Annotated in this window: 49 protein-coding genes and 1 pseudogene (2 of these 50 only partly in view); 32 read left to right on the forward strand and 18 right to left on the reverse strand. The window is 71.9% G+C overall.

Going from position 1 to position 57,539, the window contains the following annotated elements:
- On the reverse strand, positions 1-500 hold the 5' portion of the coding sequence (locus AB0H37_RS31080; protein WP_329085334.1) for an HNH endonuclease family protein. The gene continues 190 nt to the left of window position 1, outside the view; 500 of the gene's 690 nt are visible here — the first part of the coding sequence; its start codon is at positions 498-500; the stop codon falls past the left edge of the window.
- A 136-nt stretch (positions 501-636) separates the two neighbouring features.
- Here AB0H37_RS31080 and AB0H37_RS31085 point away from each other — a divergent pair, with 136 nt between their 5' ends.
- The 5 genes from AB0H37_RS31085 (at position 637) to AB0H37_RS31105 (ending at position 5,247) form a co-directional block, all read left to right on the forward strand.
- Positions 637-1,593, forward strand: coding sequence for a DUF389 domain-containing protein (locus AB0H37_RS31085; protein WP_329085336.1), 957 nt, complete (start codon positions 637-639; stop codon positions 1,591-1,593).
- A gap of 85 nt (positions 1,594-1,678) precedes the next feature.
- Positions 1,679-2,638: an ABC transporter ATP-binding protein gene (locus tag AB0H37_RS31090; RefSeq protein ID WP_360616575.1), complete on the forward strand. Its 960-nt coding sequence runs from the start codon at positions 1,679-1,681 to the stop codon at positions 2,636-2,638.
- The gene (locus tag AB0H37_RS31095) at positions 2,635-3,513 is read left to right on the forward strand and encodes an ABC transporter permease (RefSeq protein WP_329085341.1); all 879 of its coding nucleotides are present in this window, start codon (positions 2,635-2,637) and stop codon (positions 3,511-3,513) included. The genes AB0H37_RS31090 and AB0H37_RS31095 overlap by 4 nt, the downstream gene beginning before the upstream one ends.
- A gap of 109 nt (positions 3,514-3,622) precedes the next feature.
- The gene (locus tag AB0H37_RS31100) at positions 3,623-4,534 is read left to right on the forward strand and encodes an ABC transporter ATP-binding protein (protein ID WP_329085343.1); all 912 of its coding nucleotides are present in this window, start codon (positions 3,623-3,625) and stop codon (positions 4,532-4,534) included.
- Positions 4,531-5,247, forward strand: coding sequence for an ABC transporter permease (locus AB0H37_RS31105; RefSeq protein WP_329085345.1), 717 nt, complete (start codon positions 4,531-4,533; stop codon positions 5,245-5,247). The genes AB0H37_RS31100 and AB0H37_RS31105 overlap by 4 nt, the downstream gene beginning before the upstream one ends.
- Here the strand turns inward: AB0H37_RS31105 and AB0H37_RS31110 are convergent.
- From AB0H37_RS31110 to AB0H37_RS31125, 4 genes are all read right to left on the reverse strand, one after another.
- A complete protein-coding gene (locus AB0H37_RS31110; RefSeq protein WP_360616576.1) occupies positions 5,244-5,870 on the reverse strand; it encodes a response regulator transcription factor in 627 nt (208 codons plus the stop codon). The genes AB0H37_RS31105 and AB0H37_RS31110 overlap by 4 nt on opposite strands.
- A gap of 1 nt (position 5,871) precedes the next feature.
- Positions 5,872-7,041 (reverse strand): sensor histidine kinase, encoded by a 1,170-nt coding sequence (locus tag AB0H37_RS31115; RefSeq protein ID WP_360616577.1) that lies wholly within the window; start codon positions 7,039-7,041, stop codon positions 5,872-5,874.
- A gap of 5 nt (positions 7,042-7,046) precedes the next feature.
- Entirely contained in the window at positions 7,047-9,215 is a 2,169-nt protein-coding gene (locus AB0H37_RS31120) for an MMPL family transporter (protein ID WP_360616578.1), read from the reverse strand.
- 105 nt (positions 9,216-9,320) lie between these two features.
- On the reverse strand, positions 9,321-11,546 hold the full coding sequence (locus tag AB0H37_RS31125; protein ID WP_329085353.1) for a DUF4132 domain-containing protein: 2,226 nt from the start codon (positions 11,544-11,546) through the stop codon (positions 9,321-9,323).
- 159 nt (positions 11,547-11,705) lie between these two features.
- Between AB0H37_RS31125 and AB0H37_RS31130 the strand changes: the two genes are divergently transcribed.
- Entirely contained in the window at positions 11,706-13,079 is a 1,374-nt protein-coding gene (locus AB0H37_RS31130) for an alkaline phosphatase PhoX (protein WP_360616579.1), read from the forward strand.
- A gap of 20 nt (positions 13,080-13,099) precedes the next feature.
- On the opposite strand, the gene coaA is transcribed toward AB0H37_RS31130, so the two are convergent.
- Entirely contained in the window at positions 13,100-14,041 is a 942-nt protein-coding gene (gene coaA, locus AB0H37_RS31135; protein WP_179837652.1) for a type I pantothenate kinase, read from the reverse strand.
- Positions 14,042-14,164: 123 nt separating this feature from the next.
- On the opposite strand from coaA, the gene glmS reads away from it, so the two are divergent.
- From glmS to AB0H37_RS31150, 3 genes are all read left to right on the forward strand, one after another.
- Positions 14,165-16,009: a glutamine--fructose-6-phosphate transaminase (isomerizing) gene (gene glmS / locus AB0H37_RS31140; RefSeq protein WP_329085358.1), complete on the forward strand. Its 1,845-nt coding sequence runs from the start codon at positions 14,165-14,167 to the stop codon at positions 16,007-16,009.
- 98 nt (positions 16,010-16,107) lie between these two features.
- The gene (locus AB0H37_RS31145; protein ID WP_360616580.1) at positions 16,108-17,052 is read left to right on the forward strand and encodes an ABC transporter ATP-binding protein; all 945 of its coding nucleotides are present in this window, start codon (positions 16,108-16,110) and stop codon (positions 17,050-17,052) included.
- Positions 17,053-17,057: 5 nt separating this feature from the next.
- Complete coding sequence (locus AB0H37_RS31150; RefSeq protein ID WP_329085363.1) at positions 17,058-18,032, forward strand: hypothetical protein; 975 nt, start codon at positions 17,058-17,060, stop codon at positions 18,030-18,032.
- Between the two features lie 160 nt (positions 18,033-18,192).
- Here the strand turns inward: AB0H37_RS31150 and AB0H37_RS31155 are convergent, their stop codons facing one another.
- From AB0H37_RS31155 to AB0H37_RS31165, 3 genes are all read right to left on the reverse strand, one after another.
- A complete protein-coding gene (locus AB0H37_RS31155; RefSeq protein WP_329085365.1) occupies positions 18,193-18,405 on the reverse strand; it encodes a DUF397 domain-containing protein in 213 nt (70 codons plus the stop codon).
- A gap of 249 nt (positions 18,406-18,654) precedes the next feature.
- Complete coding sequence (locus tag AB0H37_RS31160) at positions 18,655-18,876, reverse strand: DUF397 domain-containing protein (protein WP_360616581.1); 222 nt, start codon at positions 18,874-18,876, stop codon at positions 18,655-18,657.
- A gap of 39 nt (positions 18,877-18,915) precedes the next feature.
- Positions 18,916-19,776, reverse strand: coding sequence for a helix-turn-helix transcriptional regulator (locus AB0H37_RS31165; protein ID WP_360616582.1), 861 nt, complete (start codon positions 19,774-19,776; stop codon positions 18,916-18,918).
- 225 nt (positions 19,777-20,001) lie between these two features.
- Between AB0H37_RS31165 and AB0H37_RS31170 the strand changes: the two genes are divergently transcribed.
- The 8 genes from AB0H37_RS31170 to tsaD all read left to right on the forward strand — a co-directional run bounded on the left by AB0H37_RS31170 (position 20,002) and on the right by tsaD (position 27,909).
- A complete protein-coding gene (locus AB0H37_RS31170; RefSeq protein ID WP_179837645.1) occupies positions 20,002-21,483 on the forward strand; it encodes an NAD(P)H-hydrate dehydratase in 1,482 nt (493 codons plus the stop codon).
- Between the two features lie 260 nt (positions 21,484-21,743).
- On the forward strand, positions 21,744-22,868 hold the full coding sequence (alr, locus tag AB0H37_RS31175; RefSeq protein WP_360616583.1) for an alanine racemase: 1,125 nt from the start codon (positions 21,744-21,746) through the stop codon (positions 22,866-22,868).
- An 11-nt stretch (positions 22,869-22,879) separates the two neighbouring features.
- The gene (locus tag AB0H37_RS31180) at positions 22,880-23,959 is read left to right on the forward strand and encodes an alpha/beta hydrolase (RefSeq protein ID WP_360616584.1); all 1,080 of its coding nucleotides are present in this window, start codon (positions 22,880-22,882) and stop codon (positions 23,957-23,959) included.
- A 35-nt stretch (positions 23,960-23,994) separates the two neighbouring features.
- Complete coding sequence (tsaE, locus tag AB0H37_RS31185; protein WP_179839088.1) at positions 23,995-24,426, forward strand: tRNA (adenosine(37)-N6)-threonylcarbamoyltransferase complex ATPase subunit type 1 TsaE; 432 nt, start codon at positions 23,995-23,997, stop codon at positions 24,424-24,426.
- A 126-nt stretch (positions 24,427-24,552) separates the two neighbouring features.
- Positions 24,553-25,551, forward strand: a complete 999-nt coding sequence (locus AB0H37_RS31190) for a hypothetical protein (protein ID WP_360616585.1) — start codon at positions 24,553-24,555, stop codon at positions 25,549-25,551.
- An 87-nt stretch (positions 25,552-25,638) separates the two neighbouring features.
- On the forward strand, positions 25,639-26,319 hold the full coding sequence (gene tsaB / locus AB0H37_RS31195) for a tRNA (adenosine(37)-N6)-threonylcarbamoyltransferase complex dimerization subunit type 1 TsaB (RefSeq protein ID WP_329085380.1): 681 nt from the start codon (positions 25,639-25,641) through the stop codon (positions 26,317-26,319).
- Positions 26,316-26,807: a ribosomal protein S18-alanine N-acetyltransferase gene (gene rimI / locus AB0H37_RS31200; protein ID WP_329085382.1), complete on the forward strand. Its 492-nt coding sequence runs from the start codon at positions 26,316-26,318 to the stop codon at positions 26,805-26,807. Before tsaB ends, rimI begins: the two co-directional genes overlap by 4 nt.
- 67 nt (positions 26,808-26,874) lie before the next feature.
- Positions 26,875-27,909: a tRNA (adenosine(37)-N6)-threonylcarbamoyltransferase complex transferase subunit TsaD gene (gene tsaD / locus AB0H37_RS31205; protein WP_329085384.1), complete on the forward strand. Its 1,035-nt coding sequence runs from the start codon at positions 26,875-26,877 to the stop codon at positions 27,907-27,909.
- A gap of 63 nt (positions 27,910-27,972) precedes the next feature.
- Here tsaD and AB0H37_RS31210 read toward each other — a convergent pair whose 3' ends face one another.
- The 3 genes from AB0H37_RS31210 to AB0H37_RS31220 form a co-directional block, all read right to left on the reverse strand.
- Complete coding sequence (locus tag AB0H37_RS31210; protein WP_360616586.1) at positions 27,973-28,911, reverse strand: aminoglycoside phosphotransferase family protein; 939 nt, start codon at positions 28,909-28,911, stop codon at positions 27,973-27,975.
- A gap of 186 nt (positions 28,912-29,097) precedes the next feature.
- Positions 29,098-30,747 carry a hypothetical protein gene (locus AB0H37_RS31215; protein ID WP_229810503.1) on the reverse strand — a complete coding sequence of 550 codons (1,650 nt, stop codon included), beginning with the start codon at positions 30,745-30,747 and terminating at the stop codon, positions 29,098-29,100.
- Positions 30,748-31,409: 662 nt separating this feature from the next.
- Positions 31,410-32,654 carry an SAM-dependent methyltransferase gene (locus AB0H37_RS31220; RefSeq protein ID WP_360616587.1) on the reverse strand — a complete coding sequence of 415 codons (1,245 nt, stop codon included), beginning with the start codon at positions 32,652-32,654 and terminating at the stop codon, positions 31,410-31,412.
- A gap of 263 nt (positions 32,655-32,917) precedes the next feature.
- Here AB0H37_RS31220 and groES point away from each other — a divergent pair, with 263 nt between their 5' ends.
- The 4 genes from groES to AB0H37_RS31240 all read left to right on the forward strand — a co-directional run bounded on the left by groES (position 32,918) and on the right by AB0H37_RS31240 (position 36,762).
- The gene (gene groES / locus AB0H37_RS31225; protein ID WP_205718926.1) at positions 32,918-33,229 is read left to right on the forward strand and encodes a co-chaperone GroES; all 312 of its coding nucleotides are present in this window, start codon (positions 32,918-32,920) and stop codon (positions 33,227-33,229) included.
- Positions 33,230-33,314: 85 nt separating this feature from the next.
- A complete protein-coding gene (gene groL, locus AB0H37_RS31230) occupies positions 33,315-34,943 on the forward strand; it encodes a chaperonin GroEL (protein ID WP_179837638.1) in 1,629 nt (542 codons plus the stop codon).
- A gap of 389 nt (positions 34,944-35,332) precedes the next feature.
- Positions 35,333-35,911 (forward strand): sigma-70 family RNA polymerase sigma factor, encoded by a 579-nt coding sequence (locus tag AB0H37_RS31235; RefSeq protein WP_179839084.1) that lies wholly within the window; start codon positions 35,333-35,335, stop codon positions 35,909-35,911.
- Positions 35,908-36,762, forward strand: coding sequence for a hypothetical protein (locus AB0H37_RS31240; protein ID WP_360616588.1), 855 nt, complete (start codon positions 35,908-35,910; stop codon positions 36,760-36,762). The genes AB0H37_RS31235 and AB0H37_RS31240 overlap by 4 nt, the downstream gene beginning before the upstream one ends.
- Before the next feature lie 60 nt (positions 36,763-36,822).
- On the opposite strand, the gene AB0H37_RS31245 is transcribed toward AB0H37_RS31240, so the two are convergent.
- Entirely contained in the window at positions 36,823-37,212 is a 390-nt protein-coding gene (locus AB0H37_RS31245) for a DUF5319 domain-containing protein (protein ID WP_179837636.1), read from the reverse strand.
- Between the two features lie 243 nt (positions 37,213-37,455).
- Here AB0H37_RS31245 and guaB point away from each other — a divergent pair, with 243 nt between their 5' ends.
- From guaB to AB0H37_RS31260, 3 genes are all read left to right on the forward strand, one after another.
- On the forward strand, positions 37,456-38,952 hold the full coding sequence (gene guaB, locus AB0H37_RS31250) for an IMP dehydrogenase (RefSeq protein WP_329085396.1): 1,497 nt from the start codon (positions 37,456-37,458) through the stop codon (positions 38,950-38,952).
- 84 nt (positions 38,953-39,036) lie between these two features.
- Positions 39,037-40,152 (forward strand): GuaB3 family IMP dehydrogenase-related protein, encoded by a 1,116-nt coding sequence (locus AB0H37_RS31255; RefSeq protein WP_329098533.1) that lies wholly within the window; start codon positions 39,037-39,039, stop codon positions 40,150-40,152.
- Positions 40,153-40,251: 99 nt separating this feature from the next.
- Positions 40,252-41,991 carry a glycerol-3-phosphate dehydrogenase/oxidase gene (locus AB0H37_RS31260; protein WP_179837634.1) on the forward strand — a complete coding sequence of 580 codons (1,740 nt, stop codon included), beginning with the start codon at positions 40,252-40,254 and terminating at the stop codon, positions 41,989-41,991.
- Positions 41,992-42,007: 16 nt separating this feature from the next.
- Here AB0H37_RS31260 and AB0H37_RS31265 read toward each other — a convergent pair whose 3' ends face one another.
- On the reverse strand, positions 42,008-42,640 hold the full coding sequence (locus AB0H37_RS31265) for a TetR/AcrR family transcriptional regulator (protein ID WP_329085400.1): 633 nt from the start codon (positions 42,638-42,640) through the stop codon (positions 42,008-42,010).
- A gap of 411 nt (positions 42,641-43,051) precedes the next feature.
- On the opposite strand from AB0H37_RS31265, the pseudogene AB0H37_RS31270 reads away from it, so the two are divergent.
- Together AB0H37_RS31270 and AB0H37_RS31275 are read left to right on the forward strand one after the other, a co-directional pair.
- Positions 43,052-44,590: pseudogene (locus AB0H37_RS31270) on the forward strand (succinic semialdehyde dehydrogenase); the annotation flags it as partial.
- A gap of 9 nt (positions 44,591-44,599) precedes the next feature.
- Positions 44,600-46,351, forward strand: a complete 1,752-nt coding sequence (locus tag AB0H37_RS31275) for a GMC family oxidoreductase (protein WP_329085402.1) — start codon at positions 44,600-44,602, stop codon at positions 46,349-46,351.
- Positions 46,352-46,406: 55 nt separating this feature from the next.
- On the opposite strand, the gene AB0H37_RS31280 is transcribed toward AB0H37_RS31275, so the two are convergent.
- On the reverse strand, positions 46,407-47,300 hold the full coding sequence (locus AB0H37_RS31280) for a zinc metalloprotease (RefSeq protein ID WP_179837630.1): 894 nt from the start codon (positions 47,298-47,300) through the stop codon (positions 46,407-46,409).
- 170 nt (positions 47,301-47,470) lie between these two features.
- Here AB0H37_RS31280 and AB0H37_RS31285 point away from each other — a divergent pair, with 170 nt between their 5' ends.
- Positions 47,471-48,208 (forward strand): DNA alkylation repair protein, encoded by a 738-nt coding sequence (locus AB0H37_RS31285; RefSeq protein WP_329085405.1) that lies wholly within the window; start codon positions 47,471-47,473, stop codon positions 48,206-48,208.
- Here the strand turns inward: AB0H37_RS31285 and AB0H37_RS31290 are convergent.
- Positions 48,205-49,176: a zinc metalloprotease gene (locus AB0H37_RS31290; protein ID WP_360616589.1), complete on the reverse strand. Its 972-nt coding sequence runs from the start codon at positions 49,174-49,176 to the stop codon at positions 48,205-48,207. The genes AB0H37_RS31285 and AB0H37_RS31290 overlap by 4 nt on opposite strands.
- A gap of 247 nt (positions 49,177-49,423) precedes the next feature.
- Here AB0H37_RS31290 and guaA point away from each other — a divergent pair, with 247 nt between their 5' ends.
- A complete protein-coding gene (guaA, locus tag AB0H37_RS31295; protein WP_179837627.1) occupies positions 49,424-51,010 on the forward strand; it encodes a glutamine-hydrolyzing GMP synthase in 1,587 nt (528 codons plus the stop codon).
- Between the two features lie 106 nt (positions 51,011-51,116).
- Here the strand turns inward: guaA and AB0H37_RS31300 are convergent, their stop codons facing one another.
- Together AB0H37_RS31300 and AB0H37_RS31305 are read right to left on the reverse strand one after the other, a co-directional pair.
- Positions 51,117-51,659, reverse strand: a complete 543-nt coding sequence (locus tag AB0H37_RS31300) for a carboxymuconolactone decarboxylase family protein (protein ID WP_179837626.1) — start codon at positions 51,657-51,659, stop codon at positions 51,117-51,119.
- Between the two features lie 99 nt (positions 51,660-51,758).
- Entirely contained in the window at positions 51,759-52,313 is a 555-nt protein-coding gene (locus AB0H37_RS31305; protein ID WP_329085413.1) for a peroxiredoxin, read from the reverse strand.
- A gap of 493 nt (positions 52,314-52,806) precedes the next feature.
- Here AB0H37_RS31305 and AB0H37_RS31310 point away from each other — a divergent pair, with 493 nt between their 5' ends.
- From AB0H37_RS31310 to AB0H37_RS31325, 4 genes are all read left to right on the forward strand, one after another.
- A complete protein-coding gene (locus AB0H37_RS31310; RefSeq protein ID WP_360616590.1) occupies positions 52,807-53,256 on the forward strand; it encodes a hypothetical protein in 450 nt (149 codons plus the stop codon).
- Between the two features lie 60 nt (positions 53,257-53,316).
- Positions 53,317-54,807, forward strand: coding sequence for a carotenoid oxygenase family protein (locus tag AB0H37_RS31315; RefSeq protein WP_329085417.1), 1,491 nt, complete (start codon positions 53,317-53,319; stop codon positions 54,805-54,807).
- Positions 54,808-54,895: 88 nt separating this feature from the next.
- Positions 54,896-55,828, forward strand: coding sequence for a LysR substrate-binding domain-containing protein (locus AB0H37_RS31320; RefSeq protein WP_360616591.1), 933 nt, complete (start codon positions 54,896-54,898; stop codon positions 55,826-55,828).
- A gap of 151 nt (positions 55,829-55,979) precedes the next feature.
- A protein-coding gene (locus AB0H37_RS31325) for a CDP-glycerol glycerophosphotransferase family protein (protein WP_360616592.1) crosses the window boundary here: on the forward strand, positions 55,980-57,539 show its 5' end (the start). Its footprint extends 1,875 nt past the window's final position; the window shows 1,560 of its 3,435 coding nt (coding positions 1-1,560); it begins with the start codon at positions 55,980-55,982; the stop codon falls past the right edge of the window.

Raw genomic sequence — 57,539 nt, forward strand, 5'->3', positions numbered from 1 at the left:
TGGTCGTTGGCGAACTGCTCGCGCCTGTCCTCGCTCCAGCGGGAGGCGCCCATCCGCCAGGCGAGGGCGAGCGGGTAGACGTGGTCGATCTGCACCTCGGCGGCGTCCTTCTTCTCGAAGGTGATCTGCTTGCCGCTGTAGGGGTCGTCCAGCTTCCCGGCGAGCACGATGCAGCGGCCCTTCTTCTCGACCTTCGCCAGGTCGCGGGCGAGGACGTCGTTGCGCTGGTCGCAGCCGTTGTGGTCGGTGTCCTTCCAGCGCGTGCCGAACTTGTCGCGCCGGTAGCCGCCGTCCGCCGAGGACGAGATCCGCAGCCCGGACAGGTTCTTGCGCGCCTTGGCCTCGTCGCCGGAGGCGGGCTTGGTCGAGCCGGACGAGGGCGATCCCGTCTGCGAGAGGCCCACGTCGCCCTCGCAGCCCGCCGTCGCCAACGGGACGACGAGCGCGAGACCCGCCGCGGCCGTCCGCGCGGCCTTCAACAGCACCGGAGGCTGTGTCATGACTTCACCGTCCTGGGGGGAGTTTCCGGGGGTTTTTGCCCTCTTGAAGGCAAATAATCGATCAATCATTGTGGCCTGGTCTTCCTCGGGGTCCGCCCGCGTGGAATCGCTGCGACGCATACGGCACGATTGGCCCGTGTTGCATCTCAGAGCGATCGTCCCGGCCGAGCGCACGGAAGCGGTCTGCAAGGAGCTGGCGGCCTGCGCGGGCGCCACCAACGTCGTCGTGATCGAGGGCGCCGCCCGTGCCCCGCAGGGCGACCTCGTCACCGCCGACATCGCCCGCGAGTCGGCCAACGAGGTGCTGGACGCGCTGCGCGCCCTCGGCGTCGACCGGGACGGGTCGATCGCCCTCGACAAGGTCGATCTCACGCTCTCCGACCGCGCCGAAGTGGCCAAGGACCTGGCGCCGGGGCATGGCGACGACGCCGTCGTCTGGGAGGAACTGGACCGGCAGGTCAGCGAGGGCACCGCGCTGACCTGGTCGTTCGTGGCGTTCCTCGTGCTGGCCACGCAGCTCGCGGCGATCGCGGCGCTGATCGACTCGCCGGTGCTGGTGGTCGGCGCCATGGTCCTCGGACCGGAGTTCGCGGCCATCGCGGCGATCTGTTACGGGCTCGTCCGGCTCCAGCCCGGACGCATCGTGCACGCGCTGCGGGCGCTGGTCGTCGGGTTCGCCGCGGCGATCGCGGTCACCTACGTGTGCGCGCTGGCCGCCCGGTGGACCGGCGTGATCGAGCTGGACCGCCTGCCGGACGACCGCCCGCTCACCGCGTTCATCTACAGCCCGGACCGCTGGTCGTTCATCGTCGCGCTGCTCGCCGGCGCCGCGGGCGTGCTGTCGCTCACCGCGGGCAAGTCGTCGGCGCTGGTCGGGGTCTTCATCTCGGTCACCACCGTGCCCGCGGCGGGCAACCTCGCGGTCGCGATGGCGCTCAAGCACGGCAGCGAGATCAACGGATCGCTGCTCCAGCTGGGGGTCAACGTCGCCGGAATGATCATCGCGGGGACGCTGACGCTGCTCCTCCAGCGGGCCGTGTGGGCCGTCGTGCTGCGGCAGCGTGGCCGAAGGAGTGCGCTGCGGGGAACTTAGGTCGTTGCGGCATCGGACCAAAGGCTGCCCCTGATCGCCCTTCAGGGTGACGTGCCACGCGGAGCCAGCCGCTAGGTTCGACGGTATGCCCATCATCGCCACCCAGGGCCTGACGATGAGGTTCCCCCGGGTGACCGCCTTGGACGACCTCTCCGTGGCCGTCGAGCCCGGAGTCGTCGGCCTGGTCGGCGCCAACGGCGCCGGAAAGTCGACGCTCATCAAGATCCTCCTCGGGCTGCTGCCACCCACCTCCGGGACCGCGACCGTCCTCGGCCTCGACATCGCGCGCGAGGGTCTGCGGATCCGGGAGAGCGTCGGGTTCATGCCCGAATACGACTGCCTGCCGCCGGACGTGTCCGCGACCGAGTTCGTCGTGCACATGGCCCGGATGTGCGGGCTGCCGCCGACCGCGGCCCGCGAGCGCGCCGCCGACACCCTGCGGCACGTCGGCCTGTACGAGGAGCGCTACCGTCCCATCGGCGGCTACTCGACGGGGATGCGCCAGCGGGTGAAGCTCGCCCAGGCCCTCGTCCACGACCCGAAGCTCGTCTTCCTGGACGAGCCCACCAACGGCCTCGACCCGGCCGGACGCGACGAGATGCTCGAACTGATCCGCCGGATCGGCACCGAGTTCGGGATCAGCGTCCTGGTCACCTCGCACCTGCTGGGCGAGCTGGAGCGGGTCTGCGAGCACGTCGTCATCATCGACGGCGGGAGGCTGCTGCGCTCCCAGGCCGTCGAGGCGTACACGGCCGAGAGCGGCGTCCTCACCGTCGAGGTGGACGAGGGACGCGACGTGCTCGGGCGGCACCTCCACGACCAGGGCGTGACCGTCCATCCGGAGGGCCGGTTCCTCGTCGTGGACATCGCCGGCGAGCAGACCTACGACCTGGTCCGCGACGGCGTCGCCGAGCTCGGGCTCCGGCTGATCCGGATGGAGCAGCGCCGGCACCACATCGAAGAGGTCTTCCAGACGCCGCCCGCGGCGCAGGCCCCGGCCGGAGACGTGCGGCCCGGAGACGTGCAGCAGGGAGCGCCGCGATGAGCACAAGCACCATCCACGACATCGGTTACCGGCACTACGAGGGGCGCCGCAACGGCCGCGCGTACGTGCTGCGTTCCCTGTACGTGCACAACCTGCGCGCCGCCTACGGCCTAGGCCGTCCCGCGCGGGCGAAGGTGATGCCGTTCCTGCTGGCGGCGATCATGCTGCTGCCGGCCGCCGGGTCGGTCGCGGCGTTCGCGTTCACCAAGCAGGAGGACGCGCTGTTCCGCTACGCCTCCTACGCCAACATCATGCAGGTCATCGTGGCGATCTTCCTGGCCACGCAGGCGCCGGTGCTGGCCTCGCGGGAGGTGCGCTTCCACGTCATCCCGCTGTACTTCTCGCGCCCGGTCGGCCATCTCGACTTCGTGCTGGCGAAGGCCGCCGCGATGGCGACCGCGCTGTTCGCGCTGATGGCGGTGCCCGTCACCGTCCTGTACGTCGGCGGCCTGATCTCCAAGATGCCGGACCCGGGCGAGCAGCTGCTGAAGTACCTCGGCGCGCTCGTCGGCTGCGTGCTGTTCGCGCTCGTCCTGGCCGCCATCGGGATGGTGGTCGCGGCGTTCACCCCGCGGCGCGGGTTCGGGGTCGCGGCGGTCATCGCCGTCTACATGATCAGCGCGGCGTTCGTCGGCGCCGTCCAGGGGATCGCCGAGGCGCAGACGAACTTCACGCTCCAGGGCTGGGCGGGGCTGTTCACGCCGTTCAACCTGGTCGACATCGTCCAGGTACGGCTGCTCGGCGCCCAGTCGTCGTCGGCCGGGGTACCGTCCGGCGTCGCCGGAGGCGTGGTCGCGCTCGCGGTGTGCGCCTTGATCGTCGTCGGCTCGGTCGCGGTGCTGTACCGCAGGTTCCGGAAGGCGGGGCTCTCATAATGAGCGAAGCGAACCGGGGGGTGTGGGGGGTCGTCCCCCCACCAATAACACGGATGAGCGAAGCGACCCGGGGGGTGTGGGGGGTCGTCCCCCCACGTGGGAGGACGATATGAGCGAGCTCATCTTGGAGAACGTGTCCCGGTGGTACGGGAACGTCGTCGCCGTCAACGGCGTGACGATGAAGGTCGGGCCGGGCGTCACCGGGCTCCTCGGCCCGAACGGGGCGGGCAAGTCGACGCTCATCCACATGATGGGCGGGTTCCTCGCCCCGTCGTCCGGCTCCGTCACGCTGGACGGGACGCGGATCTGGCGGAACCCGGGCGTCTACCGCAGCCTCGGGCTCGTGCCCGAGAGGGAGTCGGCGTACGACTTCCTCACCGGCCAGCAGTTCATCCTCGCGATGGCCAAGCTGCACAAGCTGCCCGATCCGGGCGCGGCCGCCCGGCGCGCCATCGGCCTGGTGGAGATGGACTACGCGGCCGGGCGCCCCATCGGCAACTACTCCAAGGGCATGAAGCAGCGCATCAAGATGGCGTCGGCGCTGGTGCACGACCCGCCCGTGCTGCTGCTGGACGAGCCGTTCAACGGCATGGACCCGCGGCAGCGGCTCCAGCTCATGGACCTCATCCAGCGGATGGCCGCCGAGGGCCGCACCATCCTGTTCTCCTCGCACATCCTGGAGGAGGTGGAGCGGCTCGCCAGCCACATCGAGGTGATCGTGGCGGGGCGGCACGCCGCGTCCGGCGACTTCCGCAAGATCCGGCGGCTGATGACCGACCGGCCGCACATCTTCCTCGTCCGCTCGTCCGACGACCGGCGGCTCGCCGCCGCCGTCATCGCCGACGGGTCGGCCCGCAGCGTCCAGCTCACCGACAAGGGCCTGCAGGTCGAGGCGGTCGACTTCCAGCGCTTCACGTGGTTGCTCCCGCAGATCTCCCGGGACGCCGACGTGCGCCTGTGGGAGGTCTCCCCGGCCGACGAGTCCCTCGAAAGCGTCTTCTCCTACCTGGTGGCCCGATGAATGGCACGATCGCGATGATCACGTTCCGGGCGATGCTCGGACGCAAGCGCGCCCTGCTCCTGCTGGGGCTGCCGCTGCTCCTGCTGGTGCTGGCGGCGGCGCTGAAGGTGACCGGCAACGACGACCTGGACGTCTCGGCGAACGTCCTGCAGAAGTTCGGCCTGGCGACTTTGCTGCCGCTGCTCGCGCTGATCGCCGGGACCGGCGTGATCGGCCCGGAGATCGACGACGGCCAGATCATGTACGTGCTGACCAAGCCGGTCGCGCGCGAGGTGATCGTGCTGACGAAGCTGGTGGTGGCGATCGTCCTGGTGACGGCGTTCGCCGCGGTGCCGACGCTGCTGGCGGGGCTGGTCCTCACGGGGACGACCGCGCAGCTGACGCCGGCGTTCGCGATCGGCGTGCTGATCGGCGGCGTCGTCTACAGCGCGGTGTTCGTCGCGCTGGCCGTCGCCAGCCGCAACGCCGTCACGATCGGCCTGCTGTACGCGCTGGTGTGGGAGTCGCTGCTCGGCAACTTCGCGCCGGGCGCCAAGTCGGCGTCCATCCAGCAGTGGTGCCTGTCGGTGACGGACGCGCTCACCGACGCGTCGCCGGTGAGGTCGACCGTGGACCTGCCCGTGGCGATCGGGCTGCTGGTCGCGGTGACGCTCGTCGCGGCGTTCCTCGCCACCTTCCGGCTCCGCTCCCTGCCCGTCGCCAGCGCCGACTAGCGGGGGAGCAGGCCGCGGTCCATGGCGACGACGACGGCGTGCGTGCGGTCGCCGACGTCCAGCTTCGCGAAGACGCGGAGCAGGTGCGTCTTGACGGTCGCCTCCGCGATGACGAGCCGCCGCCCGATCTCGGCGTTGGACAGGCCGTCGGCGACCGCCCGGAGCACCTCGACCTCCCGGGCGGTCAGCGCGGCCGGCTCGGGGCGGCGCATCCGGGCGACGAGCTTCTCGGCCACGCGGGGCGCGAGGACGGTCTCGCCGCGGGCCGCCGCGCGGATGGCGTCGACCAGCTGGTCGCGGGTGGTGTCCTTGAGCAGGTAGCCGATGGCCCCGGCCTCGATCGCGCGCTCGATCTCGGTGTCGGTGTCGTAGGTGGTGAGGACGAGGACGCGGGTGCCGAGCCGGCCGATCTCGGCGGTGGCCGCGACGCCGTCCAGCACGGGCATCCGCAGGTCGAGCAGCGCGACGTCGGGCCGGAGCCGCTCGGCCAGGGCGATCGCCGCGCGGCCGTCGCCCGCCTCGCCGACGATCTCGATGCCGGGGTCGGCGGCCAGCAGCGCGACGACGCCCGCGCGCATGACCGTGTGGTCGTCCACCACGATGATCCTGAGTCTCGCGTTCATCTCACGCCCTCGCGGGGATCATGGCGAGGATCCGGGTGCCCTCGCCGGGGGAGCTGGTCACGGTGAGCTCGCCGCCCAGTTCGGCGAGGCGGCGGCGCATGCCGTCGAGGCCGAAGCCGCGCGACCCGGCCACCGCGAATCCGCGCCCGTCGTCGGTGATCTCCAGCTCGACGCCGTGCGGGTGCCGTTCCAGGACGACGCCGACCGTGGACGCGGCGGCGTGCTTGCGGACGTTGGCGAGCGACTCCTGCGTGCAGCGCAGCAGCGCGATCCGGGTCGTCTGGTCGCACTCGACGCAGGGCAGCTCGGCGTGGACGGTGAGCCCGGTGTCCTCGGCGAACCGGTCGAGGGTGCGGCGCAGCGTGCGGGCGACCGACGCGGGGGCGACGCTGCCCTGCGACGCCGCCCCGACGAGGACGCGCGCCTCGGCGAGGTTGTCCCGCGCCGTCTGCTCGATCGACACGAGCTGCCGGCCGCTGCGGTCCGGGTCGGAGCGGAGGCCGTCGCGGGCCGCCTCCGCCAGGACGACGATGGACGCGAACCCCTGCGCGAGCGTGTCGTGGATCTCGCGGGCGATCCGTTCGCGCTCGTCGGCGGCGCCCTGCCGGCGCTGCGCCTCGGCGAGGCGGCGCTCGGCGTCGGCCAGGTCGGCCTCGAGGAGCCGGGCGCGCTCGTCGTGCTGCCCGACCACCCGGTTCATCCACAGCCCGAGCAGGACCCCGGCCGCGTATCCGACGAGCGCGGCGATCGAGTTGCCGGTGAGCGGTTCCCCGTCCGGGGCGGCCCGGACGGCGCCCCCGGCGACCGCGGCCGCGGCGGCGGCGCCGCTGAGCAGCACCGCGCGCCGCGGGTTCCCCGCGAGGATCCAGAAGTGCGGGAGGGACGTGATGAGCAGGGACGCGGCGCCGCCCATCAGGTAGGAGACGGCGCCGATCCCCGCGATCAGCGCGCCCAGGAACGTGTTCCGGCGGATCACCGGGTTCCCGGGGAAGGTCTCCGTGATCGGGTAGCAGAGCCCGAGCACGGACAGCAGCGCCAGCGTCGCGGCCCTGGTGGAGTCCGGCTGGTCCGCCACCGCCAGGGCGGGCGGAACCAGTCCGAACAGGATCCAGGCGGCGGCGTACCACCTGCGGAGCGCCCGCACCTGGGGTCGTTCACCGGGCTGCACCATGCGGGTCAGCCTATGTTCTGCGGCAGGGGCCCGGCCGCGCGGTCCGGCGTCCGGCGGGGGCCGCGCCGCTGCCGCCGGCCGGGCCACCAGCACCGGTCGCCGAGCAGCAGCATCAGCGCGGGCAGGACCGTGATGCGGATGACGGCGGCGTCCAGCAGCACCGCCACGGCCAGCGCGAAGCCCATCTGCTTCAGCTCCATGATGTGCACGGTGGCGAAGCCGGCGAACACCGTGACCATGACGAACGCGGCGCTGGTCACCACGCTCGCCGAGCCGCCGACCCCGTCCAGCACCGCCTGCCGGGTCGGGACGCCGCGCAGCGCCGCCTCCCGGATCCGGCTGATCACGAACACCTGGTAGTCCATCGACAGCCCGAACAGGATCACCAGCAGGAAGAGCGGGACGCGGGAGCCGACCGAGCCGGTGGAGGTGAAGCCGAGCAGCCCTTCGGCCCATGTCCCCTGGAACACCAGGGTGAGCAGGCCGAGCGAGGCGCCGGCCGACAGCAGGTTCAGCACCACGCCGATCAGCCCGAGGACCACCGAGCGGAACGCCCACACGGTCATCGCGAACGTCACCAGCAGGAGCGCCCCGATGACGAACGGCAGCTTGCTCTCCTGGTGCTCGGGATAGTCGGCGTAGCGGGCCACGTCCCCGGTCACGGCGGTCTCCACGCCGAGCTTCCCGACGGTCTGCGGGACGTACTCGCCGCGGACCCGCTCCAGGGAGCGCCGCGCCGCGTCGGTGCTCACGTGGTGCGGCACCGCGAGTTCGAGCATGCTGATCCGCCCGTCCGGCGAGGTGCGCAGCTCGGACGTTCCGGCGAGCAGGGGGTCGCCCTCGGCGCGCTCCGCCAGGGCGCGCAGGGCCGCGGTCACCTCGTCCGCGCGTCCGGCGCCGGCCCTGACGACGACCTGGTGCATGGCCTTCAGCTCCGGGAACGCCGCGTTCAGCCGGTCGTAGGTCCGCATCGCCGGGATCTCGCGCGGGTGGCTGTCGCGGCCCATGTCCGTGAGGTCGATGCTCAGCAGCGGCGCGGTCAGCGCCAGCATCGCCGTGACGGCCACGGCCAGCGTCGCGGCCGGGTGCCTTCCGGTGGCGCGCAGCATCGCCCGGGTGATCCGGCCGCCGCCCGTCCGCGGCGGCTTCGGCGTCCGGCCGCGCCGGACGGCCCGCCGCTCCGCCCACCCGCCGAGCTTGGCCAGCACCGCAGGGAGGACGGTCAGCGAGCTGACGACCGCGATCAGCGTGACGACGATCGCCGCGGTCGCGATGGAGGAGAAGATCACGTCGTCGGCCAGGTAGAGGGTCGCGCTGGACGCGGCGACCGCAAGCCCGGACACCACCACCGAGCGGCCCGACGTCGCCGCGGCGGTCTCCACGGCCGCCCGCGCGTCCAGCCGGCCGCCCGAGCGGGCCCGCTCCTCCCGCTCCCGCTTGAGGTAGAAGAGGGTGTAGTCGACGCCCACCGCCATGCCGATCAGCAGGATCACGCTGGCGCCGACCCCGGCGTCCGGGAAGACGTGCGAGGCGAGCATCGACAGGCCGATCGCCGCCGCGATCGAGGTCAGCGCGAGCACCACCGGCACGACCGCCACCGCGAACGAGCCGAACACCAGCAGCAGCGTGACCAGCGTGATCGGCAACGCGATCATCTCCGTGCGGGCGAGGTCGTCGTCGCGCAGTTCCCCGACGCCCTTGCTGATGGACGGGCTGCCCGTCTCCTCCACCCTCACGCCCGGGTGCGCGGCCTGGACCGCCGCGGTCTGGGCCCGCAACGGCTCGACGTGGTCCTTGCCCTGGAGTTCGGAGCCCTTCAGCGTCACGTCGACGCGGACCGCCGAGCCGTCCTTGGACCGCACGGGCGCCGACACCGACGCGACCTCGGGCAGCCGCCCCATCCGCGCGGCGGCGTCCCGCGCCGCCGCGTCGGCGGCCGCGCCCCTGCCGGTGACCAGCACGTGCTCGACGGGCCTCTGCTGGAGCCCCCCTTCGGCGGCGATCGCCTCTCCCCGACCGGCCTCGCCGATCCGGAAGTCCTCGGTCGTGGCCGCGTGCCCGCCGGCCGCGACGCCGATGCCGAGGCACAGCACCACGAACAGCAGCCAGGCGGCCATGCCGCGCCAGGGATGCCCGGCGCTCCACCGGGCCATGCGTACGAGAAGATCCGTCATACCGGAAATGCTGGCCGCGGCGCCCCGGCGCGCATGAGCCTCGACCGGTGGAACTCTCCGTCCACCGATCGGTGGACGGAGGCGCCGGTGAGGCGGTGGGGCCGGTCAGGCGGTGGGGCCGGTCAGGCGGGTCAGCTCGGCGAGCATCTCGGACGCGGTGACCGGATCGAGCGCCCCGAAGGGATGCGCCTTCCCGGAGTAGCGGCCGGTCATCAGCATGACGCGCTCGATCGTCTGCTCCGCGAACTCCTCGGGGTCGAGGACGCGGATGCCGGGCTCGAACGCGACCATCACGTGCCGCTCGTCCGGAGTGATCAGGTTGATCTGGCGGCGGAACCCGCCGGTCTCCTTGTCGCCGAGCTCCCAGCCGCGGGACGTCATGCCCATGAACCTGCCGAAATGGGCGGTGAGTCCTTCGAAGCGGGCCAGCCGGGCGGCGTCGCGCTCGCCGTCCTCCAGCGTGTGGACGGGACGTCCGAGCTGCGGGAACGGCTGGAGGATCTCGTAGTCGCCGAAGACCGAGGCCCAGGCCGCCACGGTGTCCTCCCCGAGAAGGACCGGGTGCGGGAGCGTCACGCGGGCGTCCTGCGGGAGGACGTGCTCGTCGTCGTGGACGTCGGCTAGCGTCCCGTCCTCGGCGACCCGGAACGCGGTGCCGTCCGCCGACCACACCAGGCGGCGCGCGATGTGGCGCATCAGGGGGTGCCGCACGAAGGCCGAGCGGAACTCCTCGGACGCCCAGGAACGCCCGGCCACCATCGCCTTCTCCAGCCGCTTGATCTGGTCGGCGGCGACCGCCCGGGCCTCCTTCCTGAGGTCGGCGAACCGCTGGTGGGCGAGCGGCGCGAGCTTCTCGTCGTCCTTGACGCCCGGCTTCGGCAGGGCTTTGCGGGGCTTGCCGTCCTCGTCGGTCACGAAGGGCTTGAGCTGCTCGTCGAAGCCGACGACGAAGCGGCGCGGGCCGTAGTCGAGCGTCATGGAGCCTTCGGCGTCCAGGCCGAGGTCCGGGACGAGCAGGTCCGCCAGCTGCTCGGGGGTCAGCCCGCGATCCCGGGCGGCCGTGTTCAACCGGCCCTGCGCGCGGGGGCGCAGGTGCTTGGCGTCGGCGCCGCGGCGGGCGATGCGGTCCAGAAGGCGCAGCCTGTCGTCGGCGGGCATGTCGATCGCCATGAGGACGTCGACCGCCGTCCACCCCTTGAACGTCCAGGTGTAGTAGTTGTCCCAGCGCACCATGCGGTCGGCCAGCCGGGCGGCCGTGCCGGCGTCGCCGAGGCGCCGGAGGGCGTACTGCACGCCTTGCGACGCCCACAGCCCGCTGCCCCGGTCGTTGACGCTGAGAGCCGAGGCGAACTCGGCCAGGGAGGCCGGGTCGCACAGCTCGATGACCTGCTCGCAGCCCGGGTACGGATCCTGCGGGGTGGAGATCAGCAGCATGGTCACGAAGTGCCGGACGGCCTCCACCGGCAGCGCCCGGTCGCGACCGCGCAGCAGGAGTCGCGGGAGCCTGCCGACGGTCTCCTCGTCCCATTCCGGCAGATCGTCGGGATACTGGTCCAGCGGGTCGGTGCGCAGCGCCTCGATCGCCGCGACCGCCTCCTCGCCGTACCCCCGCGCCGCGTCCACGACGCAGCCGCTGCCGTGCTCGCGGGCGATCAGCATGAGGCCCTGCTCGGCCTTCGTGCGCTTGGGGCCCGGCTTGCGCAGCGCATCCGGGACCACGAAAGGGGCCGCGTCGGCACCGTGCCAGGTGAACCAGAGCCGTGCGGCCTCGTCGACCCGGCCGAGCGCGCCGATCACGATCTGCGCCGTGGCGTCGTCCAGGAACGGGACGAGCGCCGCCGAGCAGGAGATGTGCCCTTTCGCCGCGCGGAGCAGCAGCCGGTGGGCGGCGAGGCCGCGACGGGCGGCGAAGTGCTTCAGCGGGTCGACGAAGACGTAGCTGTCCCAGTCGGCGTAGTAGCGCTCGTCGGCGAGAAGCTCTTCGGCGAGGTCGTCGGGACCCCGCATCACCAGCCAGTAGTAGTCACGGCGCCGGCTCCCGCCCTGCGGGTGGCTCAGCATCTCGCCGCTGCGGAATCGCTCGGCCATGGCCGCCCAGTCGGGCTCCTCGGGGAACGGCTCGTACGCCTTCGGGAACGTGTGCGGAGTTTTCAGCCACGCGTCCCGCAACCCGGGCGGCCAGGACTCCACGGCGGGCGTCTTGGGCCTTTTCAGACCCTTCAGGACGATCGGCTCGGCGCTCGCGCGCGTCCGGCGCGTCCACGGCGGATCGACGAGCAGGCGGGGCAGGGCGCTCGCGGGGGCGTACTCGACGCCGAGGGTGTCGGTCATCGCTCCAGTCTCACTGCAGGCGCGGACAGTATCGATCTTCAGACGCACCGCCCGGATCGGCGGTTCGGCCGGTTCCGCGCGCGCGTCGGTTCACAATCGATGTGACGCGTGTTACAACGGGCAAGAGGATCTTGTAACGATCCATCAGGGAGTGTGCTCATGACAGTTTCGCGCCGCCAGCTCCTCGCCAGGACGGGTGCGGTGGGGGCGGGGATCGCCTTCACCGGATCCGTGGAGCAGTTGTTCGCCGGAAGCGCGTCCGCCGCCCCGACCGGCGGCCACGACGGGTACGGGCCCCTCGTGCCCGACCCGAAGGGACTGCTGGACCTGCCGCGCGGCTTCCGCTACACCGTCCTGTCCCGCGAGGGCGACCCGCTGCGCTCGGGAGAGGGGCCGGTACCGAGCCACTGCGACGGGATGGCGGCCTTTCCCGGGCGCCGGGGCCGGACGTGGCTCGTCCGCAACCACGAGAACCGGCCGGACGCCGCGCACCGGGTGCCGGCGGTCGAGGACGTCACCTACGACCCGGGCGGTCTCGGCGGCTGCACCGCGCTGGAGGTCGACGCGGCCGGGCGCGTGCACACCGAGCGCGTCGCCATTGCCGGGACGGCCGTCAACTGCGCCGGGGGCCCCACCCCGTGGCACACGTGGCTGACCTGCGAGGAGACCGAGGACAAGGCGGGCACGGGGAACTACACCAAGGACCACGGGTTCATCTTCGAGGTCGACCCGTACGACCAGGACCGCACCGTCCCCGAGCCGCTGACCGCGATGGGGCGGTTCCAGCACGAGGCGATCGCCGTCGACCCGCGCGACGGCACCGTCTACGAGACCGAGGACGCCTTCGAGAAGCCGTTCGGGCTGTTCTACCGGTTCCAGCCGAAGCGTCCGCGCGGCGGTTTCGGCAGCCTGCGGGCCGGTGGTCGGCTTGAGGCGCTGTGCGTCCCCGGCGTCCCGGACCTGTCGGTCGTGCAGGAGCCCGGCACCGTGTTCGAGCACGTCGAGTGGAAGAAGGTGCCCGACCCGCTCGCGGCCCAGACGCCGATCCGGTTCCAGGACTTCGGGTCCGGAGGCATCACCCACGCCCAGAAGCTGGAGGGCTGCTACTGGGGCGGCGACCGCGTCTACTTCGTGTCGAGCTTCGCGAAGACGAAGGACGGCTCCCGGGCCGACCACTTCGGGCAGGTGTGGTCCTACGAGCCGCGCCACCGCCGGCTCACCCTCGTCATCGTGTTCGGCCCGGACACCGACGTCGAGAAGCCCGGCGAGTCGCCCGACAACATCTGCCTGGCCCCGCAGGGCGGCCTGATGGTGTGCGAGGACGGCAACGGCGCCCAGCACGTCTTCGGCGTCTCCCGCCGCCGCACGGTCTACCCCGTGGCCCGCAACCGCCAGAACATCGGCACGGAGACCGAGCCGGAGTGGGGAGAGTTCGCCGGCGTCACGTTCTCCCCCGACAACCGCACGATGTACGTCAACGTCTACACCCCGGGGACCACCTTCGCTGTGACAGGCCCCTGGTCCCGCGGCTGACCTCGGCTGATCGCGAGAAATCAAATCCGACGAAGTCGGATTTTCTGGACACTGTGCTTCTTGTCCTTGTGGAGGACGAGCGTGGCGCGGGCGCGGGTCGGAAGGATGTTGGAGACGAGGTTGATCTCGTTGACGTCCCGCCACACGCGCTGGGCGAACGCGGCGGTCTCGTCCTCGTCCAGTTCGCGGGCGTACTTGTGGAAGTAGGAGCGCGGGTCGGTGAACGCGGTGCGGCGCAGCGCGAAGAGCCGGTCGATGTACCACTGCCGGATGTCCTCGACCCGCGCATCCACGTAGATGGAGAAGTCGAAGAAGTCGGATACGCCCAGGGTGCCGGGCGGGGGCGCCTGCAGCACGTTCAGGCCCTCGACGATCAGGATGTCGGGACGCCGGACGGTCTGCGCCGCGCCCGGGACGATGTCGTACTCCAGGTGCGAGTAGACCGGGATCGACGCCTCGGCGGCACCCGACTTGATCGCCGAGACGAACCGGACGAGGGCGCGGCGGTCGTAGGACTCGGGAAACCCCTTCCGGTCCATGATCCCGCGCTCGGCCAGAACGGTGTTCGGGTGCAGGAAGCTGTCGGTCGTGACCAGTTCCACGCTCGGGTGCTCCGGCCAGCGCGCGAGGAGCGTGCGCAGCAGCCGGGACGTGGTGGACTTGCCGACCGCGACGCTGCCCGCCACGCCGAGGATGAACGGGGTGGGCTGCACCGCGCCGCCGAGGAAGCCGCTGACGGTGTCGCGCAGCCGCCCGTCCGACAGGAAGAACAGGTTGAGCAGCCGGGACAGCGGCAGGTACACCTCCTCGACCTCGGTGATGTCGATCGGGTCGCGCAGGCCGCGCAGGGCGTCCAGCTCACCGGGCGTGAGCGGGAGCGGGGTGTTCTCGCGCAGGCCGCGCCAGGCCTCACGGGAGAGTTCCACGTAGGGGCTCGGCACGCTGTCCCATCCGCTCGTCATGGCTGAACAGTAACCGGGCTTGCGTTCCGGTCACCGGGTTTCCACCGGTCGTCCACGCTAGCGTCATGCTCCGGAGGCCCTCGCAGGTAGGTCCGGTGGGCGGCACCGAATAGAGTTGCCGCCATGTGCGGAATCGTGGGTTACGTGGGCGGCCGTTCCGCCCTCGACGTGGTCGTCGACGGGCTGGCGCGGCTGGAGTACCGCGGCTACGACTCGGCCGGAGTGGCCGTGCTGGCCGACGGGAAGCTGGCGACGGCCAAGCGCGCGGGCAAGCTGGTGAACCTGCGCGGCGCCCTGGCTGAGGAGCCACCGCCCGCCGGGACGCTCGGCATGGGGCACACCCGGTGGGCGACGCACGGCCCGCCGAACGACCGCAACGCCCACCCGCACCTCGACTGCACCGGCTCCGTCGCGGTGATCCACAACGGCATCATCGAGAACTTCGCGGAGCTGCGGGCGGAGCTGGAGGAGGGCGGGCACGGGCTCGGGTCCGACACCGACACCGAGGCCGTCGCCCACCTGCTGGAGGACGAGCTGAAGGCCGGCGGCGACCTCGCCGACGCCATGCGCCGCGTCTGCGGCCGGCTGGAGGGCGCGTTCACCCTGGTCGCGACGCACACCGGCTCGCCGGGCCTGGTCGTCGGGGCGCGCCGCAACTCCCCGCTCGTCGTCGGCGTCGGGGACGGCGAGAACTTCCTCGCCAGCGACGTGGCCGCGTTCATCGAGCACACCCGGGACGCGATCGAGCTGGGCCAGGACCAGATCGTCGAGCTGCGCGCGGAAGGGGTGACGGTCACCGACTTCGACGGGCGCCCCGCCGAGGTGAAGGAGTACCACGTCGACTGGGACGTGTCCGCCGCGGAAAAAGGCGGCTACGACTACTTCATGCTCAAGGAGATCGCCGAGCAGCCGCGCGCCGTCGCCGACACGCTGCTCGGCCGGATCGGCGCCGACGGGCGCCTGCACCTGGACGAGATGCGCATCCCGGACCGGGAGCTGCGCGAGGTCGACAAGATCATCATCGTGGCGTGCGGGACCTCCTTCCACGCCGGGCTGATCGCCAAGTACGCGATCGAGCACTGGGCGGGGCTGCCCTGCGAGGTCGAGCTGGCCAGCGAGTTCCGCTACCGCGACCCGATCCTGTCCCCGACGACGCTGGTCATCGCGATCTCCCAGTCGGGCGAGACGATGGACGCGCTGATGGCCGTCCGGCACGCCCGCGAGCAGAAGGCCAAGCTGCTCGGCATCTGCAACGTCAACGGCTCCACGCTGCCCCGGGAGTGCGACGGCGTCCTCTACACGCACGCCGGGCCGGAGATCGCGGTCGCGTCCACCAAGGCGTTCCTCACCCAGCTCGTCGCCGTCTACCTCATCGCCCTCTACATCGCGCAGGTGCGCGGCACCAAGTGGGGCGACGAGGTCTTCGCCATGGTCCAGCTCCTCGAACGGATGCCGGAGAAGGTGGAGAAGGTCCTGGAGACCATGGAGCCGGTGCGGGAGCTGGCCCGCTCGCTGGCCGGCGAGCGGTGCGTGCTGTTCCTCGGCCGGCACGTGGGCTTCCCGGTCGCCCTGGAGGGCGCGCTCAAGCTCAAGGAGCTGGCGTACATGCACGCCGAGGGCTTCGCCGCCGGTGAGCTGAAGCACGGCCCGATCGCGCTGATCGAGAAGGACCTGCCCGTCGTGGTCGTCGTGCCGCCGCGGGCGCGGGACGTCCTGCACGACAAGATCGTGTCGAACATCCAGGAGATCCGGGCCCGCGGCGCCCGGACGATCGTGATCGCCGAGGAGGGCGACGCGTCGGTCGAGCCCTACGCGGACACGCTGATCAGCGTCCCGGCCGTCCCGACGCTGCTGCAGCCGCTGGTCACGACCGTCCCGCTGCAGGTCTTCGCGTGCGAGCTGGCCACCGCCAAGGGCCACGACGTCGACCAGCCCCGCAACCTCGCCAAGTCCGTCACCGTCGAATAGCACTCGATTTCGGGCGAGTAGCCCGAAATCGAGTGAACCCTCCGGCCGCGGGCCGCGTCCCATCGGAATCGGGACCGGCCCGGCGTCGGAGGTGACGGGTGGCAGGAGACGGCGGCCTCGCGATCGAGGCGCGCGGGGTGGTGCGGCGCTTCGGGCAGGTGGAGGCGCTGCGCGGCCTCGACATCACCGTCCGGTACGGGCAGGTCACGGCGCTGGTCGGGGCCAACGGCGCGGGCAAGACGACCTTGCTGCTGATCCTGGCGACCCTGCTCGCGCCCGACGCGGGCACGGTGCGGATCGCGGGGCACGACGCGATCGCCCGGCCCGCGCGGGCCCGCGAAGCCCTCGGCTGGATGCCGGACACGTTCGGCGTGTACGACCAGCTCACGGTGGACGAGTACCTGGCGTTCTTCGCCGACGCCTACGGGCTGTCCAGGCAGGAGCGCCCGCGCCGGATCAGGGCGCTGCTCAGCCTCGTCCACCTGGAGGACCATCTCGGGCAGCCCGTCCACGCCCTCTCGCGCGGGCAGAAGCAGCGCCTCGGGATGGCGCGGGCCCTCGTGCACCGCCCGCGCGTCCTGCTGCTGGACGAGCCCGCGTCCGGCCTCGATCCGCGCTCCCGCATCGAGCTGCGCGACCTGCTGCGCTCCCTCGCGGCCGACGGGGTCGCGGTGCTCGTGTCGAGCCACATCCTCAGCGAGCTGGAGGAGATCGCCGACCGGGTCGTCCTGGTCGACCACGGCCGGACGGCCGGGGACCACGCGATGGCGGAGATCGCCGGCGCGTCGGCCCGGGTCCGGTGGCGGATCCGCTCACTCGACCCCGAGCCGCTGGCGGCGGCGCTGGACCGCGAGCTCGACGGGCTGCCCTGGGTGCGGGCGGCCGACGCGGCGGGAGGCGCCGAGGTCGGGCCGCTGACCGAGGGCGAGGCGGCCGGGCTGCTGGCCAGGCTCGTCGCCGCCGGCGTGCCGGTCAGCGGCCTCGCGCCCGCCGGCAGCGCGCTCGAATCGGCCTACCTGGCGATGACCGAGGACCGGAGGTGAGCACCATGACCGCGCACGGAGTCGGCCTGGTGGCACGGCAGGAGATCAGGACGCGGCTGCGGACCGGCCGCTGGAAGATCCTTCTCGCGGCCTGGTTCCTGGCCGTCAACGGACTCGGGCTGCTGTTCCGGGTGGCGCTGGAGTACGGCGACACCTCGTCCTACGGCGAGCCCGGCGTCCCCATGTTCGGCGGGGTCCTGCTCGGGGTGCTGGTGCTGACGCTGCTCGTCACCCCGGCGCTCGGCGGACAGTCGGTCAACGGAGACCGGGAGCGCGGGACGCTCGCGACGCTCCAGGTCACCCGGCTCACCCCGGTCGAGATCGCGCTCGGCAAGCTCGCCGCCGCCTGGGGGACCGGCCTGGTCGCCCTGCTCCTGACGCTGCCGAGCCTGCTGCTGCCGGTCGCCGAGGGCGCCATCGGCGCGGGACGGGCCTTCGTCGTCCTGCTCGTGACGGCGCTGATGATCGGCGTGGTCTGCGCGGTCTCGCAGGCCTGGTCGGCGGTACTGGCTCGCAGCGTCACCTCGATCCTGCTGTCGTATCTGACGGTGTTCGGCCTGCTCGTCGGGACGCCGCTGCTGTTCACGCTGGCGGTCCCGCTCACGTCCGAGCATGTCGACGGCTCGTACGGCGGGTACAACCGGGAGCACACCGAGCGGATCTGGTGGCTGCTGGCCCCGAACCCGGTCGTCGCGCTCGCCGACGCCGCGCCGCGCCTGCCCGAGCGCCGCATCGTCGTGGGCGACCAGGTGATCACCCGCTCGGCGTCGTCCGACCCGCTCGGGCAGATCAGCCGCGGCGTGCGCGAGATCCGCGCGGGTGACGACGACCGGTACGGGTCGTCGCGCTCGGACGGGGCCGCGGTGTGGCCGTGGGGGCTGGCGTTCGACCTGGCCCTCGCGGGAGGCGCGGTGGCCGTGACGGCCTCCCGGCTGCGAACGCCGCTTCACCGGGTCCCCCGGGGCGTTCGGGTGGCGTGAGCGGGCTCACAATGCGATCGACTTCAGGAAAATGCGATCAGCGGGAGCGGGGTGCCGCGGAAAAACACGTGGCATATCCTGCGGCGGCGCGTATCCGCTCCCGTTGATCGCAATTCTCCGGCCGGACTGGAAATCTCTCCGGCGATGCAAGTTGCAGTGACTATTTCAGTGGCTGGTCGAAACGGCCGTCTTTGGCCTCCTCCGTGAACCGGAGCCATTCGTCGGGCCGGAACGACAGGATCGTCGCGGTGTCCTCGGTGTCGCGCACGGATATGGCGCCCTCCGTGCGCCGTGCGACCTCGACGCAGCCGTTGCTGGCGCCGCATCGAGCGCTCTTTCTCCATCGGGCGGGCGGTGTCCCCTGGAAACTCATTCCGGCTCCCTGCATTGAAAGTTGCATTGCCCGCGGCCGCGCTGCCGTTGCTCAAGCACACGGTAACAAGATCGCAAAAAACGCCTGATCACGTCCGGGTGGCGCGGTACCCGTGTGACAGGCGTGCCGAGGTAGTTGCCGAGTTGCGGGTGAGGGGGCGACGAGCCGGGTCAGCGGTGGACCCGGCCCGTGCGGCGTGGCCCCGCGCCGCACTGGGCGGACGGGGCCGGACGGCGCGTCGGCGCCGGGTCAGCAACCCAGGTCGAAATCACCCTTCTTTGCTCGTTTGAGAAATTCCCGCCATTCTCCCTGGGAGAATGACAGAACCGGACTCTGCGTGCCGTGCTTGGCGTCCCGCGCCCCGATGATACGGGATGAATCGGACAGTGTGGCGATCTCGACGCAGGTATTGCTCGCCCCGCAGTAGGCGCTTTTCCTCCATTGTGGAACAGGAGTGGCGAAAGGGGACACTCGGTGCCTTTCACAAGAATTGAGCCCCTTGGGGGACCGTCACCACGCCTCTTTGACCTCGGCTATGCGCCGCCGCGACTCCGCGGCGTCCAGCGCCTGCCGGGACAGGCTCGAATAGGCGAGCCGGTACATATAGGTGACGGCTTCATCCCCGAAGTGGCTGATCGTCAGTGATTCCGTGTGCACGATATCAGGAAAGGTGATGTCGTGCACCGAAGAGAATTCTAGAAGGATAAACGATTCAGCCAACACCGAGTGTGCTATGTCCAAGGGCAAGATCTGTACGTTCACGTTCGGCCGCTCGGTCATCTGGTACAGATGTTCGAGCTGCTCGCGCATGACCTTGTGATCGCCGATGCGGCGCCGCAGAACCGCCTCGTCGATAATCGCCGACAGTTCCAGCGGGGTGGGCTCGTCCAGCAGTTCGCGCCGCCGCATTCGCACGTCGAGCCGGCGTTCGAGTTCCTGCGGGGGCAGGGTGGCCAGGTCGCTCCAGCCGCCGATCACATTTCGGGCGTAGCTCTCCGACTGCAGCAGCCCGGGAATGACCGTGCTGCCCCATTCCCTGGCCGCCGTGGCCTCGGACTCCAGTGCGATGAAGTCCGCGAGCTGGCTCGGCAGGTCGCGGTAGTCCTCCCACCAGCCCCGCTGGGCGGCGTCGTGCGCCAGCGCGATCAGGTCGTCGTGCCGCGCGCCGTCGATCTCGTACAGATCGAGCAGCCGCCGCACATCGCCGATCTTCGCGCCGGTCCGCGCGTTCTCGATCCGGCTGACCTTGGCTGTGGACCAGGTGAGCCGCTCGGCGACCTCGTCTCCGGTCAGACCCTTGCTCTCGCGCAGTCTCCGGAGCTCGGCGGCCAGCCGCCGCTGCCGGACGGAGGGACCTCGGGAAGTGCTCATTGCTCGGGCCTCTCCAGTCCCGGCGGACTGATCTGGGCGCATTCTGCCGCACCGGGGGGTGGCGGCGCGAATACATCGGACCGGTGGACCAAGATTCTACGGCTGAAGATTCTTTTACGCACATGACACCGAAACTTGCGCTGCAAGTTGTGATCACCTCCGCCGGAGGTTGCGGACGGTCCCCACGTGGCACTCTAAGTGTGTGATCGACTTGGGGAGCCGCGGATGAGGTACGCGCACGAGGTCGGCAAGGTCCGGGCGGCCGAGCGGGCCCTCATGGCCCGCCTCCCGGACGGCGCCCTGATGCAGCGGGCCGCCGCCGGGCTGGCCTCGGTCTGCACGCGCGTCCTGCCCGCCGTGTACGGGGCCCGCGTCGTCCTGCTGATCGGCGGCGGCGACAACGGCGGCGACGCCCTGTACGCCGGGGCCCGCCTCGCCCGCCGCGGCGCCCGCGTCCGGGCCGTCCAGGCCGGGTCCGCAATCCACCCGGCCGGGCTGGCGGACCTGCGCGCCGCCGGCGGCCGCCTGCTGGACTCCGGCGCCGAGGCCGCGATCGCCGGCGCGGACCTGATCATCGACGGCCTGACCGGCATCGGCGGCACCGGCGCGCTCCGCGAGCCCCACGCCCGGTACGCCGCCCTCGCCTCCGAGTCCGCCGGGCTCGTGATCGCCTGCGACGTCCCGAGCGGCGTGGACGCGAGCACCGGGCGCGTCGAGGGCGCGGCGGTCCACGCCGACATCACCGTCACCTTCGGCACGCACAAGCCGGGCCTGCTCATCGACCCGGGCGCGGCCCACTGCGGCGTGGTCGAGCTGGTCGACATCGGGCTCGGCCCCGACCTGCCCGACCCCGACGTCGTCGCCGCCCGGCCCGCCGACATCGCCCCGCCCGAGCCCGGCCCCGAGTCCGACAAGTACCGCCGCGGCGTCGTCGGCATCCTGGCCGGAGGCGACCGGTTCACCGGCGCGGCCGTCCTCAGCACCGGCGGCGCCCTCCGCGGCGGCGCCGGAATGGTCCGCTTCGCCTCGGTGGCCCGCCCGGTCGAGCTCGTCCGGCAGCGCTGGCCCGAAGTGGTCACCACGGTCGTCGAGCCCGGCCGCCACGACGCGGGGATCCTGGAGCGCATCGGGCGCGTCCAGGCCTGGGTCGCCGGCCCCGGCCTCGGCACCGGCGACGCCGCCGAGTCGCTGCTGGAGGCCGTCCTCACCACCGACCTGCCCGTGCTGGTGGACGCCGACGGCCTCACCGTCCTCGCCCGCCGCCGCGACCTGCTCCGCCGCGCCGCCCCGACCGTCCTCACCCCGCACGCGGGCGAGCTGTCCCGCCTCGTCGCCGCCGACCGCGAGGACATCGAGGCCGCCCGCCTCGACCACGTCCGCCGCGCCGCCGCCGAACTCTCCGCGACCGTCCTGCTCAAGGGCTCCACGACCCTGGTGGCCGAGCAGGACCGCCCCGTCCGCGTGAACCCGACCGGCACCCCCCGCCTCGCCGCCGCCGGCACGGGCGACGTCCTGTCCGGCCTGATCGGAGCCCTCCTCGCCGGCGGGATGCCCGCCCTGGACGCGGCCGCCGCCGGCGCCTACCTGCACGGCCTGGCCGCCCGCCTGGCCTCGGCCCCGACCCCCGGCCCCGAAGCCCCCATCAGCGCCCAAGACGTAGTCGAAGCCCTCCCCGCCGCCTTCAGGACTGTGTCGGCCCAGGGGTGACGACCCCCTGGCCCCGTCACGCAGGCGATCTTCACGCCGCCCTTGCGGTTCGCGGTGCCCGTGACGGCCGGTGTGGCTGCCGTCGCCTGCGTCGGCCCCAGGCTGAGGTTCGGACCGTTCGCCGGGGGTGAACTCGGAGTCGGGCATTTACGTCATATAGGGGTAAGGGGCGCCGGGGGAGCGCTCGTGAGGGGCCGTTCCGGCCGTGACCTGGGGGATGAGGCGCGGGCATGGGGGTGGGGGCGGCAGACTGGGTGACCATGAGGGTTCCTGCGGAGGCACGGGTCGATCTCGGCGCCATCGGCCACAACATCGGGGTGCTGTGCGAGTACGCGGGGGGCGCCGAGGTGATGGCCATGGTGAAGGCCGAGGCGTACGGGCACGGGCTGGTGGAGGCCGCCCGCGCCGCGCTCGCCGGCGGGGCGTCCTGGCTGGGCGTCGCGAAGCTGGCCGAGGCGCTGCGGCTGCGGGACGCGGGGCTCACCGTCCGGACGCTGGTCTGCCTGGGCGTTCCCGGCGAGCCTTACGAGGAGGCCGTCGCGCGGCGGGTGGACCTGACCGTGGGGGCGGTCTGGCTGCTGGACGAGATCGTCCGGGCGGCGGAGCGGGCCGGACGCGAGGCCCGGATCCACCTCAAGGCCGACACGGGCATGTCGCGCGGGGGCGCGCGGGGCGACGGCTGGGAGGCGCTGGTCGACGCGGCGCTGAAGGCGGAGGCCACCGGGCACGTGCGGGTGGCCGGGGTCATGTCGCACTTCGCCTGCGCGGACGAGCCGGGCCATCCCTCGATCGCGGCGCAGCTCGGCGCGTTCACCGAGATGGTGGCGCACGCGGAGAGGGCGGGGGCGCGGTTCGAGGTGCGGCACATCGCGAACTCGGCGGCGGCGCTGACGCTGCCGGAGGCGCGGTTCGACCTCGTCCGGCCCGGCATCGCGACGTACGGGCTGACCCCGGTGCCGGAGCTCGGCGGGTTCGGGCTGCGGCCCGCGATGACGCTCGTGGCGGACGCGGCGCTGGTCAAGCGGGTCCCGGCGGGCAGCGGAGTGTCGTACGGTCACACGTACCACACCGAGCGGGAGACCACGCTGGCCGTGGTGCCCGTGGGGTACGGGGACGGGATCCCCCGAAACGGGTCCAACGTGCTGGAGGTCCTCGCGGGCGGGCGCCGCAGGACGATCGCCGGGCGGGTCTGCATGGACCAGTTCGTCGTCGACCTCGGCGACGACCCGCTCGCGGCGGGAGACGAGATCGTCCTGTTCGGCCCGGGGGACCGGGGCGAGCCGACCGCGCAGGAGTGGGCGGAGGCGCTGGGGACGATCTCGTATGAGATCGTCACCCGCATCGGAGCCCGGGTACCGAGGGCGTACCCGGGAGGGGGGCTGTAGGGGGCACGGGCATGGACAGCAGGAACAGGCGCAGGATCGGCGTCGCCGGGGTCATCGCGGGCGTGGGCGCCGCGGGGTTGGGTGCGGCGGTCGGGCTGCGGCGCCTCGCCGTCGGACGGGTGCGGCTGCGCCCGGACCCCGACGCGGACGAGCCCTTCGGCGAGTTGCGCGGGCAGGAGTTGTCCGTCCGGACCGACGACGGCGTTCCGCTGCACGTGGAGGTGGACGGCCCCGACGACGCCGACCTCACCGTCGTGTTCTGCCACGGCTACACCCTCAACCAGGACGCGTGGCACTACCAGCGCCGCGACCTGCGGGGTTCGCTGAGGTTGGTGTTCTGGGACCAGCGCAGCCACGGCCGGTCGGGACGCGGCAGGCCCGGGGACGCGACGATCGAGCAGACCGGCGACGACCTGCGCGCGGTGCTGGACGCGGCCGTCCCGCCGGACCGTCCCGTCGTCCTCGTGGGGCACTCCATGGGCGGCATGTCGATCATGGCGCTGGCGGACCGGCACCCCGAGCTGTTCGGGTCGCGGGTCGTGGGCGTGGCGCTGGTGAACACCTCCTGCGGCGACATGGGGGAGATGACGCTGGGGCTGCCGCTGGTGCTGGCCAAGGCCGTCCGGCCGCTCGCCCCGGGGACGCTGCGCGGCCTCGGCCGCCGCGCCGAGCTGGTCGACAAGGCCCGCGGGCTGGGCGCCGACCTGGCGTTCGTCGTCACGCGGAAGATGGCGTTCGCCGACAAGCACGTCAGCCCGTCCGTGGTGGGCTTCCTGGAGCAGATGATCAGAGAGACGCCGATCGACGTGATCGCGGAGTACTACCCGGCGCTGATGGCGCACGACAAGATCGGCTGCCTGGACGTGCTCGGCGGGGTGCCGATGCTGGTGCTGGCGGGCGGCCGGGACCGGCTGACCCCCGCGGAGCACGCCCGCCGGATCGCCGCGGCGCTGCCGGACGCGGAACTGGTAGAGGTGGAGGAGGCCGGGCACGTGCTGCCGCTGGAGTACCCGGGCGTGGTGACCGGGGGGCTGCGCCGGCTGGTCGAACGGGTCCGCCCCGCGTACGAGGAAGAGGAGCGCACCGCGTGAAAGCCGTCACCGTCGCCGTCCCGACCGCCGAGGACATGCGCGAGCTCGGGCTGCGCCTGGCCGGGCTGCTGCGGGCGGGCGACCTGCTCGTGATGACGGGCCACCTCGGCGCGGGCAAGACGACCCTCACGCAGGGCATCGGCGAGGGGCTGAAGGTGCGCGGCCCGATCACCTCGCCCACGTTCGTCATCGCGCGGGTGCATCCGTCGCTCGCGGGCGGGCCGTCGCTGGTGCATGTGGACGCCTACCGGCTGGGCGGTTTCGCGGAGCTGGACGATCTCGATCTCGACGCGTCGATCGCGGAATCGGTGACGATCGTGGAATGGGGAGAAGGGCTCGCCGAAGGCCTCGCCGAGGACCGGCTGGAAATGATCATTTCTCGCGGTGACGGACCCGGCGAGGGGCGCGAGGTAAGGATCGTCGGGGTCGGTGATCGCTGGTCCGACCTGGAACTCGGCCCCGGATGACGCGGGTCTGGCAACTTCTACGGTTTTTGCCTGGCGGGTTGGTCCATTTTACGGCTTGATGTCGTACTCTTTGCCGGAACGAACCTCACCTTCGCGACATATCGATTCCGAACGGGAGTGGGGCCGGTGAGTGGTAACCATCGCAGCGGGAATTACCGCGACGGCCACCGGGCTTCGGACGGTGGCCAGGGATCAGGCGGCGGTTACCGGCCGGACGGCGGTGGATACGGCGCGGGCGGAGAAGAGTACGGGCGGTACTCCTCCGGACGGCCGGGCAGCGGTCCGTACCAGCGGGAGACCGGCCCGTACGAGACCGGGGGCGGATACCGTGCCGAAAGCGGCGGATACCGCACCGAGAGCGGTGGATACCGGGCGGGCAGCGGACCCCATCGTGGCGGGAGCGGCGGATACCGCACCGGCAGCCACCGGGCGCGCGAGCGCCGCACCGGGCGGCGCTGGGCCGTCGTCCTCGGCGGCGCCGTCGCCGGTGTCGCCGTCTGCGGGGTCGCGGCGTTCGCCGTCCTGACGGGCGTCGGCGCGAGCGGCGACAAGAGCACCGGCCAGATCGTCGGCAGCGGCGCCACGGACGACTCCCCGGCGTCCAAGGGGGAGCGCACCACCGTCCCCGACTCGTGCACGATCGTCGGCGACGGTCTGATCGGCCGCCTGGCGCCCCAGTCCGAGCGCACCGACGCCGACAACTACCAGGGCGACGACCAGCAGAACCAGTGCGTGTGGGGCGCCTACGCGGGAGAGAAGAGGCGGCAGCTCACCATCGAACTGCGCGCGATCACGGCCGGGGCGGCGGCGTCGCCCACGGACGCCGCCCGCAAGACGTTCGCGACCGAGCGGACCGCCGACGAGTCCGGCAAGGCGCTGCTGGCGGGGCAGAAGCTCACCGACAAGATCCGGCTCACCGGCGTCGGAGACGAGGGCTACATCGTCTACAGCGTGGACGACAACCAGGGCTCCGGCGAGGCCATCGGCAACGTGCGCGTCGCCAACGTCCTGGTCACCGTCCACTACTCGGGTTCGGACAAGGGCGATCCGCTCTCGTCGGACACCGCCACCGGCGGCGCCACCGAGGTCACCAAGGCCGTGGTCACCGCGCTGAGCCGGGGCTGAGCCCGCCTGAGCCCGCCTGAGCCCGCCTGACCCCGGCTGGGCGAGAGCCGGACCACCCCGTGCCGGCGGCCGGTAGGCTTACAACCCGTGCTGGTCTTGGCTTTCGATACCGCGACCGCCGCGATCACCGTGGCGCTGTACGAGTGGACCCCCGGCGAGGACGCGGCGCCGCGCGGCCTGGCGGAGGCCGTCGACCGGCGGCGCCACACCGAGCTGCTCACCCCGTCCATCGCGGAGGTGATGGCGGAGGCGGGGGCCGCGCCCGATGATCTCAGCGCGATCGCCGTCGGCGTCGGGCCGGGGCCCTACACGGGCCTGCGGGTCGGGCTGGTCACCGCCCGTGCGATGGGCGAGGCGCTCAGCGTTCCCGTGCACGGTGTCTGCACGCTCGACATCATGGCCTGGGCCACGAAGCGGGACGGGCCGTTCGCCGTCGCCACCGACGCCCGCCGCAAAGAGGTCTACTGGGCTCGGTACGACTCGGCACGGTTCCGCGCCACCGAGCCCGCCGTGGGCCCGGCGGCGGACGTCCTGAAGGGCGCGCCCGAGGGGCTGCCCGTCGTGGGCGAGGGCGCGGCCCTGTACCCGGAGGTCCTCGGAGAGTCCGGGCACGAGCCGCTGCTGCCCACCGCGAGCGCCCTCGCCGAGCTGGCCGTCGCGCGGCTGTCGGGCCTGAAGGGGCCCGAGCTGCTGCCGCCGGAACCCCTCTACCTGCGCCGGCCGGACGCGAAGGAGCCGGGCCCCCGCAAGAAGGTGACGCCGGCGTGAGCGACGTCGTCCTGCGGCCCATGACCGGTGCGGACCTTCCGGTCGTCCACCGTCTGGACCGGGCGCTGTTCCCGGAGGACACCTGGAGCGAGGAGATGCTCGCCGGCGAGCTCGCCGACCAGCCACGCACCCGGTACTACGTCGTCGCGGAGGCGCCCGGCGGCGAGATCGTCGGCTACGCGGGCCTGGCGGCGGCGGGCGGGCAGGCCGACGTGCAGACCATCGGGGTGCGCGCGGACCGCCGCAAGGGCGGCATCGGCGCGGTGCTGCTCACCGCCCTGCTGGAGGAGGCCGTCCGGCGCGGCAGCGAGTCGGTGTTCCTGGAGGTCCGGGCCGACAACGACGCCGCCCACCGCCTCTACGAGCGGTTCGGCTTCGAGCGGGTCGGCATCCGCAAGCGCTACTACCAGCCCTCGGACGTGGACGCGATCGTCATGTGCCGCAAGCTCCGCGACCGTCCGCCGATGGGCTTCACCAGAGCCGAATGAGCCGGAGCGGCAGAAGGCGCCCTGCAAGCGGGCGGGACAGGGCGAACGGGGAGACAGGGAGACTCACGTGATTCGGGACGAGCCACTGGTGCTCGGCATCGAGACGTCCTGCGACGAGACCGGGGTCGGGATCGTGCGCGGGCACACGCTGCTGGCGGACGCGATCGCCTCCAGCGTGGACCAGCACGCCCGGTTCGGCGGCGTCGTGCCGGAGGTCGCGTCGCGGGCGCACCTGGAGGCGATGGGGCCGACCGTCGAGCGCGCGCTCGCGGACGCCGGGGTGGCGTTCACCGACGTGGACGCGCTCGCGGTCACCGCGGGCCCGGGGCTGCCGGGCGCGCTGATGGTCGGCGTCGCGGCCGCCAAGGCGTACGCGCTGTCGCTCGGCAAGCCGCTCTACGGCGTCAACCACCTGGCCGCGCACGTCTGCGTCGACCAGCTCGAACACGGCCCGCTGCCGAAGCCGTGCGTGGCGATGCTGGTCTCGGGCGGCCACTCCTCCCTGCTGCTGGTCCCGGACGTGGCGGGCGACGTCCGGCCCCTCGGCGGCACGGTGGACGACGCGGCGGGCGAGGCGTTCGACAAGGTCGCCCGCGTCCTCGACCTCGGGTTCCCCGGCGGCCCCGTCATCGACCGCATGGCCCGCGAGGGCGACCCGGCCGCGATCGCGTTCCCGCGCGGCAAGTACAACGACGGCACCTACGACTTCTCGTTCTCGGGCCTGAAGACCGCCGTGGCGCGCTGGGTGGAGGCGAAGGAGCGCGCGGGTGAGCCCGTCCCGGTCGCCGACGTCGCGGCCTCCTTCCAGGAGGCCGTCGTGGACGTCCTGACGCGGAAGGCGCTGAAGGTCTGCAAGGACAACGGCGTCGACCACCTGCTGATCGGCGGCGGCGTCGCGGCCAACTCGCGGCTGCGCGCGCTCGCCGCGGAACGCTGCGCGGACGCCGGGGTCCGCCTGCGCGTCCCGCGCCCGAAACTGTGCACCGACAACGGCGCCATGGTCGCCGCCCTGGGCTCGGAGCTGGTCGCCTCCGGCATCGGTCCGTCCGATCTGGAACTGCCCGCCGACTCCAGCCTCCCGATCGAGGCCGTCACCCTGTGAACGCGCGCGCCGTCACGCCCGCCCCGGGCGCCTGACGCGCCGGCGCGCCCGTGAGGCGGCGCCTCAGCACTGGGCGAGGAGCCTGTCGAGGTAGTCCTCGTAGAGGGGGACCTGGGGTTCGTCGAGCGTGCGGGCGCCGTCCTCGGGGAGCAGGTCGAGGAGGCTGCGGACGTCCCAGTACGGGTCGTGCTCGTGGCCGCCGGAGACCTGGTCGAAGGAGCACAGGAAGCGGTCGGCGACGGACGCGCCGTAGCGCAGCGCAAGGCCGCGGCGCATGCAGGCGATGTCGACGGAGATGGGGCCGGACGAGGCGTCCGACCAGTCGACGACACCGGTGAGCCTGCCGAAGGACCACAGCGTGTTGTCGGCGTGGTAGTCGCGGTGGATGAACCGGGCGGGCGCCTCCGGGGCGGGCCGGGCGGCGACCTCGAAGGCGTGTTCCCACAGGTCGGGACGGAGCGCGTGCTTGGGCGCGAGCCGCGCGTCGAGGCGGTTGTGCGGGACGTACGGCGGCATCGTGGACGCGCCGTTCAGCTCGTGCACCGCCAGCAGCGCGGCGGCCAGCTGGATCAGGTACTCGGGCAGGTCGTCGTGGGACGGGCGCGGCGGGTGGCCCGGGAGCCGGGTGATGAGCAGGGCGGGGACGTCGCAGTAGGCGCCCGACGGGTCGGCGGCCACCAGGGACGGTGTGGGGATCTCGCAGCCGGCGAGCAGCGCGAGCGCCGCGATCTCGCGCTCGGGGGAGAACTCGGCGTCGCCGTAGCAGCGGCGGGGGGCGGCCTCGCGGGAGGTCCAGCGGCGCAGGACGAGGTGGTGCGCCTCGCCGGAGCGGCTCTCGACGAGGAGGGCGTGGTTGGCGTGGGCGGAGCCGCCGGCGAGGGGCCGCACCATGCGGACCTCGGCGCCCTTGCCGAGGCACTCCTCCACCCATCGCAGGGTGGTGTGCCCGGGCGGGACGCCGGTCGGCAGGCAGGGAGCCGGTAGGTGGGTCACCTGGTCCATGAAAACGGATTCCGAAGGGTATTGGGAGTGATTTTGTGAAGACGGAAAGTAACAAAGCGCACGTCATCGGGGTGACATGAGGGCAGCATTTTCGGTCGTCCCGGCGGTTCGCGGGACGAATGCCGCGGATACCGGAAGGTATTCGAATGCCGGGTGGGGCCCGCGCCGGCCCCACCCGGACGCTCGTCAGTCCTTGGTCTCGCGGCGGGGACGCAGCAGCGCCTCGGCGAGCGCGAGCATCGTCTCCTCCAGGGTGGACAGCCGCTTCAGCACGTCCTCGTGCACCGCGTTGACCTGCTTGGACACATCGTCGTGGACGCCGTCCATCTTCCGGCCGACCTCGTCCTCGACATGGGAGAAGCGCTTGGCGACATCCGCCTGCGCCGCGTCGGCGCGCCGCGCCGCCTCGTCCTGCATGCTCTCCACCCGCCTCGCGAATTCGGACTGGACGCCGCCGACCTGCCGGGCGACGTCCTCCTGCATGGTCCCGACCTGCTTGGCGACGTCGTCGTGGATGCTGCCGACCTGCCGCGTGACGTCCTCGTGGATGTCGCCGATCCGCTTGCCGAAGTCGTGGTGGACCCCGCTGACCTGCCGCGACATCTCGCTGTGTACGGACTCGACCTGCTTGGCGACGTCGGTGTGCACCGACTCGACGCGGCGGGAGACGATGTCGACCTGCGTGGTGAACTCCTCCAGCGCGCTGTCGACCCGCTTGGTGACCTCCTCGTGGATGTTCTCGATGCGCTTGCGGACGTCGTCGTGCACGTCCTCGAACCTGCGGGAGAACTCGTCCATGCGCTTGGCGACGTCGCTGTAGGCGGTCTCGGCGATCTGCGACATGGTGGCCTTGACCTCGTCGCGGTCCGGCCGGGCGCGCAGCTCCTCGATGAGCGGGTCGACGGCCTCGGCGAGGTGCTTCTCCAGCGCGTCGAACCGGTCGCCGTACTCGGCCGCGGGGCGCTGCGCCAGCTCGGCCAGCAGCCGGTGCACCTCGGCGATCTCCAGCGTGGCGGGCAGCCGTTTGATCCGCTCGCCGAGCCCGTCGAGGCGGCCGTCGACGCTCTCGAACCGGCCGTCCAGCCCGCCCAGCTTGCCCGACACCCCTTCGAGGCGGCCGTCGACGCCGTCCAGGCGCCCGTCGAGCCCGTCGAGGCGGCCGCCGACGCCCTCGACCCGGCCGTTGACCGCCTCAAGACCCTGCTCCATCCGCTCGGCCATCTCGCCGAGCGCCTGGTCGACCCGTGACGTGACCCCGTTGACCGAGTGTTCGAGCCGCTCGGACCGGTGGCCGAGCTCGGCGAGCGACTTGTCGAGCCGGTTGAAGCGGACGGACGCGGCCTCCATGCTGCCCTGGAGCTTGTCCAGCCGCTTGGTCATCTCGTCCATGCGCTGCGACGCCTGCTGCGTGGCGTCGGTGATCTGCTGCGCGGAGTCGAGGACGGCCTGGATGCGGGTCAGGCCCTCGTCGACGTTCTCGGCCACCACGCCGACGTCGGCCCACAGCGCGGGCAGCTCGGCGACGGGCTTGACCCGCTCGCCGAACGCCTCGATGTGCTCGGCCAGGCCCTCGGCCCATTCAGGGGGCTTGCCGGACAGGTCGTCGACCTGCCCGCGAACGCTCTCGATCTGCCCGGTCAGCCCGGTGAGCTCCCGCTCCCGGACCTCGCGGAGAAGCCACTCCATGCCTTCCAGGCGCTGGCGGATCTCGTCCAGGACCTGCCCCTGTGAGCGCTGTTCGTAGACGTGGTCCTGCGCCGCACGGGCGAGCAACTCCCGCATCCGATCCGAGACCGGTTGACCCCCTGTCTGCAGGAAGTTGTGATTCGTTTCCACCCGATGCTCCTTCGTGTGCCGGCGCGACGAAATGACGCACGGCAAATGAATCTCTGGAGTGGCCACTGTAGTGCGTGTAGAGCGCGGCTAAAACGGGTAGCAGAGAAGATTGCGAGTTCTGCGGAATGCGCCTGTTATCCGACTAGGTGGGATAGCGAGATATCGCCGGGTGTATGGCGAATTTCCTGCTTCACGGTTATTGCCCTTCTTGGTGGGAGTTGTGGGGTGGACGGTGGCGGGCGGTGCGGGACGGGTCCGGCGTTCCGGGTGTCGTTCTGTCCGTACATCTCGTCCAACATCGGCAGTTCCCGAACCCGGCGGGCGGCCACGCCGACCTGTTGCGCGTGCGACGGGCGTGACGCGGCGGGGCGGGATCCGGGCCTTTTCGGGAGGGCTTTCGGGGAGCCGGTGACCCGGCGGGTGAACCTGCCTTGGTGTTTTTCGCGCCGGTTGATCTCGGTGCGCCGATTCCCGCGCCGCGCCGTGCCCTTGCCGGGCGGCCGCAATCCCTGGTGCGCGCAATGCCGGAAAGCGTCGATGATTTGCACCGCCGTGGCGCGTCGCCCGGTCCCGCTTGGCATTGCGCCGCCGAGGGGAAGATCTTTGGGCAGGGTTGCGGGGCGGCGCCCGTTCCGGGCGGGTCCGGCCGTGTGGCAGGCCGGTCAGGTCCCGGAGACGGGGTGCGTCAGCAGGGCGACGGGGTCGCGTCCGACGCGCGTCACCACGAGGGTCAGCTCCTTGGCGCGGCGTCCCGCGCGGCGCCCGCCGAAACCGAGGTCGCGGCGGAGCCGGTCGACGTCCACGGCGGAGCCGCGCTTCTTGACGGTCAGCACACCGATCTCGCGGCGGCGCAACTCGGCGCGCAGCCGCTTCACTGAGAACGGGAGCACGTCCTCCACCTCGTAGGCGGAGGCGAAGGGCGTCGGGCGCAGCTCGTCGGACGTGACGTAGGCGATGTGAGGGTCCGCCAAGCCGCCGCCGACCAGTTCCGCGACTTCGCCGACCAGGTGGGCCCGGATCACGGCGCCGTCAGGCTCGTACAGGTAACGGCCCCACGCGCGTACGTCCGGGTCGCCCAGCCCCTGGGGAGTCAGAGTCCGCACCTGGGGCTCTGTGCCCGAGAGGTCCGAGAGGTAGGTGTCGGACGCGAGGAGAGTGGCCCGCCGGCCCACGTCGCCTGCGAGCCCGCCCAGCCACAGGGCCGCTTCCTTGACGTCACCCCCGACCGAGACCCACTCGGCCTCCGCGTCGTCCGGTACTGCCTCATGCGGAATGCCGGGCGCGACCTTCACGCAGGCCGCGGGCACCTGGCCGGCCATGGCCAGGACGACGTCGAGCGGCGGCTCGTACGAACGGGGATCGAAGACACGGCCCCGTGCCGTGCGCCGTCCGGGGTCGGCGAAGACCGCATCGAACCCGGACGGATCCTCCTCGGTGGCGTCCCCGACCCGTACAGAGGCGAGACCCTCCAGTCCGAAGGCGGCCACGTTGGCGCGAGCCACCTCAGCGGTCAGCGGGTCCAGCTCCACGCCTTCCCCGGCCAGGCCCGCGCGCGCTCGGGCGATGAGGTCGGCGCCTATCCCGCATCCCAGTTCCAGCACACGCGCGCCGGGCAGCCGGTCCGCGAACCGTCCGGCACGGTAGGCCGCCACGCTCGCGCGGGTCGACTGCTCAAGCCCCGCCTGCGTGAAATACATGCGGTCGGCGTCCGCCCCGAACTTGGCCCGGGCCCTTTCCCGCAGCCGGACCTGCGTCAGCGCGGCGGCCACGAGCGGGGGCTCGTGCCGCTCGCGCAGCCGTGATGCCGTGGCGAGCAGGCCGTCCTCGCTCACGTCCGCCTCGGCCGTCTCCCTGAGGAGCGCCTGGCCGGAGGGGGTGCGCAGGACCCGGAACGACGCGATGTCCATAGGGTGGAAGTTAGCGGCAGAGCCGGAGACCGGCGGCCGGTGAACGCCCGGAGACGGCCGCCGGGCGGGCTCGTGTCCGTGTTGACGGGCCAACGGGCACGGAATAGTCTCACGACTGGCACTCTCAAGGGTAGAGTGCCAAATACAGCGACGAAGGTCGGTCTGGCACCCGCGACGGCAGGCCGGTCCAGGGTCGCCTCTTCTGTCACATGTGCTGGTCGGTCATCCATGGCCGGCCGAGGACCAATCGAAGGGGAGGTCAGATCGTGACGACCGCCACCAAGGTTGTTCTCAAGCCGCTTGAGGACCGCATCGTCGTCCAGCCGCTTGAGGCCGAGACCACCACCGCGTCGGGCCTGGTGATTCCGGACACCGCCAAGGAGAAGCCCCAGGAGGGCACCGTCCTTGCCGTTGGCCCGGGTCGCGTCGACGACAAGGGCGAGCGCGTCCCCGTCGACGTCAAGGTCGGCGAGGTCGTGCTCTACAGCAAGTACGGCGGCACCGAGGTCAAGTACAACGGCGAGGACTACCTCGTCCTCTCGGCCCGCGACGTGCTCGCGGTCATCGAGAAGTAATCACCGAGACGTGATGCACCCGCCCCGGTCGGCGCCGCCTTCGGGCGGCCCGCCGGGGCGGATCGCGTGAAAGAGGAGTATCCGCATGGCGAAGATCCTGGAATTCGAGGAGGACGCTCGCCGGGCTCTTGAGCGCGGCGTCAACGCTCTCGCGGACGCCGTCAAGGTGACGATCGGCCCGCGCGGCCGCAACGTCGTCATCGACAAGAAGTTCGGCGCGCCGACGATCACCAACGACGGCGTCACCATCGCCCGCGAGGTGGAGCTGGAGGACCCCTACGAGAACCTCGGGGCCCAGCTCGCCAAGGAAGTGGCGACCAAGACCAACGACATCGCGGGCGACGGCACCACCACGGCGACCGTCCTCGCTCAGGCGCTGGTCCGCGAGGGGACCCGCAACGTGGCGGCCGGCGCCTCGCCGCTCGCGCTCAAGCGCGGCATCGACGCGGCCGCCCAGTACGTCTCCGACCAGCTGCTGAAGTCGGCCCGCGAGGTCGAGGAGAAGGGCGAGATCGCGCACGTCGCGACCATCTCCGCGCAGGACCCGCAGATCGGCGAGCTGATCGCCGAGGCGTTCGAGAAGGTCGGCAAGGACGGCGTCATCACCGTCGAGGAGGCCCACACGATGGGCCTCGAGCTGGAGTTCACCGAGGGCCTCCAGTTCGACAAGGGCTACCTGTCGCCGCACATGGTCACCGACCACGAGCGCATGGAGGCCGTCCTGGAGGACGCCTACGTGCTCATCGTGGACGGCAAGATCTCCAACGTGCAGGAGTTCCTGCCGCTGGCCGAGAAGGTCGCCCAGACCAAGAAGCCGCTGCTCGTGGTGGCCGAGGACGTCGAGGGCGAGGCGCTGGCGCTGCTCGTCGCCAACAAGATCCGCGGCACCTTCCTGTCCGTCGCGGTCAAGGCTCCGGGCTTCGGCGACCGCCGCAAGGCGATGCTCGGCGACATGGCCACCCTGACCGGCGGCCAGGTCGTCAGCGAGTCGATCGGCCTCAAGCTCGACTCGATCGGGCTGGAGGACCTCGGCCGCGCCCGCCGGATCACCGTCACCAAGGACGCCACCACCATCGTCGACGGCGAGGGCTCCGCGGACGAGGTCACCGCCCGGATCAACCAGATCAAGGTGGAGATCGAGAACAGCGACTCCGACTGGGACCGCGAGAAGCTGCAGGAGCGCCTGGCCAAGCTGGCCGGCGGCGTCTGCGTGCTGCGCGTCGGCGCCGCCACCGAGGTGGAGCTGAAGGAGAAGAAGCACCGCCTGGAGGACGCCATCTCGGCGACCCGCGCGGCGATCGAGGAGGGCATCGTCTCCGGCGGCGGCAGCGCCCTGGTGCACGTCGCCAAGGAGGGCTTCGGCGCCCTCGGCCTGTCCGGCGACGAGGCGACCGGTGCGGAGGCGGTCCGCCGCGCGCTGCCCGAGCCGCTGCGCTGGATCTCCGAGAACGCCGGCCAGGAGGGCTACGTCGTCGTCTCCAAGGTGGAGGAGTTGCAGGTCGGCCACGGCTACAACGCCGCCACCGGCGAGTACGGCGACCTGATCGCCCAGGGCGTCATCGACCCGGTGAAGGTCACCCGCTCGGCGGTCACCAACGCCGCCTCCATCGCGGGCATGCTGCTCACCACCGAGGTGCTCGTGGTCGACAAGCCGGAGGAGGCCGACGAGGCCGCCGGCGGCGGTCACGGCCACGGCCACGGTCACGGTCACTGAGATCGGCCGACCGGCGGGCTCGTCCCGTCCGGGAAGCGCAGGTGAGACCCCCGTCCGTCCGGGCGGGGGTCTCACCGCGTCTGGCAGAGGTGCTGGGCCGGTGGGGGCGCCGGACGGATCGCGTTCCCGCCCGAGAAAGCGTCTTCCCGCCGGGAAAAGTCCGCCACGCCCGGCAGCATGATGACCACGACGCGTAGTAACTCCAGGTTCGCTCCCGCACTGTGACCATTCCGTTGTAGAGGACAGTGGAGACACGCCCGGGGGTGCTGGGCATCATGCTTGACGTGACCGAGGGATGCTTCGCCGGGACCGTGAGCGCGCGCGCTGCCGACCCCTCGAACGGGCCGGCACCTCCCGCCCCCCGCGACACGGCCCGTTCGGCTCGGGCGCTGCGCGCCGCGGACGCCGGTGACGGCGACCTCAAGGAGCTGACCCATCTCGCCGTGCAGGGCGACCCGGGCGCCATCGAGATCCTCATCGCCGAGGTGCGTCCCATGATCGTCCGGTACTGCCGCGCCCGGCTCGGCCGGGTGTCCGGGCAGTACCACATCGCCGACGACGTGGCGCAGGAGGTCTGCATCGCCGTCCTGTCGGCCCTGCCGCGCTACCGGGACATGGGCCGGCCGTTCGCGTCCTTCGTCTTCGGCATCGCCGCGCACAAGATCGCGGACGCGCTGCGCAGCGCGGTCCGCGCCGCCGTGCCCACCGAGGACCTGCCGGACGGTCCGGACGACCGCCCGGGCCCCGAGGAGACGGTGGTCCGCTACATCGAGGCGCAGCGCGCCCGCGACCTGCTCACCCGGCTGCCCGAGCACCAGCGCGAACTGGTGCTGCTGCGGGTCGTCGCGGGCCTGTCGGCGGAGGAGACCGGTAATGTGCTGGGCATGTCCGCGGGGGCGGTACGGGTCGCGCAGCACCGGGCCCTGGCCCGGCTCCGGGCGATGGCCAGAGAGGAGTCGATCGCTTGACGGAGCGCGGCCCCCTCACCGGCCTGCGGGGCGCCCCGAATCCGGACGAGCCCGCCCACTTCGGCGACGCCCCGGCGCAGGCGCCGCAGGCCCGCCCGCCCGCCGTCGCGCCCGCGGACCTGTCCGCGGTGCGCCGTACCGACGCGCTCTTCGAGTCGCTGGCGGCGCGGGACGCTGCCGGTTCCGCGGCCCCCGCTGAAGGCCCCGCCGAAGCCCCCCGCGCCGTCCCGCAGGACGACGACCGCGACCCGGCGGAGGAGGGGCGCGCCGACGACCGCGACCCCGTGGTGCGGCTGCTGCGGGCGCTGGTCGTCGACGTCGACGACCCGAACTGCGACGCCCCCGGACCGCCGGCCCCCTCGGGCCCCGGCCCGCGCCGGCGCGGGCCGCGCACCATCGTGGCCCTGAGCGTGGCCGGCGCCGTCCTCGCCAGCAGCGGCGTCGCGGCCGCGGGCGGCGGCGCCGCCGACCGCACCACCGCCTCCCCGGCGCCGAGCGCGTCCAGCGTGGCGGAGGGCGCGGACAGGTCGGCCGACACCGACGCTGGCACCTACACTCGCCCGCGGCCGCCCGTGCGCCCGGCCCCCGAGGCGGGACGTCCCGCGGCCCGCACGCCGTCCGGCCCAGGCCGCGAGGAGAACCCGCAGGCCAGGCGGCGCCCGGAGGGCCCTTCCCCCCGTCACCTGCCGCGCCGCCCCTCCCGCAGGCAGGAGGCGCCCACGATGTTCACGGAGCCGGTCGGGAGGCCCGAAGCGCAGCCGGTGGCCGACCCGCCGCCGCGCCTCGACGACCTGCGCCGGATCGTCCGCAAGCGCGCACTCGGCTACCAGAACCGCGCCACCGACGACTGACGGCGGCGTCCTCCAGGTCTCTCGCGTCCTGCGCGTCCGGGCCGGTGCGGGCCCGCGCGGTCAGTTCTCGTCGCGGCCCTCTTCGCTGTCGATCACGCCGTCGACGTAGCCGCGGGCGTACTCCCAGCTGACGTAGTCGACGGGATCGGGGGAGAGCGCGGGTTCGTGCACACGGGGGAGGCCCTGGTCCAGCAGGTGGCGCAGGTTGCCGTGCAGCAGGTCCCAGTCGATGTAGTGCATCTTGCCGCAGTCGCCGCAGTCGACGGTGAGGCCGCGCACCCCGAGCGGCTCCAGCAGGGCGCGGAAGACCTCCAGGTCGGCGAGGTCGGCCAGCACGTCCTCCCGCTCCGTCACACTGAGCGGAGCGGTCTCGTCGCCCGGGTCGCCGAGCGCCGCCGCCGGATCCTCCGGATCTCCGGCGAACGGGTCGAGCGGAGCATCGTCGTGCACGTACCCACGCTACTGCGAGACGCCCCGAGAGGTGCACCCCCCGGTCCCTCCGTGCGCGAACGAGCGCGAAGCGTGCGGGCACGGAGGGGAATGCGAAGGACCGCCCGGCGTGTTGGGGGATGTCATCAAGACCACGTGGCCGCCGCGCGCAAACCCCGGCCGGCCGCGGGCTCCGGCCCCTACCATGGGGACAGGGTCCCTTGTGACCTGGCCCGATGCCGTCACCACCACGGGAAGGTTGTCATGATCCCCGCCGCCGAGCCCGACAAGTTCCTCCCGCAGGGCCTGACCTTCGACGACGTGCTCCTGCTGCCGGGGTACTCCGACCTGCAGCCCGGCGAGGCCGACACCACGACCCGGCTGACCCGCGAGATCTCGCTGCGGATCCCGCTCGTCTCGGCGGCGATGGACACCGTGACCGAGGCCCGCACCGCGGTCGCGATGGCCCGCCAGGGCGGCATCGGCGTGCTGCACCGCAACATGTCGATCGAGGAGCAGGCCGCGGAGGCCGACCGGGTCAAGCGCTCCGAGGCCGGGATGATCACCAACCCGGTGACCTGCCTGCCGGACGCCACCCTCGCCGACGTCGAGACGCTGTGCGCCCGCTACCGGATCTCCGGCGTGCCGGTGACCGACGTGCGCGGTGTGCTGGTCGGCATCGTGACCAACCGGGACATGCGCTTCGAGACCGACCTGTCGCGCCCCGTGCGCGAGGTCATGACGGCGATGCCGCTCATCACCGCCCCGGTGGACGTCTCCCGTGAGGAGGCGTTCCGCCTGCTCGCGGGCAACAAGGTGGAGAAGCTCCCGCTCGTCGACGGCGAGGGCCGCCTCAAGGGCCTGATCACCACCAAGGACTTCACCAAGAGCGAGCAGTACCCCGACTCCACCAAGGACGCCGACGGCCGCCTGCTCGTCGCCGCGGCCGTGGGCGTCGGCGAGGACGCCCTGCGCCGCGCGAGCGCCCTCATCGACGCCGGCACCGATGTGATCATCGTGGACACGGCGCACGGCCACTCCAAGGGCGTCGCCGACACGATCGCCGCGATCAAGGGCAACGCGTCCGTCCAGGTCGTCGGCGGGAACATCGCCACCGCGGCCGGCGCCCAGGTGCTGGTGGACGCGGGCGCCGACGCGATCAAGGTCGGCGTGGGCCCCGGCTCCATCTGCACCACCCGCATCGTCGCCGGCGTCGGCGTCCCGCAGATCACCGCGATCTCCGAGGCGGCCCGCGCGGCGAAGGCGGCGGGCGTCCCGGTGATCGGGGACGGCGGCCTGCAGTACTCGGGCGACATCGCCAAGGCCCTGGTCGCGGGCGCCGACACCGTGATGCTCGGCAGCCTGCTCGCCGGTGTCGAGGAGTCCCCGGGCGAGCTGATCTTCGTCCACGGCAAGCAGTACAAGTCCTACCGCGGCATGGGTTCGCTCGGCGCGATGCGCAACCGCGAGCGCGGCGCCTCCTACTCCAAGGACCGCTACGCCCAGGCCGAGGTCAACGCCGAGGAGAAGCTGATCCCCGAGGGCGTCGAGGGCCAGGTCCCCTACCGGGGGCCCCTCGCCAACGTCGCGCACCAGCTCGTCGGCGGGCTCCACCAGTCGATGTGGTACGCGGGCACCCGCACCGTCCCCGAGCTCCAGGAGCGCGGCCAGCTCATGCGCATCAGCGTCGCGGGCCTGCGCGAGAGCCACCCGCACGACATCCAGATGACCGTGGAGGCCCCCAACTACCAGGGCCGCTGACCTGACGTAAGCTCTTCCGGGGCTGGGTCCCGCGAACCGCGGGAAGACCTGATCACGTGGAGGAAGGGCGCAGTGGCTGCTGAGGTGGAGATCGGCCGTGGCAAGAGCGGCCGTCGGGCGTACGCCTTCGACGACATCGGCATCGTGCCGTCCCGCCGGACGCGCGATCCCGAGGAGGTCAGCGTCGCCTGGCAGATCGACGCCTACCGGTTCGACATGCCGCTGGTCGTCGCGCCGATGGACAGCGTCGTCAGCCCCGCCATCGCGATCGCCGTCGGACGGCTCGGCGGCCTGGCCGTGCTCGACCTCGAAGGGCTCTGGACGCGCTACGACGACCCCGGGCCGCTGCTCGCCGAGATCGCCTCGCTGGACGACGTCCAAGCCACCCAGCGGCTCCAGGAGATCTACTCCGAGCCGATCAAGGAAGAGCTGATCGGCCGCCGGATCGAGGAGGTCCGTGAGGCGGGCGTCACCGTCGCGGCGCGGCTGTCGCCGCAGCGCACCGCCCAGTTCCACAAGGCCGTGATCGACGCCGGCGTCGACCTGTTCGTGATCCGCGGGACCACCGTGTCCGCCGAGCACGTGTCGGGGCGCGCCGAGCCGCTGAACCTCAAGCAGTTCATCTACGACCTCGACGTCCCCGTGATCGTCGGCGGCTGCTCCACCTACACCGCGGCGCTGCACCTGATGCGCACCGGCGCGGCCGGCGTGCTGGTCGGGTTCGGCGGCGGCTCCGGGCACACGACCCGGACCGTCCTCGGCGTCGCGGTCCCGATGGCCACCGCGGTCGCCGACGTGGCCGCCGCCCGGCGCGACTACATGGACGAGTCCGGCGGCCGCTACGTGCACGTGATCGCCGACGGCGGCATGGTCAACAGCGGCGACCTCGCCAAGGCGTTCGCCTGCGGCTCCGACGCCGTGATGGTCGGCTCCCCGTTCGCCCGCTCCACCGAGGCGCCCGGGCGCGGCTACCACTGGGGCAGCGAGGCCCACCACGGCGACGTCCCCCGCGGTACCCGCCTCGAGCTCGGGACGATCGGGACGATGGAGCAGATCCTGCACGGCCCGTCCCACGTCGCGGACGGCTCCATGAACCTCATCGGCGCGCTGCGCCGTTCGATGGCCACCGCGGGATACACCGAGTTGAAGGAGTTCCAGCGGGTGCAGGTCGTCGTGGCCCCCGGCCAGTCCACCGACTGAGAGCGACCCCACGTCCGTTCATACGCATCTCGGTGTGAACCGGTCCTTACTCTTGGGTAGGAACCGTTCGGAAACCGAACCGCTGTGGGGGGATGCGCGATGACGGGATCACCGGTGACCGGTCTGGGAAGCTCGCGGCTCGGCCCGGCCGAGCGCGCCGCGGCGCTCGACCGCATGGCCCGCGAGGAGTTCGACGTGGTCGTCGTCGGCGGCGGCATCGTCGGCGCGGGCGCGGCGCTCGACGCGGCCACCCGTGGCCTGTCGGTCGCGGTGGTCGAGGCCCGCGACTTCGCGTCCGGCACGTCCTCGCGGTCGTCCAAGCTGATCCACGGCGGGCTGCGCTACCTGGAGCAGTACAACTTCGACCTTGTCCGGGAGGCGCTGACCGAGCGCGCGCTGCTGCTCCAGCAGATCGCGCCGCACCTGGTGCAGCCCGTCCCGTTCCTGCTGCCGACCACGCACCGTGTGTGGGAGCGCGCGTACCTCGGCGCGGGCGTGGCCCTCTACGACCTCCTCGCCTTCCAGATGGGCAGCACGCGCGGCGTCCCGCACCACCGGCACCTGACGCGCCGCGGCGCGCTGCGCCTCGCGCCGTCCCTGCGCAAGGACGCCTTCACCGGCGCGATCCAGTACTGGGACGCGCGGGTCGACGACGCCCGCTACGTCATGACCGTCCTGCGGACGGCCGCGGAGTACGGCGCCCAGATCGCCTCGCGCACCCAGTGCCTGGGGTTCCTGCGCGAGGGGGAGCGCGTCACCGGCCTGCGCATCCGCGACCTTGAGGGCAACACGACCAGCGAGGTCCGCGCCAAGCAGGTCGTCAACGCCACCGGAGTGTGGTCGGACGACATCCAGGAACTCGTCGGCGGGCGCGGCCAGATCCACGTGAAGGCGTCCAAGGGCATCCACCTGGTCGTCCCGAAGGACCGTATCCACTCCGCGACGGGGATCATTCTGCGCACCGAGAAGTCGGTGCTCTTCGTGATCCCCTGGGGCCGCCACTGGATCATCGGGACCACCGACACCGCGTGGGACCTCGACAGGGCCCACCCCGCCGCGTCCAAGGCCGACATCGACTACGTCCTGGACCACGTCAACTCCGTCCTCGCCACCCCGCTCACCCATGACGACGTGGAGGGCGTCTACGCGGGACTGCGCCCCCTCCTCACCGGCGAGACCGAGGAGACGTCGAAGCTTTCCCGCGAGCACGTGGTCGCGCACCCGGTCCCGGGCCTGGTCCTCGTGGCGGGCGGCAAGTACACGACGTACCGCGTCATGGCCAAGGACGCCATCGACGCCGTCGCGCACGGCCTCGACGGCAAGGTCGCCGAGTCCTGCACCGACCGCATCCCGCTCGTCGGCGGCGACGGCTTCCAGGCCATGTGGAACGCCCGGCACCGCCTCGCCGCGCGCTCCGGCCTGCACGTCGCCCGGATCGAGCACCTCCTGCGCCGCTACGGGACGCTCCTGGACGACCTGCTCGAACTGATCGCCGACAAGCCCGACCTCGCCAAGCCGCTGAGCGGTGCCGACGACTACCTGCGCGCCGAGGTCGTCTACGGCGCCACGCACGAGGGCGCCCGCCACATCAACGACGTCCTCGCCCGCCGCACCCGCATCTCCATCGAGACCTGGGACCGCGGCGTCGGCGTCGCCCAGGAGGCCGCCGACCTCCTCGCGCCCGTCCTCGGCTGGTCCAAGAAGCAGCGCGACCGAGAGATCGAGTACTACCGCAAGCGCGTCGAGGCCGAACGCGCCTCCCAGACCCAGGAGGACGACCAGGAGGCCGACGCCCGGCGCCGGGGCGCCCCCGAGATCGTTCCCATCGCCACCCCCTGACCTGGAGGCCCGCGGTTCAGGGCCGAGGGCGGCCCTGCACGAGGGTCTTGCCGGTGCTGTAGAGGTCGGCGGGGACCCGGACGGGGTCGAGGAGGTGCTGGAAGGCCAGGCCGAAGTCGAGGGCCATGGTCAGGGCGGCGCGGTCGTCGGGAGCGAGCCCGTCGGGTGCGGGGCCGTCGGCGGGCTCCAACTCCTGGGCCAGCTGGGCGCGGCGTTCGGCGTACCAGTCGGCGATGCGCCAGCCGGCGGCGTAGTCGCGCATGCCGTAGAGCCAGAACTCGACCAGGAGCAGGGCCAGGCGGCGGGGGGCCTCGTCGGAGTCGCGGCGGGACGGGCGGCCGGTGCGGTCGGCGTCCTCGGCGGCGGCGCGGAGCTCGTCGCAGACGTCGGTCCGGGTGCGAGCGCTGGTGATGCGCTCCATCAGGGCGAGCAGCAGGTCGGTCTTGCCAGCGAAGTTGGAGTAGACGGCGCCCTTGGTGAGGCCGGCGGCCGCCGCGATGTCGTCGAGCGAGGCGCCGTGGATGCCGCGTTCGGCCCAGAGGCGCTCGGCGGCGGCGAGCAGGGCGGCGCGGGTCTGCTCGCGCCGGTCGCCGCGCGCTCCGGGGCGGCCGGGGCCGCTCTCGGGCGTGTGGCCGCGGGCGTCCGTCATCGCTGTCCCCTCCCCTGGGCAGCGCCGCCCCCCGACGGCGCTGAAATTCTCCGCTGCTTTCGGGATACACCGGGCCGGGGCGGTCAGTCCTCGACTTGCACAACTCCACCTGGCTTGGAACGGTCCGTTTGGCAGGGGTTGTCAGTCGCGAACGGAGAAGCCGGGATCGCGGACGGAGATAGCAGGCCCTAGTGGGGCATATCACTGCAAGTAGCGCGTTACTTGCGGGTAGCCAAACTGGGCGGGTGGTCATACCCTGCCTGCATGGCATCCCCGACGGTCCCTGCCGAAGGCGCGGCAGACCCAGCCGAAGGCGCAACAGGCCCAGCCGAAGGCGCGGCGACCTCTGCGGAAGGCGCGGCGGACTCTGCCGGAGGCGGGGCGGACTCTGCCAAGGGCGCGGCGGAGCACTCGCTTCCTCGGACCTTGGTCGACCGGCTGGTCTCGCACGTCGCATCGGACGGTGCCGAGACCGCGACGATCCCGAGCCCCTTCACCGGTGAACCCCTGGCGACCGTTCCGTTGTCGAGCCCCGAGGACGTCCGGGCCGCCTACGAGCGGGCGCGGGAGGCGCAGCGGGCCTGGGCCGCGCTGCCCGCGAGGGAGCGGGCCAAGCCCTTCCTGCGGCTCGCGGACGCGCTGGTCGACCGGCGCGGGGAGATCCTCGACATCATCCAGCTGGAGACCGGCAAGGCGCGCCGCCACGCGATGGAGGAGTTCCTCGACGTCGCGCTGTGCTCGCTCTACTACGCCCGGCGGGCCCCGCGGCTGCTGAAGCCGCGCCGCCGCAAGGGGATGGTGCCGGGGCTGACCCGCGTCCAGGAACTGCGGCACCCGAAGGGCGTCGTGGCGCTGATCGCGCCGTGGAACTACCCGTTCGCGCTCGGGGCCAGCGACATCGCGCCGGCGCTGATGGCGGGCAACGCGGTCGTCCACAAGCCGGACACCCAGACGTGCCTGTCCAGCCTGTGGGTGCTGGACCTGCTGGTCTCGCTCGGGCTGCCCCGGGACCTCTGGCAGATCGTCGTCGGCGATCCCGCCGAGATCGGCGACCCGCTGGTGGAGAACGCCGACTACGTCTCGTTCACCGGCTCGACGCGCGGGGGCAAGGCGATCGCGGAGAAGGTGGCGCCCCGCCTGGTCGCCTACTCGCTGGAGCTCGGCGGCAAGAACCCGATGATCGTCATGCCGGACGCCGACGTCGAGCGCGCCGCGCGCGGCGCGGTCCGCGCGTGCTTCACCAACGCCGGTCAGCTGTGCATCTCGATCGAGCGGATGTACGTGCACGAGGACGTCTACGACCGGTTCGTGCCGCGGTTCGTCGAGCTGGTCAAGGGCATGCGGCTCGGCACCGGCCTGGACTTCGACGCCGAGATGGGCTCGCTGACCCACAGGCGCCAGCTGGACGCGGTGACGGCGCACGTCGACCAGGCCGTCAAGGAGGGCGCGACCGTCCTGGCCGGAGGGAAGGCCCGTCCCGACGTCGGCCCGCTGTTCTACGAGCCGACGGTCCTCGCGGACGTCAACGGCGACATGGACCTGTGCGCGAACGAGACGTTCGGGCCCGTCGTCGCGGTCTACAGGTACCGGGACGAGGACGAGGTCGTCGCCCGCGCCAACGACACGTCCTACGGGCTGAACGCGTCGGTGTGGACGAAGAGCCCGGCGCGGGGCCGCCGCCTCGCCGCCCGCATCCAGGCGGGGACGGTCAACATCAACGACGGCTACGGCGCCGCCTACGCCTCCTACGACTCCCCGATGGGCGGGATGAAGCAGTCCGGTGTGGGACGCCGCCACGGGTCCGAGGGGCTGCTGAAGTTCACCGAGGTCCAGACCGTCGCGAGCCAGCACATCCTGGACCTGGAGCCGCCCGGCGCCATCGGCTACGACAGGTTCGCCGACTCCATGGCGACCGGCATCAAGCTCATGAAGAAGCTGCGGATCAAGTAGGGATCGCCTGTGAAGCATGACTTCGACGTGCTCGTCGTCGGGTCGGGGTTCGGCGGCAGCGTCTCGGCGCTGCGGCTGACCGAGAAGGGCTACAGGGTCGGCGTCATCGAGGCCGGCCGCCGCTTCGACACGAATCCGGGCGGCGCGCCGGGGTCCCGGTATCCGGAGCTGCCGAAGACGAACTGGCGCATCGCCCGCTACCTGTGGGCGCCCGCGCTCGGCCTGACCGGCATGCAGCGGATGCACCTCATCCGCGGCGCCAAGTCGAGCCGCGTGATGGTGCTGGCGGGTGCGGGCGTCGGCGGCGGGTCCCTCAACTACGCCAACACGCTGTACGTCCCGCCGGAGCCGTTCTTCAAGGACCGGCAGTGGGCCCACATCACCGACTGGCGGGACGAGCTGACGCCCCACTACGAGCAGGCGAAGCGCATGCTCGGCGTCGTCCAGAACCCGACGACGACGGCGGCCGACAAGGTCATGAAGAGGGTCGCCGACCGGATGGGCAAGGGCGAGACGTTCGTGAGGACGCCGGTCGGCGTCTACTTCGGGAGCGGCGCCGGGGTCGAGAGCGCCGACCCCTACTTCGGCGGGGCGGGCCCGCGCCGGCGCGGCTGCCTGGAGTGCGGCGAGTGCATGGTGGGCTGCCGCCACGGTGCGAAGAACATGCTGACGGAGAACTACCTGTACCTGGCCGAGAAGGCGGGCGCCCGGGTGATGCCGCTCAGCCGCGTCACCTCGGTGCGGCCGCGCGCCGGCGGCGGGTACGAGGTCGAGATCGTCCGGACCGGTTCGTTCGGCCGCAACCGCAGGACGCTCACCGCCGAGCAGGTCGTCTTCGCCGCCGGCACCTACGGGACGCAGAAGCTCCTGCACAAGCTCAAGTCGACCGGGCTGCTGCCGCGCCTGTCCGACCGGCTCGGCGCGCTGACCCGCACCAACTCCGAGGCGATCCTCGGCGGCGGGCGGCGGGGCGGCAGGCCGGGCCCGGACTTCTCCGAGGGCGTGGCGATCACGTCGTCGTTCCACCCGACGCCGGACACCCACGTCGAGCCCGTGCGGTACGGCCGGGGCTCGAACCTGCTCGCCTCGCTGCAGACCCTCCTGGTGGACGGCGACCGTCCGGGCGAGCCGCACACGCCCCGGATCCGCAAGTTCGCCCGCGAGGTGGTGCGCCGGCCGGGCGACCTCCTCCAGCTCTTCGACGTCCGCCACTGGTCGGAGCGGACGGTGATCGCCCTGGTCATGCAGACCCGCGACAACTCGATCACGCTGAGCCCGAAGAAGGGCCCGTTCGGCTGGGACGTCCGCGCGTCCGCCGGGCACGGCGAGCCGAACCCGACGTGGATCCCCGAGGGGCACGAGGCGACCCGCCGGATCGCCGAGGAGATCGGCGGCATCCCGGGCGGCGCCTGGGGCGACCTGTTCGACGTCCCGATGACCGCGCACTTCCTCGGCGGCTGCGCCATCGGCGACTCCGCCGAGACCGGCGTGATCGACCCCTACCACCGCGTCTACGGGCACCCCGGCCTGCACGTCGTGGACGGCTCCGCCGTCTCGGCCAACCTGGGCGTCAACCCGTCCCTCACCATCACGGCCCAGGCCGAGCGCGCCATGTCGTTCTGGCCGAACCGCTCGGAGGAGGACCGGCGTCCCGCCCTCGGCGACGCCTACCGCCGCCTCGCCCCCGTCGTCCCGAAGAACCCGGCCGTCCCGGCCGACGCCCCCGCGGCCCTGAGGCTCCCGATCGTCGACATCACCTGAGGGTGGACGAGTCCGGCGCCGGAGCGGTCACCCGCTCCGGCGCCGGGTGTCGGGATCAGGCGCGGTAGGCGGCCCACTGGTTCTTCATGCGCGTGGACTGGCCCGGCGTGAACTCGTACATGCACGAGTCGTAGCTGTAGTCCATGAAGTTGTGGATGGGGTCGGCGCCGGCCGTGGAGCAGGTGTCGCGGCCGGTCGGGCAGCCCGAGGCCGGGCTCTGCTCGGCGGGCGTGTCGGAGACGCTGTCGCCGGTGCTGCCGCACCCGCCCTGGAACGTGTGGTAGAGCCCCATCCAGTGACCCACCTCGTGGGTCCCGGTGTCGCCCTCGTTGTAGTTGCCGAGCGAGCCGCCCGGCAGGCTCTGGTAGTGGACGACGACGCCGTCCAACGACGGCTGGGAGCGGTAGCTGCTCGGGAACGTGGCCCAGCCGAGGAGGCTGCTGCCGAGGTCGGCCGTGTAGAAGTTGAGGTCCTGCGCGTTGCCGGCGTGCAGGGCGGACTTCATCTGCCGCTCGTAGCCCTCGGGGTCGGAGAACCAGGCCGCGTTCTTCGTCCGCCTGGTCTCGGCCAGGGTGAACGTGACGCCGCTGCCGGCGTAGGCGTTGTTGAGGACGCTGAGCTGCTTGGTCAGGGCCGAGTCGGACACGTTGCCCGCGCTGCCGTAGACGACCTGGAAGTGCACGCGGACGGTGATGGCCGCCGCCGTGCTCGCCTTCCTCAGCTTGCCGAGGCGGTTCTGGAAGTCCTTCTCCATCGCGGCGACCTGGGCCGTTCCGGGCTGGTTCCGCTCGGTGGCGTGGGCCCCGGCGCGGACGCGGGCCTGGGCGGGCTGGTCGGCGCACACCGTGGACGAGGTGGACGGTGCGGCCAGCGTGGCGGGGGCGGCGGGGGCGTACGCCGTGAAGGCGGCGGCCATGCCGAGGACGGCGGCGATTCCGGCGCGTTTCATGGAACTCCTTGGGGGTGCGGCGCGTGCGGGGGAGCGCGCGCGTGGGGAGCGGAGTCATCGCTGGAACCAGGGTGGATGCGAACAAACATCGCGTCTTTAGCAAACGTGGACGAACAGGGGTGAGTAAGACTGAATACGGCACCGTAGCGCGGCGGCGTAGCGTGTCTCCCATGGATGCGGAGGGGGAGGCGGCACGGATCCTGGCCGAACTGAGGGCGCAGGCGGACCCGGTGCGCGCCGAAGGAGAGAAGCGCTACCTGAAGAGCGATTTCGTCCATTTCGGCGTGCCCGTCCCCGCGTTGCGCAAGGTCGCGTTGCGGGCGGTGAAGACCACCCCGGCACGGGAGGAACTGGTCGCCCTCGCCGAGACGCTCTGGGGTGCCACCGAAGGAGGCCGCCCGGTGCACGAGGCCCGCATGGCCGCCATCGAGGTCCTTGTGAAGCGGGCGGCGCTGCTGGGGCCGCGCGACGTGGGTCTGGCCGAACGGCTCATCCGCGACTCGGCGAGCTGGGTGTACGTCGACCATCTGGCGGAGAAGGTCGTCGGGGCGTTGGTCGTCCGTCACCCCGACCTGGCGACGGTACTGGACGCGTGGGTCGCCGATCCCTACATGTGGGTGAGGCGCACGGCCATGCTGGCGCTCCTGGCGGGCGTCCGGACGGGCGACCCTGATCTCGACCGCATCGACCGCTATGGAGACGCGCTCAGTGGCGAGCGCGAGTTCTTCATCCGCAAGGCCCTCGGATGGGTGCTCCGAGAGCTGTCCAAGAAGGACCCCGAGTGGGTGGCCGCCTGGGTCGAACCCCGCGTGGACGCCCTCTCAGGCGTCACGCTACGCGAGGCCCTCCGCCATCTCCCTCCCGAAGCCCACCTTCCTCCCGAAGCCCACCACCCGCCTCGGTTCTAGGCGCGGTAGGCGGTCCACACGTTGTGGATTCGGGTGCCCTGGCCGGGGGTGAAGGACGTCATGCAGGTGTCGTAGCCGTAGTCCATGTAGTTGTGGACGGGGTCTTCCCCGGGGGTGGGGCAGGTGTCCTTGAAGGACGGGCAGCCGTTCGTGGGGTCGCGCTCGGCAGGGGTGTCGGCGACCCGGTCGCCTTGGCCGCTGCAGCCGTCCTGGAACGTGTGGTAGAGCCCCAGCCAGTGCCCGACCTCGTGGGTCGCGCTGAACCCCTTGTTGAAGTTCTCGATGGAACCGCCCGGCATGCTGGCGTAGTGGATGGTCACGCCGTCCATCGTGGGGTCGGACTTGTACTTCCAGGGGAACGTCGACCAGCCGAGCAGGTCGCCGCCGATATAGGTGCTGTAGAGGTTCAGCGTCGACTTGCCGCCCTGGTGCAGCCTCGGCTTGTAGGTGCCCTCATAGCGTTCCGGGTCGCCGAACCACGCCGCGTTGTCGGTACGGCTCACGGCCTTGAGCGTGAAGGAGACGTGCGCGTTCGCGCCTCCGTCGCCTCCGCCGTAGGACGTGTTCAGCGTGCTGATCTGGCGCTGGATCATGGCGTTGGACACGTTGCCCTGAGCGCCGGCGTGGATCACGTGGAAGTAGACCGGGACGGTGATCGGCGCGGCCCTGCGCAGGCTCGCGCTCTTCGAGGGTCCGTGCCGGCCCTGGGCGAGGCCGTCCAGGATCCGGTTGAGGCGCGTCTCCACGGCGGCGGCCTCGGCTGGGCTCAGATCCATGCGGTCCCGGGCGTGGCCGTCGTCCGTCCGGTGGCGCGCCCCAGGTGCCGCAGGGGGGCGGGCGCAGTCGTCGCCCCGGCGTTCGTGCCCTGTGCTCGCGGACGGTCCTGTGCTCGCGGACGGCGCGGACTGCCCGAAAGGCACGGCGGGGACGAGGGCGGCGAGCAGAGCGGCGGCGGCGAGCGGCTTCACGGCACTCCTAGGGACGGCGTTCCGGCGAGCGCGGCGTTCCCGAGGAAAACAGCGCTTCGCCGAATACAGGGCGTCATCAACTGATATCAGACCGCAGTCATCCCTGACGTGTGAGCAAGGTAAATGGATGCTGACCGTCATCGGTCAGTCGCGCATCGTAACGATCACGTCCGGGGTGCGGCGCATCGGCGCAGGCAGGGGCCCGTAGACTGGGGAGTCCCTTCCGGCCGGGCGAAAGGCGTAGTTGGTGGTCGCAGACCAATCCTTTGACACCGTCCTCGTCGTCGACTTCGGCGCGCAGTACGCGCAGCTGATCGCACGACGGGTCCGCGAGTGCCATGTGTTCAGCGAGATCGTGCCGTCCACGATGCCGGCGGCGGAGATGCTCGCCAAGCGGCCGAAGGCGATCATCCTGTCGGGCGGTCCGGCGTCGGTGTACGCCGAGGGCGCGCCGGTCGTGCCGGAGGGCCTGTTCGACATCGGCGTCCCCACGCTCGGCATCTGTTACGGCCACCAGGTGATGGCGCAGGCCCTCGGCGGGACGGTCGAGAACTCCGACGTCGCCGAGTACGGCGGCGCCACCGTCGCCGTGACGTCCCCCGGCATGCTGTTCGCGGGCCTGCCCCACGAGCAGGCGGTGTGGATGTCCCACCGCGACTTCGTGAGCAGCGCCCCGTCCGGCTTCACCGTGACGGCCAGCACGGACGTCACCCCGGTCGCGGGCATGGAGGATCTGGAGCGCGGCTTCTTCGGCGTCCAGTTCCACCCCGAGGTCCTGCACACCGAGCACGGCATGGAGATCCTGCGGCGCTTCCTCTACGAGGGCGCCGGGTGCCGGCCGAGCTGGACGATGGTGAACATCGCGGACGAGTCGATCGAGGCCGTCCGGGAGCGGGTCGGGGAGAAGCGGGTGATCTGCGCGCTGTCGGGCGGGGTCGACTCCGCCGTCGCCGCCGCGCTCGTCCAGCGCGCCATCGGCGACCAGCTGACCTGCGTGTTCGTCGACCACGGCCTGTTGCGCAAGGGCGAGCCCGAGCAGGTCGAGAAGGACTTCGTCGCCGCCACCGGGGTGAACCTGCACGTCGTGGACGCCCAGGAGCGCTTCCTGTCCGCCCTCGACGGCGTCACCGACCCGGAGGAGAAGCGCAAGATCATCGGGCGCGAGTTCATCCGGGTGTTCGAGGAGGCGGCCCGCGAGATCGTGCACGGCGGGGCGGGGGCGGCCGGAGAACCGGCCGAACCGGTCGAGTTCCTCGTCCAGGGGACCCTCTACCCGGACGTGGTCGAATCGGGCGGCGGTACCGGCGCGGCCAACATCAAGTCGCACCACAACGTCGGCGGCCTCCCCGAGGACCTCCAGTTCAAGCTGGTCGAGCCGCTGCGGACGCTGTTCAAGGACGAGGTCCGCGCGCTCGGCGAGCAGCTCGGCCTGCCGTCCGAGATCGTCTGGCGGCAGCCGTTCCCCGGCCCCGGCCTCGGCATCCGCATCATCGGCGCCGTCACGCGCGACCGCCTGGACATCCTCCGCGACGCCGACGCCATCGCCCGCGAGGAGCTCACCCGCGCCGGTCTCGACCGCGCCATCTGGCAGTTCCCGGTCGTCCTGCTCGCGGACGTGCGGTCGGTGGGCGTGCAGGGCGACAGCCGCACCTACGGGCACCCGATCGTCCTGCGCCCGGTGACCAGCGAGGACGCGATGACGGCCGACTGGGCGAAGCTGCCCTACGACGTCCTGCAGCGGATCTCCACCCGCATCACCAACGAGGTCCGCGAGATCAACCGCGTCACCGTCGACATCACCTCCAAGCCCCCGGGCACCATCGAGTGGGAGTAGCCACGGCGAGGTGAGCACCGCGAGGTGAGCACGGCCCGGTAGGCACGGCGAAAGGCCCGGACGGATTCCGTCCGGGCCTTTCGCCTACCGTCGAACGTGCCCGCGGTCAGACCGTGGCGGGGGCCAGCGCGGCCTCCGCGTCCAGGGTCGCGGCGGTCGCGTTCACCACGGCGGCGATCCGCAGCACCTCCTGGACGAGCTCGCGCGACAGGCCGGCCTCGCGGACGACCTTCTCGTGCGACTCCAGGCACCGCCCGCAGCCGTTGATCGCCGACACGGCGAGGCACCACAGCTCGAAGTCGACCTTCTCCACGCCGGGCCTACCGATGATCGACATCCGCAGCCGGGCCGGGAGGGTCGCGTACGTCTCGTCGCCGATGAGGTGGGTGGCGCGGTAGTACACGTTGTTCATCGCCATGATCGACGCGGCGCCCTTGGCCGCCTCGAACGCCTCGGCGGACAGGTTGCCGCCCGCCTCCTCGGCCAGTTCCCGGATGACGACGGCGCTCCGCGTGGCGAGGGCGCAGGCCAGGACCGTCCCCCACAGCTGCTGGTCGCTGAGCTGGGAGGTCGAGGTCAGCGAGCCCAGGTTGAGCTTGGTGTCCTTGGCGTAGCCCGGGAGGGCGCCCTTCAGCGCGTCAACGCTCATGATCATGCGTCCTTTCGTGCGGACGGCCGGCCGCGGGTCGCGCGGCCGGCCGCCGTCGGTCCGTGCTCGGACTCCGCCGGGTCCGGCCCGGCGAGAGGCTCAGACCCCGGCGAGCAGCTTGGCCGCGTCGAGCGTGTCCTCGCCCTTGTTCCAGTTGCAGGGGCACAGCTCGTCGCTCTGCAGCGCGTCCAGCACCCGCAGGACCTCCTTGACGTTCCGGCCGACGGAACCGGCGGTCACCATGGCGAACTGGATCTCGTTGTTCGGGTCGACGATGAACGTCGCGCGCTGCGCGACGCCGTCCTCGGTGAGGATGCCGAGCGACTCCGACAGCTCGCGCCTGAGGTCGGACAGCATCGGGAACGGGATCTCCCGCAGGTCCGGGTGGTCCTTGCGCCACGCGTAGTGGACGAACTCGTTGTCGACGGACGCGCCGAGCACCTGCGCGTCGCGGTCGGCGAAGTCCTCGTTGAGGCGGCCGAACTCCGCGATCTCGGTCGGACAGACGAACGTGAAGTCCTTGGGCCAGAAGAAGACGACGCGCCACTTGCCCTCGTAGGTCTTGTGGTCGATCGTCTCGAACGCGTTCTCGGCGTCCAGCGAGACGCAGGCGGTGAGCTCGTACTCGGGGAACTTGTCACCGACAGTAAGCACGCATGCTCCTTCATCATGAGAAAGGGGTCGCCTCGCGATGAGAGGCGCGGGAGGGCCGCCGGCTTTCGCCTCGGCGGCCGTGTCACTCAGCGTGCCGCGACCCGATTCCCAAGAGAAATCGATCGATCCCAAGTGATCGATAGGAGCTTCTTATCAATGGCCCGTAAGACCCTCTGACCTGCGACGGAGGGGGTGTTCAGCGTGGACGAGAAGCGGGGCACTAGATGTACATCACATCGAATCGCCCAAAGCGGACTTCACGCTCGGTAGCGAGTCAGTGTAGGGCCACCCGCCCCCGCGATACGCATCGAGTGACCAATACCTCAAAGACTGTGATTGCGGGCAAGGCCCGACTTTCAGGAGATTTCCCGCTCTTGCCGATGGACCAGGATCTCCGAAACCCTCTCAATATGATGAGAGCGAGATCCCTTCGGGGGTGCCTTCGGTCGTGCGGGTGCCGGGTGGGCACGGATGAGCACCTGGACGGTGGGGCGTGAGCGGGCTGCCGTCCCCGCTTCCACCTGGTTTCTGGGCTGTTCGGTATGTCGGAGCCCGGTATCCGGGATCACAGGCCGTCGTCGAGCGTCCCGGCATCGCCGACGGCGCGAACTGCCAGCTGTTCGCGTACGAGGTGCTCGGGCACTTCGGGCTTGAGGTGCCCGCGTTGCGGTCGAGCGAGTTGTGGGCCGACACGACGGCGACGGCACCCGTCTCGGAGGCCCGGCCGTTGGATCTGGTTCTCTTCAACGCCACGGGCGACGCCTGGGGCGCCCATGTCGGCGTCTGGATCGAGGACGACCAGGTTCTTCATCTCTGCGCCGAGGTCGGGCGTCCGGTCGTGTGGCGCATGGACGAGTTCGCCGCCCGGGACCGGTATCGGACCGTGATCGGGATCAAGCGCGTCATCCGGTCGGCGGGCATGGGCGGTACCGGACATTCTTGACACGGCCGTGACCAGAACCTACCTTTCTGGCAACAGGCGTAGCCAGATGGGGGAACCCTCGTGCCCCAGACCAGCGAGACCGGCCGGACCGCGGAACCCGCGAACGGCGAGCCGGACATGGCGCGCGTCTTCGCGCCGCTCATGCGCGAGCACGACTACGTCGTCGACCAGATCGACGGCGAGCTCCCGTCCGGCCTCACCGGCACGCTGTACCGGATCGGCCCGGGCAAGTGGGAGGTCGGGCGGACGCTGATGCACCACCTCTTCGACGGCGACGGGATGGTCTCGCAGTTCGCCTTCGACGGGCGGTCCGTGCGGTTCCGCAACCGGTACGTCCGGACGCCGCAGTTCAAGCACGGCATGGTGTCCGGCGGGCCCGTCCATCCGGGGGTCGGAACGCCGCTTCCCGGCGGCTTCTGGGCCAACTTCGTCAAGGGGAAGGGGCCGGCGAACGTCGCCAACACCGGCATCGCACTGCATGCCGACCGGCTGCTGGCCCTGTGGGAGGGCGGCCCGCCGCACCGCCTCGACCCCGACACCCTGGAGACGCTCGGCACGTACGACTTCGACGGACGGCTGCGCGGCGCGCTCAAGGCGTTCTCCGCCCACCCGAAGTGGGATCCGGTGACGGGCGAGATGTTCAACTTCGGCCAGGACTTCGGCCCGCTGCCGGCCCTGAACTGCTGGAAGGTCGACCGGCGCGGCCGGCTGCGGCGGCTCGCCCGGGTCCGGATGCTGAACATGCCGTGGAACCACGATGTGGCGCTGACGACCGAGCACATGGTGTTCGTCCTGGACCCGTACATGGTCGACGTGCGCACGATGTTCGGCGGGGGCGCGTCGGTGTTCGACGCGATCCGGCACCGTCCCGAGAAGGGGACGCGGTTCGTGCTGGTGCCGCGCAACGGCGGCCCGGCGCGGGTCGTGGAGCACGAGGCGCTCGTGCACGTCCACCTGGCGAACGCCTTCGAGGACGGCGCCGACACCGTCGTCGACCTGGTGCTCTTCGACGACTTCGAAGCGATCAGACGTGATCTGTCCGACTTCCGCACGCGCTTCACCGACCTGCCGTCCAGCAGGCTCATGCGCTACCGGATCACCCCGGCTGGACGTGTGATCGAGACGCCGCTGTCCGACCGGCCCGGCGAGTTCCCCCAGTACGACTGGCGACGTTCCACGCGAAGGCACCGCTACACCTACATGACGGGACGGATGGGCCCGACCGGCGAGTACGACACCGTCCTGAAAGTCGACAACGACACGGGCCACACCCAGGCGCACGATGCCGGCCCGCACACCTACGTGGGCGAGCCCATCTTCGTGCCCCGCGCACCGGATTCCGCCGAGGACGACGGGTGGCTCCTGTCCGTTGTGTATCTCGCCGCGGAACACCGCTCGCGGCTCACCATCCTGGACGCCCGGGACCTCGCCCCGGTCGCGGACCTCCACCTCCCGCACCACCTCCCGTTCGGCTTCCACGGCACCTTCACCCCCCGTGTCGCCGACCCCGGCGCCCCCATCCCGCACCCCGACCGCCTGCCCGTCCGCTGACCGCCCGCCCGCTGTGGTGAATCCCACCCCGCCTCGACCTGGGACAAGTCACGGTGCGTGACCGCCCTTCGGTAATGTCTGCGTCAGGATGGCGATCAGCAGACCGACGGTGGCCCAGTTGCGGGCGTTCCTGGCATTGGCGGAGTACCTGCATTTCCGTGACGCCGCCGCCGCTCTGCGCATGAGCCAGCCCGCCCTGTCCGGGGCCGTGGCGGCGCTTGAGGAGGGCCTCGGGACGCAGCTCGTCGAGCGGACGACGCGCAGGGTCCTGCTGACGCCCGCGGGGGAGCGGGTCGCACGGCGGGCCGAGACGGTCCTCGCGGAACTCGACCGGCTGGTCGAGGACGTCCAGGCCGTCCGAGGGATGCTCGTCGGGCCGCTCCGGGTGGGCGTCATCCCGACCGTCGCGCCCTACCTGCTGCCCGTCGTCCTGCCGAGGCTCGCCAAGGAGTTCCCCGACCTGGAACTGTCCGTCCACGAGGAGCGGACCGGCCACATCGTCGCGGAGCTGCTCGCCGGACGCCTGGACGTGGTGCTGCTGGCGCTCCCCGTACCGGCGTCGGGCGTGACGGAACTGCCGCTGTACGACGAGGACTTCGTGCTCGTCGCGCCCGCCGGGTTCGAGCTGGGCGCCACCGAGGTCGCGCGGGAGGCGCTGAACGACCTCGACGTCCTCCTGCTGAACGAGGGCCACTGCCTGCGCGACCAGGCGCTGGACGTCTGCCGGGAGGTGGGGGCGCGCGCCGCCGCGGCCACGTACGCCACGAGCCTGGCGACGCTGGTCCAGCTCGTGGCGGGCGGGCTGGGGGTGACGCTCGTCCCCGAGACGGCGCTGCCCGTGGAGACCCGCCGGGCGCCGAACCTCGGTCTGCACCGCTTCGCGGCGCCGGCGCCCTTCCGCCGCGTCGGCCTGGGCTTCCGGTCGACCTCCCCGCGCGCGGACGAGTTCGAGGTGCTCGCGGCGAGCCTGCGCGCCGCCGTCGCGGAGTCGGGCGTGGCCCCCGGCATCCGCCCCGCCTGATCTGCGGGATTCCTGGCCCGGTGGATTAACGCCCAGGTCAAGTGGCGGCCAGGCGAGGTCAAGTCTGCGTCAGGGGACGGCCTCGCAATCGCGATGCGCGTTCGTGCCGCGGCGTGACGTCACCATGCTCGTGGGGCGAGGAGGAGGCCCCATGTCCCCGAAGCTCAGCGTGGTCGTGCCGTTCCACAACACCGAGGAGTACCTCCAGGAGTGCCTGGAATCGCTGGCGGGCCAGACGCTGGGCGACCTCGAAGTGATCATGGTGGACGACGGGTCCACCGACAACGGCGCCGTGATCGCCAAGGACATGTGCGGCCGCGACCCGCGGTTCCGGCTGCTCACGCGGGAGAACGAGGGGCCGGGGCCCGCCCGCAATGCGGGCGTGCGGCAGGCGAGGGGCGAGTACCTGGCGTTCGCCGACGCCGACGACGTCGTGGAGCGCGAGGCGTACGCGCGGCTGGTCGCGTCCCTTGAGCGGACCGGGTCGGACCTGGCGTCCGGGAACGTCCAGCGGATGGACGACGACCGGACCTGGCAGTCGCACCTGCACGACGGGCTGTTCACCGAGTCCCGTTCGAAGACGCATGTGTCGTCCATGCCGATGCTCATGCGCGACCGGACGCCGTGGAACAAGGTGTACCGGCGCGTGTTCTGGGCCCGGACGGGTCTGGAGTTCCCTCCGGGCTACTACGAGGACCCGCCCGTCACGGCGCGCGCGCACGCCCTGGCCCGTTCGGTGGACGTCCTGAGCGAGACGGTCTACTTCTGGCGCAAGCGCCCCGGGTCCATCACAGAGGACCGCTACGACTGGGACAACTTCAGCCAGCGCATGCGTTCCGCGCGGACCGTACGGGACGGCCTGGCCGACTACGCCCCGCAGCTCCTGAACGCCTACGACGAGCACGTCCTCATTCCCATCGAGCTTCGCGTCCTGTTCGAGGCCCTCCCCAGGACGCAGGAGGAGAACCGCGGAGAACTCGTCGCCATGGGGGCGGCCCTGGCCCGGCAGGTGAGCGCCCGCGTCCTGAAGCGGCAGCCGGCGATGACGCGCCTGCAACTGCACCTGCTGTGCCGGCGGATGCTGCCGGAACTGCTGGAGGTGCTGCGCTACGTCCAGTTGCGCAAGGCGGCGGACGCGCCGCGCGTGCGTCGCGGCCTGCGGCACCGCTGGTACGCCGAGTACCCGTTCTTCGAGGACGAGGACCGCGGCGTCCCGGCGCACGTGTACGACGTGACCGACGAGCTCAGGCCGGTCGCGGCGATCGACCGGGCCACCTGGGCGGACGGCCGGCTCCGCCTGGAGGGCCACGCCTACATCCGGCATCTGGACGCCTCCAGCGAGGACGGGTCCCGCATCCGGATCTGGCTGGTGGCGGCCAACAAGCGGGGCCTCATGCGCGTCCCGGTCAGGAGGGTCCGCAGGCCGGACGTGACCGCCGGGTCGCGGCAGTCGAACGTGTCCTACGACTGGTCCGGGTTCGTCGCGGAGCTCGACCCGTCCGCGCTGCGGATGTTCGGGCGCTGGCGGGACGTCGACTGGGTGCCGTGCGTCGAGATCGTCAACCGCGGGCTGCGGCGCCGGTCGACGTTCGCCGGCCCGCGGCTCACCGGGCGGCAGTGGCCGCAGGACCGGGAGTGCGCGCCGGGCGTGCTCGTCCAGGGCGTCACGGGCCGGAACCGGTTCGTGATCCAGGTGCGCCGCACGCCGGCC

Source organism: Actinomadura sp. NPDC023710, assembly GCF_040639875.1.
In the GTDB taxonomy this organism is placed as follows: domain Bacteria; phylum Actinomycetota; class Actinomycetes; order Streptosporangiales; family Streptosporangiaceae; genus Spirillospora; species Spirillospora citrea.

Excerpts from the sequence above, each read along its gene's own strand:
- AB0H37_RS31090 (WP_360616575.1), top strand. The coding sequence starts at position 1,679 with ATGCCCATCATCGCCACCCAGGGCCTGACGATGAGGTTCCCCCGGGTG.
- AB0H37_RS31095 (WP_329085341.1), top strand. The coding sequence starts at position 2,635 with ATGAGCACAAGCACCATCCACGACATCGGTTACCGGCACTACGAGGGG.
- AB0H37_RS31100 (WP_329085343.1), top strand. The coding sequence starts at position 3,623 with ATGAGCGAGCTCATCTTGGAGAACGTGTCCCGGTGGTACGGGAACGTC.
- AB0H37_RS31105 (WP_329085345.1), top strand. The coding sequence starts at position 4,531 with ATGAATGGCACGATCGCGATGATCACGTTCCGGGCGATGCTCGGACGC.
- AB0H37_RS31110 (WP_360616576.1), bottom strand. The coding sequence starts at position 5,870 with ATGAACGCGAGACTCAGGATCATCGTGGTGGACGACCACACGGTCATG.
- AB0H37_RS31115 (WP_360616577.1), bottom strand. The coding sequence starts at position 7,041 with ATGGTGCAGCCCGGTGAACGACCCCAGGTGCGGGCGCTCCGCAGGTGG.
- AB0H37_RS31120 (WP_360616578.1), bottom strand. The coding sequence starts at position 9,215 with ATGACGGATCTTCTCGTACGCATGGCCCGGTGGAGCGCCGGGCATCCC.
- AB0H37_RS31125 (WP_329085353.1), bottom strand. The coding sequence starts at position 11,546 with ATGACCGACACCCTCGGCGTCGAGTACGCCCCCGCGAGCGCCCTGCCC.
- AB0H37_RS31130 (WP_360616579.1), top strand. The coding sequence starts at position 11,706 with ATGACAGTTTCGCGCCGCCAGCTCCTCGCCAGGACGGGTGCGGTGGGG.
- coaA (WP_179837652.1), bottom strand. The coding sequence starts at position 14,041 with ATGACGAGCGGATGGGACAGCGTGCCGAGCCCCTACGTGGAACTCTCC.
- glmS (WP_329085358.1), top strand. The coding sequence starts at position 14,165 with ATGTGCGGAATCGTGGGTTACGTGGGCGGCCGTTCCGCCCTCGACGTG.
- AB0H37_RS31150 (WP_329085363.1), top strand. The coding sequence starts at position 17,058 with ATGACCGCGCACGGAGTCGGCCTGGTGGCACGGCAGGAGATCAGGACG.
- AB0H37_RS31155 (WP_329085365.1), bottom strand. The coding sequence starts at position 18,405 with ATGAGTTTCCAGGGGACACCGCCCGCCCGATGGAGAAAGAGCGCTCGA.
- AB0H37_RS31165 (WP_360616582.1), bottom strand. The coding sequence starts at position 19,776 with ATGAGCACTTCCCGAGGTCCCTCCGTCCGGCAGCGGCGGCTGGCCGCC.
- AB0H37_RS31170 (WP_179837645.1), top strand. The coding sequence starts at position 20,002 with ATGAGGTACGCGCACGAGGTCGGCAAGGTCCGGGCGGCCGAGCGGGCC.
- alr (WP_360616583.1), top strand. The coding sequence starts at position 21,744 with ATGAGGGTTCCTGCGGAGGCACGGGTCGATCTCGGCGCCATCGGCCAC.
- AB0H37_RS31180 (WP_360616584.1), top strand. The coding sequence starts at position 22,880 with ATGGACAGCAGGAACAGGCGCAGGATCGGCGTCGCCGGGGTCATCGCG.
- tsaE (WP_179839088.1), top strand. The coding sequence starts at position 23,995 with ATGCGCGAGCTCGGGCTGCGCCTGGCCGGGCTGCTGCGGGCGGGCGAC.
- AB0H37_RS31210 (WP_360616586.1), bottom strand. The coding sequence starts at position 28,911 with ATGGACCAGGTGACCCACCTACCGGCTCCCTGCCTGCCGACCGGCGTC.
- AB0H37_RS31220 (WP_360616587.1), bottom strand. The coding sequence starts at position 32,654 with ATGGACATCGCGTCGTTCCGGGTCCTGCGCACCCCCTCCGGCCAGGCG.
- groL (WP_179837638.1), top strand. The coding sequence starts at position 33,315 with ATGGCGAAGATCCTGGAATTCGAGGAGGACGCTCGCCGGGCTCTTGAG.
- guaB (WP_329085396.1), top strand. The coding sequence starts at position 37,456 with ATGATCCCCGCCGCCGAGCCCGACAAGTTCCTCCCGCAGGGCCTGACC.
- AB0H37_RS31260 (WP_179837634.1), top strand. The coding sequence starts at position 40,252 with ATGACGGGATCACCGGTGACCGGTCTGGGAAGCTCGCGGCTCGGCCCG.
- AB0H37_RS31265 (WP_329085400.1), bottom strand. The coding sequence starts at position 42,640 with ATGACGGACGCCCGCGGCCACACGCCCGAGAGCGGCCCCGGCCGCCCC.
- AB0H37_RS31280 (WP_179837630.1), bottom strand. The coding sequence starts at position 47,300 with ATGAAACGCGCCGGAATCGCCGCCGTCCTCGGCATGGCCGCCGCCTTC.
- AB0H37_RS31285 (WP_329085405.1), top strand. The coding sequence starts at position 47,471 with ATGGATGCGGAGGGGGAGGCGGCACGGATCCTGGCCGAACTGAGGGCG.
- AB0H37_RS31300 (WP_179837626.1), bottom strand. The coding sequence starts at position 51,659 with ATGAGCGTTGACGCGCTGAAGGGCGCCCTCCCGGGCTACGCCAAGGAC.
- AB0H37_RS31320 (WP_360616591.1), top strand. The coding sequence starts at position 54,896 with ATGGCGATCAGCAGACCGACGGTGGCCCAGTTGCGGGCGTTCCTGGCA.